Annotated in this window: 43 protein-coding genes (1 of these 43 running past the window's edge); 36 read left to right on the top strand and 7 right to left on the bottom strand. The window is 37.6% G+C overall.

Features of this window, described 5'->3' with window-relative positions:
* From G558_RS13775 to G558_RS0111235, 17 genes are all read left to right on the top strand, one after another.
* The coding region (locus G558_RS13775; protein ID WP_330363861.1) for an EF-Tu C-terminal domain-related protein at positions 1 to 120 on the top strand (120 nt) is incomplete at its 5' end.
* A gap of 97 nt (positions 121 to 217) precedes the next feature.
* The gene (locus G558_RS0111160; protein ID WP_028830203.1) at positions 218 to 898 is read left to right on the top strand and encodes a HesA/MoeB/ThiF family protein; all 681 of its coding nucleotides are present in this window, start codon (positions 218 to 220) and stop codon (positions 896 to 898) included.
* A gap of 98 nt (positions 899 to 996) precedes the next feature.
* Positions 997 to 3,678 (top strand): DNA translocase FtsK, encoded by a 2,682-nt coding sequence (locus G558_RS0111165; protein WP_242825239.1) that lies wholly within the window; start codon positions 997 to 999, stop codon positions 3,676 to 3,678.
* 16 nt (positions 3,679 to 3,694) lie between these two features.
* On the top strand, positions 3,695 to 4,774 hold the full coding sequence (mnmH, locus tag G558_RS0111170; protein ID WP_028830205.1) for a tRNA 2-selenouridine(34) synthase MnmH: 1,080 nt from the start codon (positions 3,695 to 3,697) through the stop codon (positions 4,772 to 4,774).
* On the top strand, positions 4,767 to 6,089 hold the full coding sequence (gene rimO / locus G558_RS0111175; RefSeq protein WP_028830206.1) for a 30S ribosomal protein S12 methylthiotransferase RimO: 1,323 nt from the start codon (positions 4,767 to 4,769) through the stop codon (positions 6,087 to 6,089). The genes mnmH and rimO overlap by 8 nt, the downstream gene beginning before the upstream one ends.
* Position 6,090: 1 nt before the next feature.
* Positions 6,091 to 6,609 carry a CDP-diacylglycerol--glycerol-3-phosphate 3-phosphatidyltransferase gene (gene pgsA, locus G558_RS0111180; RefSeq protein WP_028830207.1) on the top strand — a complete coding sequence of 173 codons (519 nt, stop codon included), beginning with the start codon at positions 6,091 to 6,093 and terminating at the stop codon, positions 6,607 to 6,609.
* A 69-nt stretch (positions 6,610 to 6,678) separates the two neighbouring features.
* Positions 6,679 to 7,584 carry a bifunctional enoyl-CoA hydratase/phosphate acetyltransferase gene (locus tag G558_RS0111185; protein ID WP_028830208.1) on the top strand — a complete coding sequence of 302 codons (906 nt, stop codon included), beginning with the start codon at positions 6,679 to 6,681 and terminating at the stop codon, positions 7,582 to 7,584.
* A gap of 19 nt (positions 7,585 to 7,603) precedes the next feature.
* Positions 7,604 to 9,388: an indolepyruvate ferredoxin oxidoreductase subunit alpha gene (gene iorA / locus G558_RS0111190; protein WP_028830209.1), complete on the top strand. Its 1,785-nt coding sequence runs from the start codon at positions 7,604 to 7,606 to the stop codon at positions 9,386 to 9,388.
* 1 nt (position 9,389) lies between these two features.
* Positions 9,390 to 9,959 carry an indolepyruvate oxidoreductase subunit beta gene (locus G558_RS0111195; protein ID WP_028830210.1) on the top strand — a complete coding sequence of 190 codons (570 nt, stop codon included), beginning with the start codon at positions 9,390 to 9,392 and terminating at the stop codon, positions 9,957 to 9,959.
* 110 nt (positions 9,960 to 10,069) lie between these two features.
* Positions 10,070 to 14,962, top strand: a complete 4,893-nt coding sequence (locus G558_RS0111200; RefSeq protein WP_051188666.1) for a nicotinate-nicotinamide nucleotide adenylyltransferase — start codon at positions 10,070 to 10,072, stop codon at positions 14,960 to 14,962.
* Positions 14,963 to 14,974: 12 nt separating this feature from the next.
* The gene (locus G558_RS0111205) at positions 14,975 to 16,255 is read left to right on the top strand and encodes a hypothetical protein (RefSeq protein WP_028830212.1); all 1,281 of its coding nucleotides are present in this window, start codon (positions 14,975 to 14,977) and stop codon (positions 16,253 to 16,255) included.
* 1 nt (position 16,256) lies between these two features.
* Positions 16,257 to 17,312 (top strand): flavodoxin family protein, encoded by a 1,056-nt coding sequence (locus G558_RS0111210; RefSeq protein ID WP_028830213.1) that lies wholly within the window; start codon positions 16,257 to 16,259, stop codon positions 17,310 to 17,312.
* Between the two features lie 164 nt (positions 17,313 to 17,476).
* Positions 17,477 to 17,761 carry a co-chaperone GroES gene (locus G558_RS0111215; protein WP_028830214.1) on the top strand — a complete coding sequence of 95 codons (285 nt, stop codon included), beginning with the start codon at positions 17,477 to 17,479 and terminating at the stop codon, positions 17,759 to 17,761.
* 21 nt (positions 17,762 to 17,782) lie between these two features.
* Positions 17,783 to 19,405, top strand: a complete 1,623-nt coding sequence (gene groL, locus G558_RS0111220; protein ID WP_028830215.1) for a chaperonin GroEL — start codon at positions 17,783 to 17,785, stop codon at positions 19,403 to 19,405.
* Between the two features lie 158 nt (positions 19,406 to 19,563).
* Positions 19,564 to 20,793 (top strand): serine hydroxymethyltransferase, encoded by a 1,230-nt coding sequence (locus G558_RS0111225; protein ID WP_028830216.1) that lies wholly within the window; start codon positions 19,564 to 19,566, stop codon positions 20,791 to 20,793.
* A 144-nt stretch (positions 20,794 to 20,937) separates the two neighbouring features.
* Positions 20,938 to 22,299, top strand: a complete 1,362-nt coding sequence (gene trkA, locus G558_RS0111230; protein WP_028830217.1) for a Trk system potassium transporter TrkA — start codon at positions 20,938 to 20,940, stop codon at positions 22,297 to 22,299.
* Positions 22,300 to 22,328: 29 nt separating this feature from the next.
* On the top strand, positions 22,329 to 23,786 hold the full coding sequence (locus G558_RS0111235; protein ID WP_028830218.1) for a TrkH family potassium uptake protein: 1,458 nt from the start codon (positions 22,329 to 22,331) through the stop codon (positions 23,784 to 23,786).
* 54 nt (positions 23,787 to 23,840) lie between these two features.
* Here G558_RS0111235 and G558_RS0111240 read toward each other — a convergent pair whose 3' ends face one another.
* Entirely contained in the window at positions 23,841 to 25,232 is a 1,392-nt protein-coding gene (locus G558_RS0111240; protein WP_028830219.1) for a sigma-54 interaction domain-containing protein, read from the bottom strand.
* Positions 25,233 to 25,355: 123 nt separating this feature from the next.
* Between G558_RS0111240 and G558_RS13185 the strand changes: the two genes are divergently transcribed.
* The 12 genes from G558_RS13185 (at position 25,356) to selB (ending at position 40,543) form a co-directional block, all read left to right on the top strand.
* Positions 25,356 to 26,087, top strand: coding sequence for a TVP38/TMEM64 family protein (locus G558_RS13185; protein WP_051188667.1), 732 nt, complete (start codon positions 25,356 to 25,358; stop codon positions 26,085 to 26,087).
* A gap of 473 nt (positions 26,088 to 26,560) precedes the next feature.
* On the top strand, positions 26,561 to 27,622 hold the full coding sequence (gene ord, locus G558_RS0111250) for a 2,4-diaminopentanoate dehydrogenase (RefSeq protein ID WP_028830220.1): 1,062 nt from the start codon (positions 26,561 to 26,563) through the stop codon (positions 27,620 to 27,622).
* 124 nt (positions 27,623 to 27,746) lie between these two features.
* Positions 27,747 to 28,046: a 2-amino-4-oxopentanoate thiolase subunit OrtA gene (gene ortA, locus G558_RS0111255; RefSeq protein WP_028830221.1), complete on the top strand. Its 300-nt coding sequence runs from the start codon at positions 27,747 to 27,749 to the stop codon at positions 28,044 to 28,046.
* On the top strand, positions 28,046 to 29,452 hold the full coding sequence (ortB, locus tag G558_RS0111260; RefSeq protein ID WP_028830222.1) for a 2-amino-4-oxopentanoate thiolase subunit OrtB: 1,407 nt from the start codon (positions 28,046 to 28,048) through the stop codon (positions 29,450 to 29,452). Before ortA ends, ortB begins: the two co-directional genes overlap by 1 nt.
* Positions 29,453 to 29,479: 27 nt before the next feature.
* The gene (locus G558_RS0111265; RefSeq protein WP_028830223.1) at positions 29,480 to 29,845 is read left to right on the top strand and encodes an ornithine aminomutase subunit alpha; all 366 of its coding nucleotides are present in this window, start codon (positions 29,480 to 29,482) and stop codon (positions 29,843 to 29,845) included.
* A gap of 8 nt (positions 29,846 to 29,853) precedes the next feature.
* Complete coding sequence (gene oraE / locus G558_RS0111270; protein ID WP_028830224.1) at positions 29,854 to 32,064, top strand: D-ornithine 4,5-aminomutase subunit OraE; 2,211 nt, start codon at positions 29,854 to 29,856, stop codon at positions 32,062 to 32,064.
* Positions 32,064 to 33,458, top strand: coding sequence for a GlmL-related ornithine degradation protein (locus tag G558_RS0111275; RefSeq protein WP_028830225.1), 1,395 nt, complete (start codon positions 32,064 to 32,066; stop codon positions 33,456 to 33,458). Before oraE ends, G558_RS0111275 begins: the two co-directional genes overlap by 1 nt.
* Positions 33,458 to 34,525, top strand: a complete 1,068-nt coding sequence (gene orr / locus G558_RS0111280; protein WP_028830226.1) for an ornithine racemase Orr — start codon at positions 33,458 to 33,460, stop codon at positions 34,523 to 34,525. The genes G558_RS0111275 and orr overlap by 1 nt, the downstream gene beginning before the upstream one ends.
* A gap of 139 nt (positions 34,526 to 34,664) precedes the next feature.
* On the top strand, positions 34,665 to 36,158 hold the full coding sequence (gene glpK, locus G558_RS0111285; RefSeq protein ID WP_028830227.1) for a glycerol kinase GlpK: 1,494 nt from the start codon (positions 34,665 to 34,667) through the stop codon (positions 36,156 to 36,158).
* Positions 36,159 to 36,200: 42 nt separating this feature from the next.
* Positions 36,201 to 37,238: a selenide, water dikinase SelD gene (gene selD, locus G558_RS0111290; RefSeq protein WP_084502894.1), complete on the top strand. Its 1,038-nt coding sequence runs from the start codon at positions 36,201 to 36,203 to the stop codon at positions 37,236 to 37,238.
* A gap of 18 nt (positions 37,239 to 37,256) precedes the next feature.
* Positions 37,257 to 38,648, top strand: coding sequence for an L-seryl-tRNA(Sec) selenium transferase (gene selA, locus G558_RS0111295; protein WP_207636223.1), 1,392 nt, complete (start codon positions 37,257 to 37,259; stop codon positions 38,646 to 38,648).
* A 17-nt stretch (positions 38,649 to 38,665) separates the two neighbouring features.
* Positions 38,666 to 40,543, top strand: coding sequence for a selenocysteine-specific translation elongation factor (gene selB, locus G558_RS0111300; RefSeq protein WP_028830230.1), 1,878 nt, complete (start codon positions 38,666 to 38,668; stop codon positions 40,541 to 40,543).
* Between the two features lie 70 nt (positions 40,544 to 40,613).
* On the opposite strand, the gene G558_RS0111305 is transcribed toward selB, so the two are convergent.
* Positions 40,614 to 41,033, bottom strand: a complete 420-nt coding sequence (locus G558_RS0111305; protein WP_028830231.1) for a DUF523 domain-containing protein — start codon at positions 41,031 to 41,033, stop codon at positions 40,614 to 40,616.
* 161 nt (positions 41,034 to 41,194) lie between these two features.
* Here G558_RS0111305 and prxU point away from each other — a divergent pair, with 161 nt between their 5' ends.
* A complete protein-coding gene (gene prxU, locus G558_RS14395) occupies positions 41,195 to 41,908 on the top strand; it encodes a thioredoxin-dependent peroxiredoxin (RefSeq protein ID WP_242825240.1) in 714 nt (237 codons plus the stop codon).
* A gap of 243 nt (positions 41,909 to 42,151) precedes the next feature.
* Entirely contained in the window at positions 42,152 to 43,807 is a 1,656-nt protein-coding gene (locus G558_RS0111320; RefSeq protein ID WP_156888564.1) for a methyl-accepting chemotaxis protein, read from the top strand.
* Here G558_RS0111320 and G558_RS0111325 read toward each other — a convergent pair.
* From G558_RS0111325 to G558_RS0111340, 5 genes are all read right to left on the bottom strand, one after another.
* A complete protein-coding gene (locus G558_RS0111325) occupies positions 43,791 to 44,510 on the bottom strand; it encodes an ABC transporter ATP-binding protein (protein ID WP_242825241.1) in 720 nt (239 codons plus the stop codon). The genes G558_RS0111320 and G558_RS0111325 overlap by 17 nt on opposite strands.
* Positions 44,511 to 44,540: 30 nt before the next feature.
* Positions 44,541 to 45,482 (bottom strand): glycine betaine ABC transporter substrate-binding protein, encoded by a 942-nt coding sequence (locus G558_RS14135; RefSeq protein ID WP_169337726.1) that lies wholly within the window; start codon positions 45,480 to 45,482, stop codon positions 44,541 to 44,543.
* A complete protein-coding gene (locus tag G558_RS14140; RefSeq protein WP_169337727.1) occupies positions 45,479 to 46,102 on the bottom strand; it encodes an ABC transporter permease in 624 nt (207 codons plus the stop codon). The genes G558_RS14135 and G558_RS14140 overlap by 4 nt, the downstream gene beginning before the upstream one ends.
* 145 nt (positions 46,103 to 46,247) lie before the next feature.
* Positions 46,248 to 49,388, bottom strand: a complete 3,141-nt coding sequence (locus G558_RS0111335; RefSeq protein ID WP_028830236.1) for an AAA family ATPase — start codon at positions 49,386 to 49,388, stop codon at positions 46,248 to 46,250.
* Positions 49,385 to 50,566 (bottom strand): exonuclease SbcCD subunit D, encoded by a 1,182-nt coding sequence (locus G558_RS0111340; protein ID WP_028830237.1) that lies wholly within the window; start codon positions 50,564 to 50,566, stop codon positions 49,385 to 49,387. Before G558_RS0111340 ends, G558_RS0111335 begins: the two co-directional genes overlap by 4 nt.
* 199 nt (positions 50,567 to 50,765) lie before the next feature.
* Here G558_RS0111340 and G558_RS0111345 point away from each other — a divergent pair, with 199 nt between their 5' ends.
* The 5 genes from G558_RS0111345 to cas1 form a co-directional block, all read left to right on the top strand.
* Positions 50,766 to 51,749, top strand: a complete 984-nt coding sequence (locus G558_RS0111345) for a helix-turn-helix domain-containing protein (protein WP_028830238.1) — start codon at positions 50,766 to 50,768, stop codon at positions 51,747 to 51,749.
* 30 nt (positions 51,750 to 51,779) lie between these two features.
* Positions 51,780 to 52,766 carry a helix-turn-helix transcriptional regulator gene (locus G558_RS0111350; protein WP_028830239.1) on the top strand — a complete coding sequence of 329 codons (987 nt, stop codon included), beginning with the start codon at positions 51,780 to 51,782 and terminating at the stop codon, positions 52,764 to 52,766.
* 477 nt (positions 52,767 to 53,243) lie between these two features.
* Positions 53,244 to 56,708: a type V CRISPR-associated protein Cas12a/Cpf1 gene (gene cas12a / locus G558_RS0111355; protein ID WP_028830240.1), complete on the top strand. Its 3,465-nt coding sequence runs from the start codon at positions 53,244 to 53,246 to the stop codon at positions 56,706 to 56,708.
* A gap of 100 nt (positions 56,709 to 56,808) precedes the next feature.
* On the top strand, positions 56,809 to 57,369 hold the full coding sequence (gene cas4 / locus G558_RS13195) for a type V CRISPR-associated protein Cas4 (protein ID WP_036931942.1): 561 nt from the start codon (positions 56,809 to 56,811) through the stop codon (positions 57,367 to 57,369).
* Positions 57,369 to 57,671: the 5' portion of a type V CRISPR-associated endonuclease Cas1 gene (gene cas1, locus G558_RS0111365; protein WP_028830241.1), read on the top strand. Its footprint extends 669 nt past the window's final position; the window shows 303 of its 972 coding nt (coding positions 1-303); the start codon lies at positions 57,369 to 57,371; its stop codon lies off the right edge, out of view. Before cas4 ends, cas1 begins: the two co-directional genes overlap by 1 nt.

Raw genomic sequence — 57,671 nt, forward strand, 5'->3', positions numbered from 1 at the left:
GACATAAACATGATGGTTGAGCTTATCACTCCAATCGCTGTTGAAGAAGGACTAAGATTCGCAATAAGAGAAGGCGGAAGAACAGTAGGATCAGGCGTAGTTGTTGCTATCCATGCTTAATTTCCAAAAACTTAAATAGAATCATAACACTATTAGACTGCATGTCTGACTTCGGTCAGATATGCAGTCTTTTTACATAAATTGCTGGAGGGCTTGTATGGACAGATATTCAAGAAATATGAAGATGCTGACTCAAGATGAAAATGTTTCAATAAGGGCGAAAAAAATAGCAGTTATTGGATGTGGAGGACTTGGGGGATATATAACAGAAATGCTTGCAAGGCTTGGAGTCGGGAAATTGATAGTTGTAGATGGAGATGTATTTGAAGAAACCAACCTAAACCGTCAGATACTATCAGTCCCTGGCGCGATAGGAAATAATAAAGCCTCACAGGCAAAACTGAGAATAGGAACAGTAAATCCAGAAATAATAGTCACTGCATATGAGCACAACCTTACCAGAAAAAATGCCTCAGAAATACTCTTGGGTTGCGATATAGTAATGGATGCGTTGGACAATATAGGCTCCAGGCTAATGCTTGAAGAAGTATGCGAAGAGCAAAATATTCCATTGGTACATGGAGCAATATCAGGCTGGTATGGTCAGGTAAGCACGATAATTCCAGGAGACAGAACACTTTCAGGTCTTTACTCAGGCTCAACAAAAAAAGAGACAGATAATACTTTGGGAAACCCATCCTTTACACCTGCTCTAATAGCATCGTTTCAGGTGAGCGAAGCATTAAAGATAATGATATCAAGAGGAAAAATTCTGCAAAAAAAGATAATGTTTATAAATACATATGATAATTCATTTGAAATTGTCGATATGTCCTAAAGTGTGGCCAGGGACTTAACCCTGGCTATTTTATTGGAAATTGAACGCCATATATGTTATAATATAAAAGTTATAATAAAAGAAATGGGGTAAATAAATTGGCAAAAATCAAAAAACCTATAAGTCCGGCAGGCACTGCAAAAAAGCCGATGACTAAAAGTAACATAACAAAAAGCCCATCACCTAAAAGAAAAAAATCACAGACTTCTAAAAAAATATCCACTTCTAAAAAGGCATCCACTTCTAAAAAAATATCTTCTGCGGATGACTTCAGGAGACAAAATATAATAGCCCTCTTTATGGTAGTTTCAGGAATGATAATTACCTTATCCATAACCACCGATGCAATGGGTTTTTTGGGAAAAGGGATCAAGGCCATAATGTTAGGACAGTTTTCAAGGCTTTCGGTACTCTTGTCACTTTTTTTACTAATTACTGGAGCAATCAGACTGGTTTACAGCTCGAGATTCAGCCTCCACTCTCTTCCACCTGCAATGATAATACTAGTTTCAGCAGCTACAATGATATTTTATGGAGCGACAAATCTTGAAACTATATTGGGAGGGAAAATAAACTTCGAAACTATAAAGATTGTATTTGTAAATTCGGCTTCAGGAAGTGGAATTGGGCTATGGCCTTATCTTATTGCATTTTACTTAGAAAAATTTATGGGAAGCAGCGGAATGATAATAATCTCTCTTGGAATATATATGTTTGTGGGAATTTATTATTTGAAATGGTCACCTTCAAAAATTGGAGATGCAAGTATAAGTGCTTTTAAAAAAAGTAAAACTGCAGCAAAAACCATCAAAGAAAAAGCTGTTGATTATGTCATTGAAGAAGACGATTCCAACAAGGTAAATAAAATCGAATCTAAAAAAGAAAAAAGAAGCACATTCAAAGAGAACTATCTTAAACCACCCCAGGCATTTGAAGAAGACAAAACCAAAAAGAAAGATGGGGGAAGATATGATTTTCTCGAAAAATTCTATGTAGATACAGAGAAAAAAGAGCTTCCAAAATACGAACAAGAAGATGTTATAGTTTTTAATAAAATACCAAAGCAAGAAATGACACCCGAAATAAAACTCGAAAAAACCCCTGAGGAAATTCCTGAATATAAAAGCGAAAGTGGGGATGTAAGTGGGGACACAAAGCCTTATTCACCCTTTATTATAGGCAACTTCAAAACTCAGGAGCCACCTATAGTTTCTTTTGAATCACATGAAGCGGCTGATGTCCATAAAGATGTCCTTGCAGATGAAATCGTGGATGAGAGAGATATATTTATAAAGAGCCAGATGGAAAAAGAACATCCTGAAGAACTTGAGCTACATGAGAAAAAAAATGGTGAAGGGGAAGTTGAAAAAAAGTATATTCTTCCATCAACCCTGCTACTCAAAGACTACAAGATAAAATCAAAAGATCCGGCAAAACAAAATAAAAATGCAAAAAAACTAGAAGAGACTCTGATGATTTTTGGTATAGAGGCAAAAGTGGTGAATGTAGCTACAGGTCCTACCATTACAAGATATGAACTTCAACCCAAAGCGGGGGTAAAAGTTTCTAAAATACTCAACCTTTCAGATGATCTGGCACTGGCACTGGCTGCAGTAGCCGCTATAAGAATAGAAGCACCCATACCAGGCACATCTCTAATTGGAATAGAACTCCCAAATCCAGAGACTGACATGGTGAGTTTCAAAAGTGTACTTGAAAGCAAGACCTTCTTTGAGGCAAAGTCCAAACTGACTTTTGTGCTTGGAAAAGACGTTTCGGGAAAACCTATGGTATCTGATATATCCAAGATGCCTCATATGCTGGTGGCTGGTTCAACTGGTTCAGGCAAGAGTGTATGCATAAACGGACTTATATGCAGCATACTCTTTAAAGCGACTCCCGATGAAGTTAAATTTATAATGATAGACCCTAAGATGGTTGAGCTTTCAATATATAATGATATACCACACCTGCTTATACCAGTTGTAACCGACATGAAAAAGGCACCTTATGCTCTAAGCTGGGCGGTAAACGAGATGAACAGAAGATACAAGCTGTTTGCCCAAAACCGTGTAAGAGATATAAGTGGTTATAATGAATTGGGTGATATAGAAGAAAAAATGCCGAGAATAGTTATAATAGTAGATGAGCTTGCAGACCTTATGATGGTAAGTCCAAACGAAGTCGAAGATGCAATCTGCAGACTGGCCCAGATGGCAAGGGCCTGCGGGATGCACCTGGTGCTTGCTACTCAGCGGCCATCAGTGGATGTTATAACAGGGCTCATAAAGTCTAACATACCTTCAAGGATTGCATTTGCAGTATCTTCACAAGTAGATTCAAGAACTATACTCGACAGCGTGGGAGCAGAAAAACTGATAGGAAAAGGAGACATGCTCTATTCTCCCCAGGGAATATCCAAAGCCCAGAGAATTCAAGGGGCATTTATTTCAGATAAGGAAGTAAAGGATATAGTAGAATTTATATCTAAACAATTTCCAAAACAAAAGCATGAAGTCAGAGACATAATCGAAGAGACAATGCAAAAAAAAGATGAAGAAAAAAAAGAAAAACAAGCAGACCCGATAATTGAAGAGGTCATAGAATTTGCGCATCAAAACGGCCAGATTTCCACATCACTGGTTCAGAGAAAATTCAGATTAGGATATAACAGAGCTTCACGCATAATAGATGAAATGGAAGAACGCGGAATATGCGGACCTATGGATGGGGCAAAACCTAGAAAAGTATTCGCAAAGCAGATAGAAATATCAGAGTAGCTAAAAAAGGAGCAAGATGGAATCAATAAATATAGAAAATGCATTAAATTTGGCCAGTAAGGTGTTCGTAGATGTAAGAAGTCCTTTGGAATTTGAAGCAGACCACATATGTGGAGCGATAAACATCCCAATACTGGACAACGAAGAAAGAGCCATAATAGGGACATTGTACAAAAATAAAGGTAAAGAAGATGCAGTGGAGACAGGCCTGGAATTTGTAGCACCAAAACTAAAAGATATATTTAATGATATAAAAAAATTGAGCGAAGAATATGACAATGTTATAATATATTGCTTCAGAGGCGGTATGAGGAGCAGCTCAGTAGTAGATTTTATAAAGAGCTGTGGATTAAATACTGTAAAACTCGATGGTGGATATAAAAAATACAGGAATTACGTTATAAATTCACTTGATAAGCTCAGTACAGACTTCACCTTTGTAGTACTTCATGGTCACACGGGAATCGGTAAAACTGAAATGCTCAAAGATCTTGAAGCAAGGGGGATAGCAATAATAGACCTGGAATACTATGCACGCAACAGTGGTTCAGTATTTGGAGGAATATATTACAAAGGGGATGCTACAACGCAAAAGTACTTTGAGACACAAATATTTGACTACACTCAGAGTGTAAAAGCAAAAGGTATAAAATATCTCTTTATGGAAAGTGAAAGTAAAAAAATAGGAAAATGCATGCTTTCAAGTTCATTCTGGGATATGATGCAAAATGGATATCACATACTTGTAGAATCTTCTATAGAATCCAGAGTAGAGAGGTGTGTAAAAGACTACACACTAAAATGCTGGGACAATGACGATCTGCTTAAGTCATCTATAATGAAACTCAAGGACTCGCTTGGAAATGAAAACGTAAAAACGCTCCTTGAAAGAGCCGAAGAAAAGGATTATTACTATATAGCCAAATTTTTAATGGAAAACTATTACGACAAACTTTACCTGCACTCACAGGATAAATACAAATATGAGTTTACTGCAAACACCGATGAATTTAAAAAAGCATGCGATGAAGTAGACGCTTGGTACAGACAACTCTTAAAAAAACAAGGATTAGAGCAAAAGGAGATATATGAATAAGATATTTATATCCACACTTGGATGTGCAAAAAACCTGGTAGATTCAGAGATGATGCTGGGAACACTTATAAACAACGATTATACGCAAACCGGACAAATAATGGATGCAGACATAGCAATAGTCAATACATGTGGCTTTATTGAAGCTGCAAAAGAAGAATCTATAAACGAGATATTAGAGCTTGGCCAGTACAAAAAAAGAGGCAAACTAAAATACCTTATAGTTACGGGCTGCCTGGCGCAGAGATATTCAGATGAACTTTTGAGCGAAATTCCAGAAATTGACATAGTTCTTGGGACTACAAGTTTTGATATGATACTGGAAAAAATAAATGAGCTTAAAAGTGGAATAAAAACCAGTCTTATAACAGATATAGACAAGCATATAGCTGAAGAAATTCCAAGATCCCTCCTTACAGACACCTACAGCGCCTATATAAAAATCGCAGAGGGTTGTGATAATCTCTGCACATACTGCATAATACCAAAGCTTAGAGGAAAATACAGAAGCAGGAATCAAGAAGATATACTAAAAGAAGCACGCCAGCTTGCCAAAAATGGAGTGAAAGAGCTCATAGTCATAGCCCAGGACACTACAAAATACGGACTCGATATCTATGGGAAAAAGGCAATAAGTGATCTTATGAGAGAACTTAATAAGATAGAAAATCTGAAATGGATAAGAATACTTTACTCATATCCAGAAGACGTGGATACAGAATTTGTAAAAGCTGTAAAAGAATGCGAAAAAGTACTTCCGTACTTTGATATTCCGATTCAGCATGCAAATGACCAGATTCTAAAACTGATGAACAGAAAAACAGATAAAATGCAGATAAAAGGGAATATTGACAGGATAAGAAAAGAAATACCTGAAGCCTCAATAAGAACATCTATAATAGTTGGATTTCCTTCAGAAACCCAGGAGCAATTTGATGAACTTTGTGAATTTGTAAAAGAAGTAAAATTCGACAGGCTTGGAGTATTTGCATATTCAAGAGAAGAAGACACTCCAGCTGCACTTTTGGAAAATCAGATAGACGAAGAAATCAAGCAAGAACGAAAAAACCGTCTCATGGAGATTCAGCAGGGAATTTCTTATGAAAAAAACAAGACCTTCGTTGGGAAATCAATGGAAGTTTTAATAGAAGAAAAAATCGAAGACGGACTTTACGAGGGAAGATCATACAGGGACATGACAGAAATTGATGGTCTGGTATTCGTAAAATCAGAAAAAAAACTTAAAAAAGGACAATTTGTTAATGTAAAGATAACAGATGCACTTGAATACGACCTCACAGGGGAGATTATATAAAATGAATACACCAAACAAACTTACTTTACTCAGATTTATATTAGTACCATTTTTCCTTATTGCAGCATATTATGAAAAAAACAATAATGTAATGATGATGAGCACAATAATATTTGCTGTGGCCTCTTTTACAGATTTTCTTGACGGTTATCTGGCAAGAAAGCATGATATTGTGACGGATTTTGGAAAATTTATGGATCCGCTGGCTGACAAAGTACTTGTAGCAGCTGCACTTCTATTTCTGATTCAGGTTCAAAGAGTAGAAGCGTGGCTGGTTGTAGTAATAATAACAAGGGAGTATGCCATATCTATAATAAGGGCTATGGCAGCAACCAATGGAAAAGTAATTGCCGCATCAGGAGGAGGGAAGATAAAGACCGTCACTCAGATGCTGGCAATCCTTATGTTGCTTATGAATATCCCATTTGCAGACATAATGATGTATATATGTGTAGGTCTGACACTCTACTCAGGTGTAGAATATATCTGGAAAAATAAAGAACTTATAGCTGAGAGATAATTAACAATGATATAAAAATACAAAATATATGATATAATTTTTAATGACAAACAATAAAGGAGGACTTTAATGGAATTTAAAACATTTGATGAACTAATCAAACATGTTCAAAGCAATGGTAAAAAGAAAAGAGTAGCTGTAGCTGCAGCCCATGATTCACATGCACTTGAAGCGCTTATACTGGCTGATAAAGACGGTATAGCAACGCCAGTACTTGTTGGATACAAAAAAGAAATCCAGCAGCTTCTTAAAGAGCTTGGAACTGATCCAGATGCCTATGAAATCTACGAAACTCATAGCGACAAAGAATCAGCAGAAAAGACAATAGAGCTCATAAGAGAAGGCAAAGCTGACTTTATAATGAAAGGAAAGCTTCAGACAGCAGATTTGTTAAAAGCGGTAGTAAACAAGGAAACTGGACTTTCAAAAGGAAAGATAATGTCTCATATAGCAATGCATGAGGTACCTTCATATCACAAACTGCTGGCAGTAACTGACGGCGGAATGATGATGTATCCTAATCTTGAGGAAAAAAAACAGATAATAGAAAATGCAGTTGAGGTGTTCAATAACATAGGTTACGAGTGCCCAAAAGTAGCAGTTCTTTCTGCAGTTGAAAATGTAAATCCCAAAATGCCTGAAACTATAGATGCAGACATGCTCAAGCAGATGAATCTTAGTGGGGAAATAAAAAACTGCATAGTAGAAGGACCCATTGCCTATGATTTGGCATGGAGTAGTGAATCTGCGCAGATTAAGGGCTATAAGAGTCAGGTATCAGGACATACAGATATAATGATAGTGCCTAATATTACAGCGGGAAATATACTGGGCAAATCACTGATATATGCCGCGAATGCAAAGATGGCAGGTTTCATAGTTGGAGCCAAGGTGCCTATAGTTCTCACTTCAAGAGGAGCATCTACACAAGAAAAGTATTTATCACTGGCTATTTCTGCATCAGCAGTAAAATAAAATGCAAAGGAGATACATGATGAAAAAATTAATGACAGGTAATGAAGCTGTAGCAAGGGGAGCATACGAGGCTGGCGTAAAATATGCTTCGGCCTATCCGGGAACCCCAAGTACAGAGATACTGGAAAACGTAGCCTTATATAAGGATGACATCCTTGCAGAGTGGGCGACGAATGAAAAAGTTGCACTCGAAGCAGCAATAGGAGGCTCAATTGCCGGAGCAAGAACTCTTGCAGCAATGAAACACGTTGGAGTTAACGTAGCAGCCGACCCATTATTTACATATGCATACATGGGCGTAAACGGAGGACTTGTACTTATTACAGCCGATGAGCCAGGACAACACTCATCACAAAATGAGCAAGACAACAGAAATTTTGCAAAACATGCAAAAGTGCCCATGCTTGAGCCATCAGACAGTCAAGAATCTAAAGACATGATGTTAAGAGCGTACGAAATAAGCGAAAAATACGATGCTCCACTGCTTTTCAGAATGACCACAAGAGTTTGTCATTCAAAAGGAATCGTTGAATGCGGAGAAAGAACAGAAGTTGGAATAAAAGAATACGAAAAGAATGTTCTAAAAAATATAACAGTACCAGCTCACTCGAGACTGATGAGATATACTGTAGAAGAAAGAATGATAGCGCTAAAGGAATTTTCCAATGAAACAGACCTTAACTTTGTAGTAGACAATAACTCTAAAACAGGAGTAATATCTTCTGGTGGAAGTTACACATATGCAAAAGAGGTTTTTGGAGATACAGTATCTTACCTAAAGCTTGGTTTCACAAATCCGCTGCCAGATAAAAAAATAATAGAATTCTGTAAAGGCATGGAAAAAATATATGTAATCGAAGAAAATGATCCATATATAGAAGACGAAGTAAGAAGACTTGGTTTTGACTGTTTTGGAAAGAATCTGTTTCCATTTTGCGGAGAGATGACTCCAGAAGTTATCAAAAAAGCCGTATTTGGGATTGAGCCAAAGATAGTAGAATACGACAGAGCGCTTGCTGTACCAAGACCTCCTACACTTTGTGCAGGATGTCCTCACAGAGGGTTCTTCTATGAGCTTGGAAAGAGAAAAGATGTTGTTGTAGCAGGAGACATTGGTTGCTATACACTTGGATTCGCTCCACCATACAATGCAATGGATTTCAACGTATGCATGGGAGGCGCATTTGGGTCAGGACATGGAGCACAGCAGGTCTTTAACATGAAAGACGACAACAAGAAGAGAGTGGTATCAGTAGTTGGAGACTCAACATTCTTTCACACTGCTATAAACGGGCTTCTTAATGTAGTTTATAACAAGTCAAATTCAGTAAATATAATCCTGGATAACAGAATAACAGCTATGACTGGACATCAGGAAAACCCGGGTTCAGGATATACTATTCAGGGAAAAGAGACAACAATTGTAGAAATAGAACCACTTGTAAGAGCTTGTGGAGTTGAAAATGTAAGAACAGTAAATCCTAATGATCTTAAAGAGATGAAAGAAGCGCTTGACTGGGCTCTTGGCATGGAAGAATCATCAGTTATAATAACAAGATGGCCATGTGCTCTTAAAAAGTTTACAGAAGTTGACAAAAAAGAATTCACAGGAGCATTTACGGAAAAATATGAGATAGATCACGATAAATGTATAGGATGCAGAATGTGTATAAAAACAGGATGTCCTGCTATATCTTTTAACAAAGAAACAAAAAAATCTACAATAAAAAAAGATCAGTGTGTAGGATGCGGAGTATGTGCACAGGTATGTCCAAAGCAGGCAATAGGAAAGGCAGGTAAATAATATGACTAAAAATATACTACTTGTTGGAGTTGGTGGGCAAGGTACAATACTTGCAAGCAAGCTTCTTACTACAGGTCTTCTGGAAGAAGGATATGATGTAAGAATGAGTGAGATTCACGGAATGTCACAAAGAGGGGGGAATGTTTCATCACATGTAAGGTATGGTGAAAAGGTAGAATCCCCTGTTATAGAGCTTGGATCAGCAGATGTTATAGTAGCATTTGAAAAGATGGAAGCGATAAGAGCACTAGAGTATCTAAGACCCGAAGGTCTCGTAGTTGTCAACAACATTGAGATTGAGTCTATGCCTATACTTTCTGGAAAATTTGATTACCCACAAAACATTATAGAGACTCTTGAATCTAAAGTAAGGACTATAGTGGTAGATGCTTCTGAAAAAGCTGAAGAACTTGGAAATTCAAAAGTAATGAATATAATTTTACTTGGAACAATAATCAAGTCTATGCAGCTTGAACACATCAACTGGGATAAAATAATAAAAGAAAACGTTAAACCAGCCTTTGTTGATATAAACATTAAGGCTCTTGAGATAGGAAAAACATTAGTTTAATATTATCGGCCAAAAGAAAGATGAATCCATTATTTGGAATCATCTTTCTTTTGGCTTTTATTTGCATTGTGCATGTGATAAAATTGAATTAACAAAGGGAGAGGAAATGAATGATTATGAATCCTAAAAACAATATATCAGAGATAGATAAAATAATTGAGGACTTTTTGATTGTTTTTTCACAAAAAGACCAGGACAAAGACTATCAAAATGATGAAATACTCAAGACTAATCTTAAAAAACTTATAAATAAAAAAGATTTTAAGGCACTTAAACTTGCAAAAGCATTAAAGGACTATCTTGGATATATGGACAGTAAAGAATTTATTGAGTATGCCTATGAATATATATTGTCACTTTCTTTCCCTAAATCCATAAATATTGAACTCTCAGATGAGAAAAATCAACTGGTAAAATTGTTTCTGACATTTTACAGAGAATGGTTAAAGATAGAAAAAAGCACAGATTCAAGTGAATTTTATATAAAACATCCAATAGAACTCCTTACAAAAGAGGAACTAAATACCTTAGATAAAAACCATGAATACCATAAATTTATAAAGCGATTCGAAGATGAATATATATTCGAAATGATGAAATTGAACCAGGAGATCAAGGGATATACTACCTTGGACCACATATCAGGAGTAAGCTCTGTAGCTGGATATATAGCAAGGCAGCTAAGAGATGCCGGACTTCCTGTGGATGTTGCTACAGTCGTAGCCGCCGCCGCAGGACATGATATAGGCAAATTTGGATGCAGAAAAAATGAAGAAAAAAGAGTCCCTTATCTGCATTACTACTATACCGATGTATGGTTTAGAGAAAGGTCCATGCCCTACATCGCAAATGTAGCATCAAACCACTCTACATGGGACCTTGAACTGGAAAATCTTCCTGCAGAGTGCCTTGTACTCATATATTCTGATTTCAGAGTTAAAAATAAAGATGGCTCAATGCATATATATCCACTTTCAGAATCATTTCAGGTTATTTTAGACAAACTGGACAATGTAAACGAGGCAAAAGAGCGTAGATACAGAAAAGTTTACGCCAAACTAAAAGATTTTGAGAATTTTATGGTAGAAAATTGTATAGACACAAGCATTACCCTGCAAGGACTGGAAAAAGCTCAAAATCAGAAAGATATGCCCAAGGCAGATCTTAGCCTTGCCTATGGAGAAAAGATAGCAGAAAACCTTAAATACAAGGCCATTGAGTACAACATAAACATACTCAACAAACTTTCTGCGGCAAAATCATTTAATGGGATGCTTGCAGATCTCAGTGGTGAAAAAAATTGGAAAAAACTAAGAGAATATCTAAGCACCTTTGAAGAATATTACATCTATACCAGTCAGCTGCAAAAGATGTTCATTATGAATATGCTGAGAGATCTGCTGCTTTACAAAGAAGAAGATGTAAGAAATCAGGCAGCAAAGATTATAGGCCTCCTTATTACCAACTTTGATCAAGAATACAAAAAAGACATTCCAGAGGATGTCACATATGACATACAAGAAATAAAAGCTGTGGATATATTCGAAAAATATATGGAATATTTTATATACAAAGATCATAAACTGACAGAAAAACATAAGAATTGGTTAGAGATAAATACAAAAAACTTTGTATCCAGCATATTCAAAAATGGTTCTGACAAGACTCAACAATATTATGAAGTTATAGAGAAAATTTACAAAAAGGCTATGTCAACAGAAGTTGCTCTAACGGACCAAACTCTGGCTATGATGTCTCAGCTTATAAAATATATTCCTTTAGAAAAAATAACTATGCCAGACACCCTTATAGTATTCATGAAAAAAATGTACAATGCTCCTTCTACAGACATAAATATGTCTGTAGCTAAAAGTATGTATGTAGTACTCAAAAATTTAGACAAAACCTCGCTTTTTTATATTGATGTCTCAACTTTTATCATGCAAAATACCAAAAAAAGTGGAAAAAAGGCAGTAGATTTTGTAAAACATAAGCTTGTAAACTTTATATGCGAGAAAAGTGATATAGATTTAAAAAAGAGACTTGAAATTTTTGAACCAGATGAAATCACAAAAGAAGAAATATCGGGTATTTATCTGAAAAACTTAAAGAGTGCTACAAGTTGGATTGAAAAAAAATCAAATATAGACCTTCTCGAAGAACTTACACTTCTTGGAAAAACAAATAATAACCTGCAGACAGTCATGCACTTTTGCAATCTTCTCAAAGTAAGCTCTGCAGAGAGCGTAAGAAATCATTCGGGAAAAGCTATGCTTTCAATATTTCCCATATTAGAAAGACAGGAAAAAAATGAAGCATGCATAGAACTCATAAGAGCTCTTGAGATGCAAGACCTTCAATTTACAAAATATATACCAGAATATATAGGAAAGATCCTCATATACCAGGAACCCGGAGAATTTGATGAAATACTCGAAGACTTTTACTATAAAGTCAAGACCGCAAACGTCCAGGTGGCATGGCTTATTCTCGTTGCGGTTGGACATGCAATAGAGAGCTATATATTAAATGGATATGAGCTTAGCAATGACCCGGCCGGATACAAGAGGCGTATGGAAAAAATGGTAGGAATACTTCTTGTAGGTCTCTACAGCTTTGATAGATACCTCAGTCATGAAGCCCTAAAAATAATAGCAAATAACATATTCTCTTCAAAAAACCTGACCATAGTACAAAAGTATAAAATTTATATACTTGTAGATAAAAAAATCCTCAACATGCTTAAAAACAAGAACGAAAGTAAAGATTTGTATTTAAGAAATGCAGCTTCTCTTAATTCAATATATAGGTTTATTGCAGACTATGAGTTTTTATACGGAGAAATAAAACGTGGAAATGAGCGAAAAATAGCATTTTTCCCAGGTACATTTGATCCCTTTTCCCTTGGACATAAGGAAATAGCCAAAGCCATAAGAGACATGGGATACGATGTATTCCTGGCTGTAGATGAATTTTCATGGTCCAAAAAAACTCAGCCTAACAAGATAAGAAGAAAAATAATAAAAGTATCTGTTGCAGAAGAGCCCAATATATATATACTTCCAGAAGATGTACAGGTAAACCTCTCTAATGATGAAAACCTGAAAAATCTAAGTAAAATATTTGCACCAAGAAAGGTAAGCATAGTAGTAGGCAGTGACGTTATCCTTAACGCAAGCAGCTACAAAGACGGCTCAAAAAATGAAATACTTAAATATGACCACATAATTTTTCACAGGAGAAATCAGAGTGACAGGAGTGAAGAACAAGAGCTGAGATTGCTTGCTATAAAGACTGATATGATAAAAGGAAAGTCTGATATACTTAGCCTTGCGCCCCAGTATGAAGATATAAGTTCCACTCAGATAAGAGAAAGTATAGACGCAGAGCAAGACATTTCAGAGCTTATAGATCCTCTGGCACAAAAGTTTATATACAGGTATGGCCTCTACAAAAAAGAACCTATGTTCAAGCGATATTTTTCCAACATGACCCTGAAGACAGAAGTTATAGACGACTGTTCAGGCCAAGAGATAAGAAAATTAATACACACTTGCATAGATTCTGACCTTATGGATGAAGACCATATATCAAGGGTGTCTGATTCGCTTGCAAAACATGAAAACCTCAGAGCTGTAGTCATACGTGACGAAGCTACAGATAAGCTCCTGGGATTCACTACCAGCAGCTGGCTGAGAAGCACGGAGTATTACTCGGAATTTGAAGACACAAAAATAAGTGACTATGTGAGGCAAAATGCTCTTGGGAGAATATTATACATCAATTCTATGTGTGTAAATAAAAAAGAATCAATAAACAACATATACCAGATACTTCTTACAGAGACTCTTACAATGGCACTTGAAAAAGATTACACATATTGCATATTCAAAAATTTCATACCTGTGGACCCTCAAAAATGCCACAAAGTTTTCGAATTGCAAGGATTTGAGTATATCCATGCAGACGATCCGGAAAATATCATACAATGTGTAAACATGGCAAAACCAATAGTACTGAATCTGGATCTTAGGAGCATGCTCAAAGAGCCGTTTAGAAGCAATAAAAACATAAAAAAAGAAATCTACAAAACAAGAGAAGACCTTCAGATGGCCCTGACCAAATTGTATAAGGGACAACTGGTGCTTTCTTTTGACAGGAGTGTAACATATGGGAAATTAATCAAAAAAGTATGTGACATAAATCAGGTGGCTTATGATATAAAAGTACCCAGAGAGTTAGGCGAGAATATGTGCGTACCATATGGAGCAACCCTCAATGGAGCTCGTGTACCAAATACAGTAACAAAATCTATTCATACAGAAAAGACATTTAACCCTTCTTTGACGGACTTTGACTTTAGGGAATTTCCCAACTACATGGATATAAAAAACCAGATAAAAGTATTGTCATCATTCAATAAACCAGTAATACTGATAGATGACATTCTTCATAAAGGACACAGGATAAAGGCGCTTGACCCCTTGTTCAGAGAAGCCGATATTCAAATAAAACAGATAGTAGTAGGAATACTTTCGGGACAGGGAAAAGAGCTGATGGACATACAGGGACGTAATGCACAGTATATTTATTTCCTCCCAAATCTAAATAACTGGTTTAACGAAAATTCACTGTATCCATTTATGGGAGGCGACTTTGTATACAGAGAAGAAAGTTCAGATGAATATATACTTCCATCTATAAATTTCATATTACCTTATGCCTCACCAGGATTTGTAAAAAACACAAATCCGGAAAATATTTATACATTATCAGAAACATGCATAAAAAATTCAATAAAAATATTTAAAACAATAGAAGCAGAGTACCAGAATTTAAATGAGACTAACTTCAATCTAAAGAAAATTGGAGAAGTTTTCCAAAAACCAAGAAAGCCGGACCAGGGCAAATGTATTGATTATGATCTGGATATTAAACCATCGGAATATCTCAAAAATGATCTGGAAAAATTAAAAAGGTTGAAAAATATTATTCAAAGATAATGGAGGAGAAAAATGTATTATTATAAGAAGGACGGAAATTGTGCTTTTAGCTTTGATAGCGAAGTTAAATTTGAAGTTGTCAGTGAGCTTGAAATAAGAAGTGAGCTGGAAAAAGATACCACCAAAAAACTTTACTATCTTCACAAAACTGATGCAGGAAAAAGAGTAAGCTACGCGATAACCGATCCAGAAATGATATTTGAAAACGGAAATAATATAGAGATAATTAGAAAAAAAAATGCTTCATCTCCAGAGCTAAGAGACCTTCCTGAGTGGATTGTAGACTTGATATCACAAGGCAGAGTCCAATACCTCAACATAGCTCATCCTCTTAGAAAATTGTTCCTTAAAAAGCCACTAAACAGAAAGTGGAGAGTAAATATAGCAGGTCTTGGAGACGTAGGATCAAACCTTCTCATAGGACTCAAACTTCTTGGAGGAGACGTAATTTCAGAGATAGGTATATTTTCAAATCGTGAAAATGTAGTAAAGCGATATGAAATGGAGATGAATCAGATTTATTCAATAGAAGAAGGCAGCCTTTTGAACAGTGGATATCCTGTAATAAAAGCAGTAAAAAGAGAAAATCTCATGGACTGTGATATGTTCATATTTTGTGCATCAGCAAAGGTCCCTGAAGTAGGATCAGAAGTGAGAGACGTAAGAATGGTTCAATACGAATCCAATCGTGAAATAATATCTAAATATGCAAAGATGGCCAGACATCAAAATTTCAAAGGATTGTTTGCGGTGGTTTCAGACCCTGTGGACCTGCTTTGCAAGGCGGTTTATGATATAAGTAATAAAAATGATCTGGGATTATTTGATCACGAGGGGCTCTTGCCAGAACAGATAGAAGGTTTTGGGCTTGGAGTTATGTTTGCGAGAGCACTATATTTTTCAGATAAAGAAAAAAATATGTCCTATTTCAAAGAAGAAGGTAGAGCCTTTGGACCCCATGGAAATGGACTCGTAATTGCAGACAGCATATATAATTATAATAAAGAAAAATCAGAAAGTATAACTGAAAAGACAATAACATGCAATTTGATGGTGAGAGAATTGGGATTCAAGCCATATATAGCTCCGGCACTTTCTTCGGGCGCAATCTCCATACTTTCCAGGATTAGAGGGAAATATCACTATAGCTGTGTATTTATAGATGATGCATTTTTGGGTGTGAAAAACAGGTACTCATTAAATGGGCTGGAAATAGAGAGAAATGTTTTGGATGACGATTTATTTGACAAGATAAAGGAAACCCACTCACACCTCCAGAGTATAGGGAGATAATATGGAAGAAACTATCTATGTTTGCAGGCTTGGAAAAGTTTCAGGATTTTTGGAAGAAATGATAGCAAAATTTACAGATGAATTTGATGAGGTAAAAGCAGGAGATATAGAACATATAGGGAATTGCAAGGGAAAAAAATTCTTGTTTGCAATAGAATTAGAAGAGCTGGGGGTAAATTTAGACATAGAACCACTGGTCCAAAAAATCTACAAAAGTAAAGATAAAGACCAGCTTAAATATAGCGCTGGAGTTATTCTTATACACTCAAAAGAAGACCTGTACACAAAGAGTGTATCAAGCATGCTGGTATTCAGGCTTAACTCTATGGGTATGCAGTTTCCCGGAAGACCCATGGTCGAAGCGCCTCGAGGTCTTAAAAATTATATCAGTCCACAGCTCAGGAACGGAAAAAGTCTGGAAGAAAACTGCTTAATAGAGACAAAGGACCTTGCCCACAGATTCAAGATTTATGATATTTTCAGCAAAAGCAAGGAAAAACCCAAGATTTTAGCCCTTCATGCCAGTGAAGAAGGTTCAAACACCTTATATCTTTGGAACATGGTAAAAGAAAATCTTGAGGGACTAGCACATATAAATGAGATTTATATTCCAAATGGAGAAGTCAAAGACTGCGAGGGCTGCAGTTATACCGTTTGCAAATATTTTGCAAAGCAAAAGAGCTGTTACTACGGCGGGATAATGGTAGAAGAAGTATACCCAGAAATAATTGAAGCAGATATACTCGTGATGCTTTGCCCAAATTACAATGATGCCCTGGGTGCAAATTTAACAGCCATTATAAATCGCCTGACAGCACTTTTCAGGCATACGAAATTTTACGATAAAAAATTATATTCAATAGTTGTTTCAGGAAGCTCAGGATCAGAAGCCATAGCCGCTCAGCTCATAAGAGCTCTTAATATGAACAAGACATTCCAGCTTCCTCCGGATTTTAGCTTATCAGCAATTGCAAATGACAGAGGAAGCATATTTCAGATAGAAGACATAGAAAAAAGAGCAATGGAGTTTTCCAAGAGAATCTGCAGTAAAATGTAGAAATAAGCCCGGTAAAAACAAAAAATTACATGAAAAAGTAAAAAAAATCAAAAAAGGTATTGAAAAATAATGAAAAAAGTCTTAATATAGAGATACAGTTGTTAGCACTCTAAGATAAAGAGTGCTAACAAAGACTATTTCAGTGGTAATTTAGGAGGAAGAATATGAAAATTAGACCTTTAGCAGACAGAGTAGTAATTAAAATGGCAGAAGCTGAAGAAAAAACAAAGAGCGGTATCATTCTTACAGGGAGTTCTAAAGAGCAGCCTCAGATGGCCGAAGTAATCGAAGTTGGACCAGGTGGAATGGTAGATGGAAAAGAAATAAAAATGGAAGTAAAAGCAGGAGACAAAGTTATATTCTCCAAATATGCCGGAACAGAAGTAAAGTTTGAAGGCGAAGAATATATAATTTTAAAACAAAATGATATTTTAGGAATAATAGAATAAATAAATTGGAGGAACTTTATCATGGCAAAAGAGATAAAATATTCAGAAGACGCAAGAAAAGCATTAGAAATTGGGGTCAACAAACTGGCTGACACTGTAAAAGTAACGCTTGGACCAAAAGGAAGAAATGTAATATTAGATAAAAAGTTTGGAACACCACTTATCACAAATGACGGAGTTACTATAGCAAAAGAAATAGAACTTGAAGATGCTTTTGAGAACATGGGAGCTCAGATAGTAAAAGAAGTAGCTACCAAGACCAACGACGTAGCAGGAGACGGAACAACAACAGCAACAGTTCTGGCACAGGCAATAATAAGAGAAGGTCTGAAAAACGTTGCGGCAGGATCAAACCCTATACTTATCAGAAAAGGGATAAACAAGGCGGTTTATGCAGCAGTAGAGGCTATCAAGGCAGATTCAAGAACTATAGAAAGCAAAGAATCAATATCTCAGGTTGCGGCAATTTCGGCAGGAGATGAAGAAGTAGGACAGCTTATAGCAGACGCTATGGAAAAAGTTGGCAAAGACGGTGTAATCACTATAGAAGAATCAAAATCTATGAATACTACACTTGAAGTAGTAGAAGGAATGCAGTTTGACAGAGGATACCTTTCATCTTACATGGCAACAGACATGGAAAAAATGGAAGCCAATCTTCAAGAGCCACTCGTGCTTATAACGGATAAAAAGATAAACAATATACAAGAAATCCTTCCAATACTTGAGCAGATTGTTCAGCAGGGAAGAAAGCTCCTTATCATAGCAGAAGACGTTGAAAGTGAAGCACTTGCAACACTTGTAGTAAACAAACTAAGAGGAACATTCGAAGTAATAGCAGTAAAAGCTCCAGGATTTGGAGACAGAAGAAAAGCCATGCTCGAAGACATAGCAGTGCTTACAGGAGGACAGGTTATTTCAGAAGAAATAGGACTTGAACTTAAAGAAGCCGAGCTTTCAATGCTTGGAAGAGCAGGCAGCATCAAGATTACAAAAGAAAATACAGTAATCGTAAATGGAGCTGGAGACAAAAAAGCAATAGCAGACAGAGTTTCACTTATAAAGAGACAAATAGATGAGTCAACTTCAGAATTTGATAAAGAAAAACTTCAGGAAAGACTTGCAAAGCTTTCAGGAGGAGTTGCAGTAATAGAAGTTGGAGCAGCTACAGAAACAGAATTAAAAGAAAAGAAACTAAGAATGGAAGATGCGCTTAATGCAACAAGAGCTGCAGTAGAAGAAGGCATAGTAGCAGGAGGCGGTTCAGCACTTGTAAACGTACTTGCAGACGTTGAAAAAGTAATAGCGGACCTTAGCGGAGAAGAAAAAATTGGTGCCAGAATAATACTCAAAGCACTTCAAGAGCCGCTTAACCAAATCGCTATAAATGCAGGACTTGAAGGAGCAGTTATAGTAGAAAATGTAAAAAAAGCAGGCAAAGGAATGGGATTTGATGTCCTTAACGAGAAATATGTAAATATGATCGAAGCCGGAATAATCGACCCTACCAAAGTAACAAGATCAGCACTTCAAAACGCAGCCTCAGTTGCAGGAACATTCCTTACAACAGAAGCCGCAGTAGTAGACATAAAATCAAATGAGCCAATGATGCCAATGGGCGGCGGAATGGGCGGAATGATGTAAAACTCTTTTCAGTATAAAATTTAAAGCAGAAACCCTCTATAAGTTATTAAACTTTTAGGGGGTTTTATTTTAACAATCCTTGAAAAAATCTAATTATTCTGTTAAAATGAAATTAGTAATTGATGTTTACCAATTTCATCTTAATCAGGAGGGTGTATATGAATTTTGAAAATTTAATTAAACAGGACCCGCAAGTAAATGAAATACTCGAAAGAGAGCTTTTAAGGCAACAGAGAAATATAGAACTTATTGCCTCGGAAAACATTGTATCAAAAGCAGTAATGGAAGCTATGGGAAGCTATTTTACAAACAAATATGCTGAAGGATATCCGGGAAAGAGATATTACGGAGGTTGCATACACATAGATGAAGTAGAAAACCTTGCAATAGACAGACTCAAGGAAATATTTGGAGCAGACCACGCTAATGTTCAGCCACACTCAGGCTCACAAGCCAACATGGGAGTATATTTTGCCCTTCTTGAGTATGGAGACAAAGTTTTGGGCATGGATCTTTCCCAGGGCGGTCACCTTACCCATGGTTCACCTGTAAATATTTCAGGAAAATACTTTAATTTCATAGCCTATGGAGTAGACAAAGAAACAGAACTCATTGATTATGATAAACTAAGAGAAATTGCACTCGCAGAAAAACCAAAGATGATAGTAGCTGGAGCAAGTGCTTATTCAAGAGAAATAGATTTTAAACGAATAGGAGAAGTTGCAAAAGAGGTAGGCGCTCTCTTTATGGTAGATATGGCTCATATTGCAGGGCTTATAGCAGCAGGACTTCATCAAAACCCAGTACCATATGCAGACGTTGTAACTACTACTACTCACAAGACGCTAAGAGGTCCAAGAGGAGGAGCTATACTTTGCAAGGCTGAGTATGCCCAAAGAATAGACAAGGCGATATTTCCTGGAATACAAGGAGGCCCGCTTGAGCACATAATAGCGGCAAAGGCAGTAAGCTTTCACGAGGCGCTTCAGCCAGAATTCAAGCAGTATCAGACTCAGGTAGTCAAAAACTGTAAAAAACTTGCTGAAGAGCTTATAAACAGAGGATTTAAACTTGTAGCAGGAGGAACGGACAACCATCTTCTCATGATAAATCTTATAAACAGGGATATGACAGGCAAAGAAGCAGAGACTCTCCTTGACGAAGCTCATATAACTGTAAACAAGAACTCTATACCATTTGATCCTCAAAGCTTCTTTAAGACAAGTGGCGTAAGGATAGGAACGGCTTCAGTAACTACAAGAGGAATGGTAGAAGAAGACATGGTGACTATTGCAGAAGTTATAGACCTTGTATTAACACACAAGAAAATAGATGAAGCAGCAAAGATTGTAGTAGAACTTACAGACAAATATCCAATCTATCAATAACACTTAAAAAACATATTTTATTTTTGAGAACACTCTAAAAAGGTGTTCTCTTTTACTTAAATATATTTCTGTGATATAATATTGAGCTGTAATGAAAAATAGAGTATAATCAAAATCATGAGAATGATTTGAAAGGATTAAATAATGAGAATTGTAATCGTAGGCGACGGAAAAGTAGGATATGCTTTAACTGAACAGCTTTCAAAAGAAGGTCATGATGTTTTTGTAATAGACAGCAATCCAAAAGTGTTACAAAACTCCATGGAAACTCTCGATGTAATGGTGCTTGAGGGGAATGGGGTAAGTCTTAATGTGCAGATTGAGGCAGGCGTTCCAGAAAGTGATGTTCTTATTGCGGCTACGTCTGCGGATGAAACAAATCTTCTGTGTTGTATTATAGCCAAGAAACTTGGCTGCAAACATACTATAGCAAGAGTAAGAAATCCCGAGTATGCAGATCATACAGAATTTCTTAAAACGGATCTTGGACTTTCGATGACAATAAATCCTGAAAGAAGAGCAGCCAAAGAGATGTTCAGGCTCCTTCAGTTTCCAGATTTCTTAAAAAGAGACTCATTTGTAAGGGGGCGAGTAGAACTTATAGAGCTCAAAATAAAAGAAAAAAGTCCCATGCTTGGAATGAAGCTGAGTGATTTATATTCGACCGCAAAGGTAAAAGTGCTTGTGTGCACGGTTGAAAGAAAAGGTGAGATAAATGTACCGACCGGAGACTTTGTTTTTCAACAAGATGACAAGATAACAGTCGCTGCTCAGACCATAGATCTGGTTACTCTTATAAAAAACCTTAAAATCAGAAATTACAAAATTAATGAAGTCATCATAATAGGTGGTAGTAATATAGCGGTTTACCTTTCAGAGCTCCTAATTGAGAGCGATGTTGAGGTAAAGATAATTGAAAAAGATTATAATAGATGTCTACTGCTTGCAGATTTGGTTTCAGATGCGCTTATAATTCACGGAGATGGATCTGTTAAAGAAACTCTTTCCTCAGAAGGTCTTCAAAATACCGATGCTCTTATAACGCTGACAAACATAGATGAAGAAAATATAATTTTATCAATGTATGCGAATCATCTTGGAGTTCCCAAGACCATAACCAAGGTAAATCGTATCGAATACAGTGAGATATTCCGGGAAAAGGGAGTAGATACAATGGTAAGCCCAAAGCTTCTTACAGCAAGTGAGATAGTAAGATACGTCAGATCCATAGACAATAACGCAGAAAATGCTGTGCTCAATCTTTACAGCATTGCCAATGGAAAGGCAGAGGCTCTGGAATTTCAGGTAGACGATACCATAAAAAATACAAATGTAACCCTGACCAAGATGAATCTAAAAAAAGGGATATTGATTGTAGCTATATCGAGAAAGGGTAAGATAATAATACCTACAGGTAATGATGTAATAAAAATTGGAGATCTTGTGGTGATAGTAACTGATTTATCGCACAGAATACACCATCTGAATGAAATGTTCCAAAATTAATTAAAAAAACAATCAAAAAGGAAATAAAAATGAATATAAAAATGATAATGTACCTGATATCATGGATACTTAAAATAGAAGCAGCCTTTATGATTCCACCGCTTTTGATAGCAATAGCGGGCAAAGAAAGAGAAGCCTTTACTGGATTTCTTGCCGCTATAATAGTAACATTGATAATGAGCGCGATAATTTCATTCAACAAACCCCAAAAGTATATTTTTTACGCGAGAGAAGGTTTTGTGACAGTTGCCTTGTCATGGATACTTATGTCTTTTTTTGGATGTCTGCCTTTTTATATAAGTGGGCAGATACCAGGTCTCATAAATAGTTTTTTTGAAACGGTATCAGGATTTACGACTACAGGTTCAAGCATACTGACCGAAATAGAAACCCTCGACAGGAGTATTCTCTACTGGAGAAGCTTTACAAACTGGCTTGGAGGTATGGGAGTACTTGTATTTTTGTTGGCCATAATCCCGCTGACCAAGGGAAAGGGCCACTCTCTGCACCTTCTTAGAGCAGAAAGTCCAGGGCCTGTGGTGGACAAGCTTGTACCCAAGTTGCAAAAAAGTGCAAAATTGCTCTACGGTATATATGTAACTCTTACAGTAGTTCAGATGGTACTGCTTATGGCAGGCGGAATGCCGGGTTTTGACAGTGTGGTGGCATCGTTTTCCACAGCTGGAACTGGAGGGTTTGCAATAAAAAATGCCAGTATAGCTGCCTATGACAATTATTATATGCAAAGTGTAGTAACCGTATTCATGGTCTTGTTTGGAATAAACTTTAACGTTTTTTATCTGATACTTGCAGGTGAGTTTTCAGCAGCCTTTAGAAACGAAGAGCTCAAGGTGTATCTTGGAATACTCTTTACAGCTATAGCGGTAATAACCTTAAACACAAGAAGCTTTTATAATGGCTGGTTTGATGCCTTTCATCACGCAGCCTTCCAGAGCGCTTCTATAATGACCACTACAGGTTTTGCAACAGTAAACTTTGACCTGTGGCCGGAGCTTTCAAGATATATACTTATAATGCTGATGTTTGTAGGTGCTTGCGCAGGATCCACAGGTGGTGGAATAAAGATATCAAGGATAATAATACTTTTTAAATCGCTTAAGATAGAAATAGAAAAGATGATGCATCCAAACTCCGTAAAGGTAGTAAAGCTCAATAAAAAAACTATAACTGAACCTACAATAAGGGGTGTAAATGTTTTTATGATAGCATATACGGCAATAGTCGTATTTTCTATACTTATAATAAGTGTGGATAACTTCAGTTTTGAAACCACGGTTACTTCTGTAATAGCATGTATAAATAATATAGGACCAGGACTTGATATGGTAGGTCCTTCGGGAAATTTTTCTGAGTTTTCAGATGTCAGCAAACTCGTACTGTGTATGAATATGCTACTGGGAAGACTGGAAATATTCCCTTTGATAATGCTTTTTGCACCGAGTACATGGAAACAGTCAGCGAGATAAAATACAAAAGGTATACCGGCAATAAGGCTGGTATACCTTTTGTATTCACTAAATCTACCTTATATCGTATTTCCTCAGCTTGTGCTGAAGCGTCTGCCTCTTTATCTTGAGAGCATCTGCAGTTTTTGTAATGTTGCGTCCACTTTCGGCATAAAGAGTATAAATAATGTCTTTTTCTATGGAATCTACAATATTCATGAGCCCCATTTCTTTAACATCATTTTTGTAATCTATGGTATTTTTCTTAAACTCAGAAACAGAATGTATATTTACAAAGCTATCACTTATTACGTGTTCGTCATCAAGAAGAGATATGGCACCAACTATGATGTTTTCGAGTTCTCTTATATTACCGGGATAATCATGAGCAAGGAGCTTTTCTTTTGCCTTATCAGAAAGTATCCAGACATCTTTATTCAATTTTTCATTATATTTTTCAATGAACTTCTCACACAAAGGCATTATGTCATCTTTTCGCTCTCTTAAGGGAGGAATGTTGATAGATATGATATTAAGCCTGTAAAAAAGGTCTTTTCGAATCTTTCCACTGTTTATTATTACATCAGCAGGTTCGTTGCTTGAAGCTATTATCCTTACATCTATAGGTATATCTTTAGTACCACCAATCCTGCGTACATAGCCCTCTTGAAGTACTCTTAAAAGTTTGGCCTGAGTGTCATAGGGCATGGAATTGATTTCATCAAGAAGGAGCGTGCCGCCACTGGCCTGCTCAAAAAGTCCTTCACGATCAACGGCACCCGTAAAACCACCCTTATCTGTACCAAATAAAAGACCCTCGAGAAGGCTGTCTGGTATGGCAGCGCAGTTTTGAGCAATAAAGGGCCTGGTTTTTCTTATACCATCAAAATGTATACTTTGGGCAATAAGTTCCTTACCAGTTCCAGTCTCCCCATATATAAAAACTGATGCATCTGTCTTGCTGGCTCTTTTTGCGATTTCTAGAGTTTTTTTAAAGGCCTTGCTTCCCCCTGTGATATTATGGAATCTGTACTGCTTTATACGGAGATTCTTGTTTTCAGAAGGTTGATGAATATCTTTTTGAAGTTCAAGAATAGTATCAGTCATTTCTTTTATCTGGGTTATATTTTGGGCAATTTCAAGTGCGGCAACAACTTTGTTATCATCTATTATGGGAATTGTAGTATTAATAGTGGTTATTTCTTTCCCATATTTATTGATATATGCCTGATTTTTGTTTTCTATGACAGTTCGAGTATTAAGACTTTTAAGGAGAGTACTGTCTTCAACATCTTTGAACACATCTTGAAAAGGCTTGTTTATCACTTCCTTGCCAGTTAGTTTTTCAAGATCAGCCATACGTTCGTTGTATATTATAGTTTTACCATCGCTGTCAATGACATGGACACCCTCATGGATATATCGTATAAGCTCCATAAATAGCATTTTATATTCTTTTAGTTTCATATTTGCATACCTCCAATTTTAGTATGATAAATCATACACTAATATATTATCATAAAAAGAAGCGGATATGGTATAATAAAATAAGGATTATACTTATAAAAGTCAAGAGAAAGGAAAGAAAATTTGAGATTTAACAAAGACAAAGAAGTCAGTAAAAAACGAATTGCCTTGTTAATTTCAGCAATGCTGATTTTTATAATATTCTCGGCATTTATTTCAGTAAAGTTATACCCACTTATTATAGCTATAGCCTCGAGTCCTGAAAAAATGATGGAATTTAAGGCATGGATTGAATCCTATGGAATCTGGGGTGGTGTCATGCTTATGACATTACAGGTCTTGCAGGTAATAGTGTCAGTAGTTCCGGGCGGACCGGTCCAGATTCTTTTTGGACTTATATATGGAACCTGGAAGGGTCTCTTACTTAGTCTTATTGGAATGACCCTTGGATCAGTGACAGTGTTTTTTCTGGTAAGAGCTTTTAAATATAAATTCATAACTATGTTTATGAGCAAGGAAAAACTTGATGAATACAGGTTTCTCAAAGACTCCCCAAGGCTTGAAAAAATCCTTGCTTTACTGTTTCTTATACCGGGAGTTCCCAAAGATACACTTGTATACTATGTCGGAATGACAGACTTAAATATAAAAAAATTCATATGGATAGTAGTACTTATGAGAATACCATCCATGATGTTTTCCAGTTTTATAGGAAACAACATAGGCATGGGAAATATGATGAGTAGCTTCTTGGTACTGTCGGCTCTTTGCCTGGCAGGATTGGCAGGAATGGTTTATAACAGATGTTTTATAAAAAAATCCAATGAAAAAAGTGCATATCAGCAAGTAATGTAAAAACAAAGGATTAAGTGCAAAAATATTTGCACTTAATCCTTTGTTTTTTTAAAAAAAATAATGAAAACGTTTTATATAGGAATAATTATGTTTGAATAAGGACAATATAGCGAATATACTGAAAATTCAAGCTTACATATGATTTCTTAATTGTTTGATTCAAGAGGATAAAAGCTGAGAAAGACTTGAATTATAGGCATAATATATAAAAAACCATATCAAAACGCAAATATATTTGCTCTTTGATGCAAATATATTTGCTAAAATACGCAAAATTCACTAAAAAACAGGAAATGAACAAGAAAACGTTTTACCAAAATATTAACAAAAAGAATTTAAAGAGTCACAGACCTCTTAAAACAAAGCTTCCAAAAAAATGGACATATAAATTCTATGTTGTTGGCATACTACTTGCATATATAATTGGTGTTAAGAAATAATAATTTCGTAAAAAATTCAGGAGGATAATAAAAATGGAAAATGTAAAAGTAATAATATGGGGACTTGGAGCAATGGGAAGCGGAATGGCTGACATGCTTCTTAATAAAAAAGGCGTAGACATAGTTGGGGTAATCGGAAGAGGACCTAAAATAGGAACAAGCATGTTTGATTATATTAAAACAGAAAAAGGAAACAGACCTGATGTTCTTCTTCAGTCAGAAGATGATTTACTTAAAGAAAAAGCAGCTGACGTTGTGCTTCTTTGTACAGATTCATTTACAAAAGATGCTTTCCCAAAAATCAAAAAAGTTGTTGAGTGCAAGATGAACGTTGTTTCTTCAGCAGAAGAAATGGCTTTCCCAAAGGCGCAGAGCCCAGAGCTTGCAGCTGAGATTGATAAACTTGCAAAAGAAAACGGAGTATCTGTTCTTGGAACAGGAATCAACCCAGGACTAATCATGGACCTTCTTGTAGTATTAATGACAGGATGCTGTGAAGATGTGGAGAGCATAGTTGCAAGAAGAGTAAACAGCCTTTCACCATTTGGACCAGCGGTTATGCATGAGCAGGGAATTGGTATAACTGTTGATGAGTTTAACAAAGGTGTTCAAGACGGAACTCTTGCAGGACATGTTGGATTCCACGAGTCAATTGGAATGGTAGCAGATGCTATAGGCTGGAAACTAAGTGCACCAATAACTCAGTCAATGGAGCCAATAGTTACAGACGTAGACAGAAAATCTCCATACGGATTTGCAAAAGCTGGAGACGTTGCAGGTTGCGCAATGAAAGGATTCGGATACGTTGATGGAGAACTTAAGATAGAAATGGATCACCCACAGCAAATCGAGCCAGAGCAAGTAGGAATCCAAACAGGAGACTATGTAATAATCAAAGGAACTCCAAACATAAACATGGTTAACAGCCCAGAGGTACCAGGTGGAATAGGAACAATCGCTATGTGCGTAAACATGATTCCTCAGACTATCAATGCCAACCCAGGACTACACACTATGATAGACCTTCCAGTGCCAAGAGCTATAATGGGAGACATGAGAGACCTTATCTGCCCAGACAAAAAAGTAGTAAAATAATAGAAATGAACTTTGTAACGCGTTGCTAAAAGTAACGCGTTACTGCTATGAATTGCATTTGAGAAATAAATAACATTTAAGTTGTGTTTATTATTTGAGATGTTGTTAAGAAAGAGGTAAAGAAATGGTAAAAAAAGGTGAATGGGTAATAATACACAGAAACATTCTGACACCAGAGCAGAGAGCTCCTCAGGTACCAGATGACACAAAAAAAGTTCCACTGGAAATGTGGGTTAAGGGATATTTAAACGCTGATGCAAAAATCGGTGACGAGGTAGAAATTACTACAAGAACAAAAAGAGTAGAAACAGGAACTCTTCTTGAAGTTAATCCATACTACAAGCATGACTTTGGAAAGTTCGTGCCAGAGCTTAACATAATAAGCGAACAAGTAAGAGATGTACTTTTTGGAGGTGAAATATAATGAATAGAGATAACACTTACAGCGCAGTAATGGCAAGAAAGCCTGAAATAATGAAAGCATCTGTAGGAATAGACTACAGTGTATTTGAAAGTGGTTCAATTTCATTTGACTATGAGAGAATGATGAAAGAAACTGGATATACTCTAGCTGAAATGCAAGATATTCAGTATTCAACAGGAGTAGGTAACACACCTATACTCGAGCTTAAAAATATAACAGCACTTGCAAGAAAGTTTGCTCCACAAGGAAAAGGCGCTAGAATATTTATAAAAGACGAAGCAGCAAATCCGTCAGGATCATTCAAGGCAAGAAGAGCAGCCAACGCAGTATACCATGCAAAAAAACTTGGATACAAGGGTGTAATTGCAGCAACTAGTGGAAACTACGGCGCAGCAGTGGCTTCTCAGGCAGCAATGCAGGGACTTAAATGCATAGTAGTTCAGGAATGTTATGATTCAAAAGGACTAGGACAGCCTGAAATAATAGAAAAAGCAAGAAAATGTGAGGCTCTTGGAGCAGAAGTAGTTCAACTTACAGTAGGACCAGAGCTTTTCTATAAATTCCTTCTTCTTCTTGAAGAAACAGGATACTTTAATGCATCCCTTTACACTCCATTTGGAATAGCAGGAGTTGAAACTCTTGGATATGAAATAGCAATGCAGTGCAGAGAAAAATACGGAAAAGACCCAGATGTAGTGGTTTGTACAAATGCAGGAGGAGGAAACCTTACTGGAACAGCAAGGGGACTGATCAAAGCAGGAGCAAAATCTGAGATAGTAGCAGCAAGTGTAAGTCTTAAAGGACTTCATATGGCATCAGATGAGCAGTTTAACAAAAAATCATTTACAACAGGACATACAGGATTTGGAATTCCATTTACAACATGGCCAGACAGATCAGACGTTCCAAGATCAGCAGCAAGACCACTGAGATACATGGACAGATATGTTACAGTTACTCAGGGTGAAGTATTCTACATGACAGAAACTCTTGCCAGCCTTGAAGGCCTTGAAAAAGGACCAGCAGGAAATACGGCTCTTGCAGCAGCATTTTCAATAGCACAGGAAATGGATCAGGATCAGATTATCCTTGTTCAAGAAACTGAGTACACAGGAGCTGGAAAACATATTCAGCCACAGCTTGCATTTGCAAAAGAAAATGGCATCGAAATAATTTTTGGAAACCCAGCTGAAGAAGTACCAGGAAAAAATATAATTTTGCCAGCTCATCCATCAATGATAAAAGTAAAAGACAGCGACATGGCTAAACTTAGAAGATCACTTGTAAAAAATGCGCTTGAAATGACAGGAAAAACTCCAACAGAAGAAGATGTTGAGTTCCTTGCAAAAGAAACAAAATCAGATGTAGAATTTGTTAAAAACGCTATCAGTGAACTGAAAAAATAATAAGTTAAAACAGGAGGAGATATATCAATGAAAAGAGCAGACGATTACGCTCAAAGAAGAGCACATCTTGCAGACCTTAGTGATCAGCAGTTATACGAAAGATTCTGGGCGCTTGCATCAGAAATAGCAGATCCACTACTTGAACTTGGACAGAAAAATACAAGTCCATCAATCGAAAGATCAGTACTTCTGAGAATGGGATTCTCATCAATTGAAGCAAAATCAATAGTTGATGGAGTAATAGACAGAGGCCTTATGGGCAAGGGAGCAGGACACGTAGTTTACAAACTTGCAAAAGCTCAAAACATTGGAGTAAGAGAAGCAGGCCTTGCCCTTACTGAAGGAAAACTTTGGTCAGAAGCAGCAGCACTATTCAAAGGAGGTAACAAATAATGTCAGAGATGAAATTAGTTCCTAACGAGAAAATAAGCGTAGAAAACATACTAAAAGACCTTGAGTCATACAGACCTAAAAGAAGAGGCTGGACATGGAGAGAATCGTCTAAAGGCGAAAAACTTGGACCATTTACATTCAATGACTGTTCAAAACCTCTAAAAAACAGCGTGCCACTTCCATCAGCAAGGTACTTTGATAATATAGATCCTCAACCAATGCCTGTTATAACTACAGAAGTAGCATCAGGAAGATTTGAAGATGATATAAGACGTATGAGAATGGCAGCATGGCATGGAGCTGACCACATAATGGTTATAAGAACTGCGGGTCAGTCACACTTTGACGGACTTATCGAAGGAACACCTCAAGGAATTGGTGGAGTTCCAATAACAAGAAAACAAGTAAGAGCACAGAGAAAAGCGCTTGATCTTATAGAAGAAGAAGTAGGACGTCCAATCAACTACCATTCATACGTATCAGGAGTTGCAGGACCAGAAGTTGCAGTAATGTTTGCTGAAGAAGGAATCAATGGAGCTCACCAGGATCCTCAGTACAACGTGCTTTACAGAAACATCAACATGATCAGATCATTCGTTGATGCATGTGAATCAAAGAAAATAATGACTTGGGCTGATATAGCTCAGATAGATGGAGCCCACAACGCAAACGCAACAGCAAGAGAAGCATGGAAAGTAATGCCAGAGCTAATGGTTCAGCATGCACTTAACTCTATATTCTCAGCAAAAGTAGGAATGAAAAAGTCAAATATATGTCTTTCAACAGTTCCTCCAACAGCTCCTCCAGCACCATGTATGTACCTTGACCTTCCTTATGCAGTAGCACTAAGAGAAATATTCAACGAGTACAGAATGAGAGCACAGATGAATACAAAGTACATGGATTCATCAACAAGAGAAGCTACAGTAACTCACGTTCTTAACCTTCTAACATCAAAACTTACAAGCGCAGATATCCAGTCTACAATAACACCAGACGAAGGAAGAAACGTTCCATGGCATATAAACAACATCGAAGCATGTGACACTGCAAAGCAGGCACTTGTAGGTATGGATGGCCTTATGGAGATGATAGAGCTTAAGCAAGATGGAGTTCTAAGAGACAGAGTAAGAGAAATAAAAGAAAGATCAGTGCTTTTCCTTGAAGAGATGCAAGAAGTTGGTGGATTCTTCCACGCTGTAGAAAAAGGATTCTTCGTTGACTCAGGAAACTATCCAGAGAGAAACGGTGATGGAATAGCAAGACAGATAGAAGGTGGAGTAGGAGCAGGAACAGTTTACGAGAGAGACGAAGACTACATGGCTCCAGTAACTGCACACTTTGGATACAACAACCTTGCTCAGTACGGATCAGCAGCAGTTGAAAACCCATCATCACTTATTGGTGGATGTACATTCGAAGATCCAGACAAGATAATCTACATCGACGAGCTTGATGAGACAGATAACGTAAACGTAAGAATGGAAGAGACAAAAGAACTTAGAAACTCTTCACTTGTTAAGCCAGAAGTTGAGTGGATGGGAGACGGAATCGTTCTTCTTACAATGTTCATACCAGCTCCAAAAAGAGTAGCAGAGTTTGCAGGTATTGAAATAGCTAAGAAACTTAACCTTGAAGATCCAGAAGTAATCTCAAGAGAGATCATGCAAGAAGCTGAAGGTACAAGAATAGAAATCAAAGGTAGAGTAGGCTTTACAATTGATATCAACACTCTTGTAATTCCACCAGAGCCAGAAATACTTTCAGACGCAGACATCAGAGAAGCTATCGAAGCAGAGCCAATGAAAATAGTTTGTGGAACAGTTGGAGAAGATGAGCATTCAGTTGGACTAAGAGAAGTAATAGACATCAAGCACGGTGGAATAGAGAAATACGGAATCGAAGTTCACTACCTTGGAACATCAGTACCAGTTGAAAAACTTGTAGATGCTGCAATAGAGCTTAATGCAGATGCAATACTTGCTTCTACAATAATCTCACATGACGACATCCATTACAAGAATATGAAGAGAATTCATGAGCTTGCAATAGAAAAAGGAATAAGAGACAAAGTAATGATATTAGCAGGTGGAACTCAGGTAACTCCAGAAACAGCAGTACTAAACGGAGTTGACGCAGGATTTGGAAGAGGATCTAAAGGAGTTAACGTTGCAACATTCCTTGTTAAGAAGAGACAAGAAATGAAAGAAGGTAAATAATGAGAGTTGACGTATTAGTTGCCGAAATTGGTTCAACTACTACGGTTGTCAATGCTTTCAATAATATAGCTACCCCTGATCCAGAGTTTATAGGTCAGGGGCAAGCTCCAACATCTGTATTAGACGGAGATGTTAGAATAGGCCTAAAAGGCGCAATTGATGACCTGGCAATGAATCTCGGTACAGACAAAATAGAATATGATGAGATGCTGGCAACCTCAAGTGCTGCCGGTGGTCTTAAGATGACAGTCCATGGACTGGTTTTTGACATGACAGCCAGAGCTGCCAAAGAAGCAGCCCTTGGAGCAGGAGCAATAATCCATCAGGTCACAGCCGGAAGATTAAGACGATCAGATCTGAAAAAAATACAGGAAATAAAACCCAATATAATCCTTATAGCAGGTGGAGTAGACTACGGAGAAAGAGATACCGCAATCTACAATGCAGAGCTTATAAGTGAACTTGGACTGGACATTCCAATAATATATGCAGGTAACATAGAAAACAAAGAAGAAATCAAGCTTATATTTGAAGAAGCCCACAAAAGTACAAGACTCTATGTAGTAGACAATGTATATCCAAAGATTGACGAACTTAACGTAGAGCCGACAAGGAAAATAATTCAAGATGCATTTGAAGACCACATAATACACGCGCCAGGTATGGAACATGTAAGAGACATGGTAAATGGACCTATAATCCCTACACCAGGGGCAGTAATGGAATGCTCAAAGCTTCTTTACGAATACATCGGAGACCTTATAGTACTTGACGTTGGAGGTGCTACAACTGATCTTCACTCAGTAACCGCAGGATCCGAAGAAATCGAGAGGATTCAGGTCAGCCCCGAGCCACTGGCAAAAAGGACAGTTGAAGGAGACCTTGGAGTTTATGTAAACATGCCCAATATCGTAGAGGTACTTGGAAAAGATAAACTAAAAGAAGAACTTAACATTGACATCGACAAGGTAATGGCAGAATATAAGGCAATACCAAAAAATCCTGACGAAATAAAGTTTGTCGAAAGACTTACTCAAGAAGCTGTAATAAAAGCAGTTGAAAGACACGCAGGAAAAATAAGATATGTATACGGACCTTCAGGAAGAAATACACTTGCAGAAGGAAAAGACCTTTCACAGGTAAAATACATCATCGGTACCGGCGGAGCGCTTACAAGACTGCCACACAGAGTAGAAATAATGAAGCATATAGCGAGGCACAATGAAAGTGGACTCATGCTTTTCCCAAACAGCGAGGCAAAGATACTGGTAGAAAACGACTATATCATGGCTTCACTGGGAGTACTTTCAAAAAGACATGAAAAAGCGGCCATCAAGCTGCTTGGAAAAAGTCTCGGAATAGAAATACCAGAAAAGAAAAGAGGCGAACAATAATGTATCCAAGATTAGTAATAGACCTGGAAAAAGTTAAAAACAATGTTCGTGTGATGAGAGAGCTTACAGACAGAGGAAATTGTGAACTCGGACTCGTTACAAAATCTTTTTGTGCAGATCCAGAGATAATAAAGGCAATAGACAGCGTAGGGATAGACTTTTTTGCAGATGCAAGGGTACAAAACCTCGAATCATACAAAGAAATAAATACTCCAAAAATGCTGCTAAGACTGCCACAGCACTGTGAAATCGAAAAAGTAGTAAGTTTTGCTGACATGAGTCTTAACTCCGAGCTTAGCACAATAATGCTTCTTGATCAGGAAGCTGCAAAGCAGGGCAAGACACACAAGGTAATACTCATGATAGATCTTGGAGACCTTAGAGAAGGAATCTTCTTCAAGGACGAAGACCTAATAATGACCACAGTAGAAGAAATACTGAAACTGAAAAATGTAAAGCTTCACGGAATAGGCGTAAACCTTACATGCTACGGAGCAGTAATTCCAAAACAGGACAATCTTTCAGCGCTCGTTGAAATCGCAAGAAAAATCGAATCAAAATTCAACATAAAACTTGATATGATCTCAGGAGGAAACTCAAGCTCTATATATCTTATAGACAAGGGCGGCCTTCCAGAAGGAATAAACAGTCTTAGAATAGGGGAGGCATTCATACTCGGAAACGAGACTGCCTACGGAGAAAAAGTTGAAAAAACATTCGACGATGCAATAACATTTGAGGCTCAGATAATAGAACTCAAGAACAAGCCTACACTTCCGATTGGAGAAATAGGACTTGATGCATTTGGTCAGAAACCATTTTATGAAGACAAGGGAATCGCAAAAAGAGCAATACTGGCAGTCGGCAAACAGGATACAGACATAGATAGTATGACAGCAATCGACCCAGATATATACATCTTTGGTGCAAGCTCAGACCACATGATAATGGATATGACAAATTCAAAAATCGACTACAAAGTTGGCGACATAGTAAGTTTCAAATTAGGATACGGAGCACTCTTAAAGCTTTCAACAAGCAAATATATATCAAGAGTGTACAAGTAAACCTCATAACCTGTTAATTGCACCTCGGAACGCTCAATCCGGGGTGTTTTTTATTATGTATATAAAAAAGTCCCATATTAAAATACCTACATATATGTTAAAATAATACATGAAGAAATTAATATACAGGAGAGTGTATATGAAATATATAGTGGCATTAGATCAGGGAACGACAAGCTCCCGCGCGATAATATTTGACAAGGATCAAAACACTATCGCCTCAAGTCAGAAAGAATTTACCCAGATTTATCCCAAAGAGGGGTGGGTAGAGCATGATCCGATGGAAATTTGGGCGACGCAGTACGGCGTGCTCCAGGAGGCTATGGCAAAAAAAAGCATAAGACCAGAAGACATAGCGGCCATAGGGATAACCAACCAGAGAGAGACTACCATAATCTGGGACAAAAACACTGGAAAACCGGTTTACAACGCCATAGTATGGCAATGCAGGCGAACTGCATCCATCTGCGACAATCTCAAAGAAACAGACGGATTTGAAGACTACGTAAAGCAAAATACAGGACTTGTGGTAGATGCTTATTTTTCTGCGACCAAAATCAAATGGATACTCGACAATGTCGAGGGCGCAAGAGAAAAAGCTGACAGAGGTGATCTGCTGTTTGGTACAGTAGATACCTGGCTTGTATGGAAGCTTACAAACAAAGAAGTATTTGTGACAGACTATACAAACGCTTCAAGAACGATGCTCTTCAACATAAAAAGCTTAAAATGGGATGAAGAAATACTAAGCGTTTTGGATATACCTTTGTCCATGCTTCCAGAAGTAAAAAACTCATCTGAGATTTATGGATACGCCAGCCTTGGACAGGAAGGGCGGAGCGTTCCGGTTGCTGGAATAGCAGGAGATCAGCAGGCAGCACTTTTTGGACAGGCATGTTTTGAAAAAGGGGAAGCAAAAAATACCTATGGAACAGGATGTTTTATCCTGATGAACACAGGTGATAAATTTGTAAAAAGCAGCAACGGGCTGCTTACCACCATAGCCATAGGAATAGATGACAAGGTGACATATGCACTCGAAGGCTCTGTGTTTGTAGCAGGAGCAGTAGTGCAGTGGCTAAGAGATGAGCTCAGACTGATAGACAATGCCTCAGAAACAGAATACTATGCAAACAGTGTACCCGACTCTGGAGGCGTTTATCTGGTTCCTGCCTTTGTAGGTCTTGGAGCTCCCTACTGGGATATGTATGCAAGAGGTACAATCACAGGAATAACAAGGGGCACAGGTAAAAGCCACATAATAAGGGCGGCGCTGGAGTCCATAGCCTATCAGACAAGAGACGTCCTTGATGCCATGATGCAAGATACTGGTATAAACCTCAAAGCGCTTAAGGTAGACGGAGGAGCATCAAAAAACAACTTTCTTATGCAATTTCAAGCAGACATTTTGGGAAAAGAAGTGGACAGGCCTGTTGTGACTGAAACCACAGCCCTTGGAGCAGCATATCTTGCAGGCCTTGCTACAGGATTTTGGAAGAGCAAAGAAGAGATAGCAAAGAGCTGGTCTTTGGAGCGCAAATTCATCCAGTCTATGGAAATAGATGAAAGCGAAAAGAAATACACAAAGTGGAAAAAAGCAGTCACCAGGGCAACCCTGTGGGAAGAAGACTAAAGAGAAAACAGAAAACTAAAATATATAAATGGAGAATAGACTATGAAAAACGTAAAACTTACACAGATGACAAGGGCAGCCGGCTGAGCGGCAAAAATAGGGCCAAAGGATTTGGCCAGTGTACTGACAGTAATACCAAAGATAAAACATGAAAACCTGCTTGTAGGACTTGAAACATCAGACGATGCAGCCGTATACAAGGTATCAGAGGACAAGGCTATAATACTGACTCTGGATTTTTTTACCCCAGTAGTAGATGATCCGTATACATTTGGAAAGATTGCAGCAGCAAATTCACTTTCTGACATATATGCTATGGGAGGAGAGCCTACAGTAGCCATGAACATAGTGTGCTTCCCCCAGTGCGAAGATATGGGAATCCTCAGAGAAATTCTAAGAGGTGGATCAGACAAAGTAACAGAGTCAGGCGCAATACTTGTGGGAGGACATACTGTTGATGATATGGAGCCTAAATACGGGCTTTCAGTGACAGGAGAAGTCCACCCAGACAAGGTAAGGGCCAATTCACACGTAGAAGCAGGAGATGTGCTTATCCTTACAAAACCAATAGGTACAGGCATAATAAATACCGCTATAAAAGGTGAAATTGCAGACGATCAGGATTATGAAGAAGCGGTGATGGTTATGGAATACCTAAACAAATACCCTGCAGACGCCCTCAAGAATATAGATGTAAACGGAGTGACAGATGTAACTGGATTTGGGCTTCTTGGACATGTGCTTGAGATGGCAAAAGGCTCAGGCTGCACAATAGAAGTATACGCAGAATCAGTTCCCATGCTTAAACGTGCCAGAGAATACGCAAATATGGGTATAATACCAGCGGGAATGTACAAGAACCTGGAGTATATATCTCCAGATGTCAGCGTGCAAGAAGGAGTCAAACAAGACATACTCGACGTACTCTACGATCCACAGACCTCAGGCGGACTTTTAATCAGCATCCCTGAAGAAAGAGCAGAAGAACTTATAGAGGAACTCAAAAGATGCAAGGCGCTTTGCTATGAAATCATTGGAAGAGCCGTAGAAAAACAGGAAAAATTCGTTGTCGTAAAATAGAAAAGGAAACAGTTGAAAATGAAAAAACATCTATTAAGAGAATTGCCATCAGTAGACGTGATATCGAGAAACAGCGAAATAGAATCTTTGAGTCAAAATATCGACCAGGAGTATCTGACACAAATAATAAGAGAAGAAACTGCAAACATAAGAGCCCTTATTCTAAAAGGCGAATATCCGCATGACGATATAAATGTAGGAGAAATCATAGACAACATAAAAAACAGACTCACAAGTGATTTTGATTTTGGACTCAAAAAAGTAATAAACGCTACAGGAGTAGTCCTTCATACAAATCTTGGGCGCGCACCTATGTCACTTGCAATCAAAGAAAAATTTGAAAATATCCTCTATGGATACTGCAATCTTGAATACGATATAGAAAAAGGCGCAAGAGGCTCAAGGCATGACCATCTCAAAGAGCTTATACTAAAGCTTACCGGAGCAGAAGACGTAATAGTCGTTAACAACAATGCAGCGGCGGTTATGCTTGTACTTTCAACCATGTGCAGCGGCAAGGAAGTAATAGTATCAAGAGGAGAGCTTGTAGAGATAGGGGGCTCATTTAGAATACCAAAAGTAATGGAGCACAGCGGAGCATTTCTAAAAGAAGTAGGAAGCACCAACAAGACGCACCTAAATGACTACGCAGAAGAAATCAACGAAAATACAGCGGCGCTCATGAAGGTCCACACAAGCAACTTCAAGATGATGGGCTTTACAGAATCCGTATCCATAAAAGACCTTAAACCACTTGCAGACAGCCACAATATACCTATAATAGATGACCTTGGCAGCGGAGTATTTATAGACCTTAGAAAATACGGCCTTGAATATGAACCGACCATACTCGATTCCCTGGCTCAAGGATCAGACGTTGTTACCTTCAGCGGAGACAAACTGCTTGGCGGTCCTCAGTGCGGAGTTATAGTTGGAAAAGCAAAATATATAGCAATGATGAAAAAGAACAATCTTCTAAGAGCCTTAAGAGTAGACAAGATGACTATTTCAGCACTTGCTATGACGCTGAGCCTATATCTGGACAAAGAAAACCTTGAAAAAAACGTGCCAGTGCTGACCATGCTCTCACAAGAACAATGTCAGCTTAAGGAAAAAGCACAGAGACTCCTTGAGATGACAGATCTTAAAAATGCAAAGGCAGATGTAAGGGTCGAAACTTCAAAATCACAGGTAGGAGGGGGCTCGCTTCCTGCCCAGTATATGGATTCATATTCCATAGCAGTCAGCCCAGGTGCAATCTCGGTAAACGAGCTTGAACAGAAGATGAGACTTACAGAGCCGCACATAGTAGGCAGGATATCAAACGAAACCTACTATCTGGATGTGAGGACCATATTTGAAGAAGAACTCTCAATCGTAAGCACAAAACTCTCAGAAATATTAAAATAAACTTGAAAGGGATTAATATGAAACACATAATAGTAGGTACAGCAGGTCACATAGACCATGGAAAGACCACGCTTATAAGAGCCCTGACAGGAATAAATACAGACAGGCTTGAAGAAGAACAAAAAAGAGGGATATCCATAGATCTTGGATTCTCACACTTTGACATATCACCAGAAGAAAGAATAGGCATAATAGACGTGCCAGGCCACGAGAAGTTTCTCAAGAACATGCTTGCAGGAGTAGCAGGTATGGACCTTGTAATGCTTGTAGTTTCAGCAGACGAGGGCGTAATGCCTCAGACCAAAGAGCATCTTGATATACTCGATCTTATAGGGCTCAAAAAAGGCATCATAGTAGTAACTAAAATAGATAAAGTAGAAGAAGACTTTTTGAGCCTTGTAGAAGACGATATAAGGATGTCAGTACAAGGCACCTTCCTTCAAGATGCTCCATGTGTTTTTGTAGACTCCATATCACGAAAAGGCCTTGATGAACTTGTAGAGACAATAAAGACAGTAAGTTCAGAGGTAGAAGGAAGAGATGAAAAAGCGCCGGTAAGGATGTATATAGACCGTATATTCAGTGTAAAAGGCTTTGGAAGCGTGGTTACAGGAACGCTTGTAGAAGGGACTATAAAACCTGATGATGAACTTATAATATACCCCAAAGAGATGAAAGCCAAGGTAAGAGGAGTACAGGTTCACTCCAAACCAGCAAAGGCAGCATATGCAGGCCAAAGAGTAGCCATAAATCTTTCCAACGTCGAAAAAGACAAGATTGAAAGAGGAGACATACTTTCAGCGCCAAACTCCATGAGCCCTACCATGATGATAGACTGCAAGATAAGAGTAGTAAAAGGAGCGAGCAAAGATATAGAGCACTGGGACAGAATTAGGCTTTATCACGGCGCAAGAGAGATTCTTGGAAGAATAGTACCTCTTGAAAAAAGTGTCATAAAAAGAGGCGAAGAAGGATATGTGCAGATAAGGCTCGAAGAAAAACTTGCGTGCAAGGCGCTGGATAAAATAATCATAAGGATATATTCGCCAATGGAGACAATCGGAGGAGGAGTAATTCTTGACGCCAATCCAAAGAAACACTCGAGCGCAGATACAGGACTTGTACAAGCATTTCATATAAAAGAAGAAGGATCGCCAAAAGATATAATCGAAAACTTCCTGAGCTCAGTAAAAGACTTTGTGAGCATATCGGAGATAAATGAGAAACTGACACTGTCTACTGAACACATAAAAGCACAGATACAAGAGCTTGAACAAGAAGGCAGGGCAATGTTTATAGGCGCATATGCCATACACAACCAGAACTTTAAAAACATAGGAGAAAATGGAGAAAAAATACTGAGCCAGTATCATCAGCAGAATCCACTCAAGCAGGGAATGAGCAGAGAAGAATTTAAGTCAAGACTGAATCTCAAACTTAAACCCAAAGAATATGACGTATTCCTTGAAAAACTTAAAAAAATTAAAGATATAACAATAAACCAGACCATCATAAAGCTCAGCAGTTTTGAGATATTATACACTCCTCAAAAACAAAAGATAAAAGATTCTATTTTGAAACAACTAAGAGAAGAAAATATGACCCCGAGCCTTGTAAAGGATTATATTGATACAAAAGAAAAAGAAGAAGTAATAGAAGGACTACTTGAAGAACAGCTCATTGTCAGAGTGAGCGAAGACCTTATATATGACAAAAAAGTTATAGACAAGTTCCAGGAAGAGGTAATAGAAATTATAAAAGTGAACAACGGCATGACCATGAATGACTTCAGAGACAAATATGGTTTGAGCCGAAAGTTTACAATAGCTCTTCTTGATTATTTTGACAAAATCAAATTTACCAGAAGAGTTGGAGAAAAAAGACTCTTATTCTAAAAATAAATAATAAAAAAAGCTCCCAGACTATAAATTTGGGAGCTTTTGGCAGTTAAATATTTTGCACATCTCAAATATCTTCATCACACATTACCGTAATTCCAGACTCTTTCAAAAGCCTTGCAGTCATTCCCATGCCAGAAATCAGTCTTCCTTCAAAAGTTCCGTCATAAACTCTGTTAATCCCGCACGAGGGACTTTTTGATTTAAGGATAGCTATAGGGCAGTTAAATAGCCTTGCAAGTGCAAGAGTTTCCATGGCACCTTTTTTAAAATACTCAGTTACATCCTTGCCTTGGGAGTCAAGTATAAGTCCCTTGCAGATTTCTGCCGGATTTCTTGGAGTAGCCAGACCTCCAAGTTGTTCAGGACAAACAGGAATAAGGTTGTATCTGTTTTTTAGTTCAACTATTCTTTCATTTATATTGTTGCCTCCGGAATATTTGCAATTAAGACCAAGCAGACAGGCACTAACCAAAATGTTAACCAAAACTTTTCCTCTTTTCCATTATATGCATCGTTTAATAATATAATTATACAGTAAGCGTTAAAAAAAATAAAGGAAAAATTGTTTTATAAAAAATTTCTATGGGTATTATAAGTATATGCCATAAATAAATGCGCATTTAAATTTTAACAGGAGGTGGGGTAATGGCAGAAGAATTCAAGGCAGGTTGTCAGAGACCAAAACCAAAGGCTATAAAGCCCGAAGCAGTATCTGAAACAACAACCGCAAATGAACCATTCAGGGAGGAGCAGAGAATGATAAAAGTAGGAGCACCGGCACCAGATTTCGAATTACCGGCATATCACGAGGGAGTATTTAAGACGTTTTCACTATCAGAATTCAAGGGAAAATGGGTAGTTCTGTGTTTTTATCCAGGCGACTTTACATTTGTCTGAGCTACAGAAATAGCTGCAGTTGCAGACAAGATAGAAAAATTCAGGGAGCTTGGGGTAGAAGTTCTTTCAGTGAGCGTAGACAGTGTTTTCGTTCATAAGATGTGGAATGATCATGAAATCTCAAAAATGACAGACAAGGGAGTTACATTCCCTATGCTTTCAGATTCAGGCGGAGCAGTAGGAAAGATGTACGGCGTATATGATGAGGATGCCGGAGTTGAGATGCGAGGCAGATTTATCATAGATCCAGATGGAAACGTACAGGGATATGAAGTACTTACGCCTCCTGTAGGACGTAACGTAGAAGAGACGCTAAGGCAGATCAAGGCATTCCAGCTGGTTAGAAATGCAGGCGGAACCGAAGTGACACCTTCAGGCTGGCAGCCAGGAAAGAAAACTCTAAAGCCGGGACCAGGTCTTGTAGGAAACGTATGGAAAGAGTGGACAACAAAAGACGAATAGAAATTTGATATAGTATTATAGTATAGACTTATGGAGGGCGGAAGCCCTCCTTTTTTTGATTTTTTTTTAATAAATATAAAACACTTATCAGTAAATGTTATTAATAACTTGATTTTTTCCTTAAAATGTATTATCATATATTTAGAAACATGAATATAGTTTGACTCAATTGAAATAAAGTTGCTTATAAAAAACAGATTGACAGAAGAAAGGGAAGAAGCAAAGCTTCTTATTGGGAATTTTATGAACAATTCACTAAAAAAACAGCTCGGAATATATTTTGCAGTTATACTCGCGGCGATAATACTGGGAGGATCGATAGTCGTATACGGGATATATGACATTTACAGACTGAACAAAGAACAGAAAGTTCTCATGGAATCCAGCGTAACCACCCTCAAAAGCGCCACAGGGCACCTTGAATGGATAGACAATCTCAATATATCCATAAACACAGGCTCAGAGTTTACTGGAAAGCTCGATCCTTCAGCATGTCTGTTCGGACAATGGCTTGATTCTCAGGATATAGATCAGATTGAAAATGAAGAGATAAAGGCTCAGCTCATGAAAATAATACCTCTGCATGAGATGATACATCACAAAGGCGGGGATATAATAGAGCTTATTGAGACGGACCGAGAAGCTGCATACAGCATATATGTAGGGGAAATGGTTCCGACAGTTGACAGCATAGTAGAGAGCCTGAACTTGATATCTCAGGAATACGAGGGCATGGCATCACATTACGGCGAAAAACTTGAAAAAGATATTTTATGGACCATAGCAACCGCTGCAGGCGTGATAATTCTTATTCTGATAGCGGTTGCAGCAGTAGCACGAAAGATAACAAGAGAAGCCATAGATCCTGTCCTTGACGTGACAAATGCCATATTCGAACTTGAAAAAGGGAATCTCTCAATCGACATAAGCTCAGACAGGGAAAATGAATTCGGATACATGATAAACTCGCTCAGCAGAGCAGTGAAAAATATAGGAAGCTATGTAAAAGACATCGACAGCATCATGTCACAGATGGAGCAGGGCAATTTTGACGTAGAGCTTGACCGGGACTTCACAGGAGATTTTGCAGCTATAAAGAACTCCATAAACGGTTTTGCAGGCAACATATCACAGACTCTCAGCAATGTAAGCATGGCCTCTGAAAACGTGAACATGGGAGCGGGACAGGTATCGATGACATCTCAGATGGTAGCTTCAGGCACAAGCTCACAGACGGAGCTCGTGGATAATCTTATCGGCCTTACATCTGAAATATCTGCAGACGCCGAAAACAACAACAGCAGCCTGAGCCAGGCGGCAGTGCTTTTTGATGAGACCGTGCAGTTCATGGACAGGGGAAACCATGAGATGGCCAACCTTTCATCTGCGATGGACGAGATAAACGATACCTCACAAGAAATAAAGAAGATTGTTAAGACTATTGAAGAAATAGCGTTCCAGACCAATATACTCGCGCTCAATGCAGCTATTGAGGCGGCAAGGGCAGGCACCGCAGGAAAAGGATTCTCGGTAGTTGCGGACGAAGTCAGAAACCTCGCAGTCAAAACAGCAGAGGCGGTAAATATAACGGTCAGCCTGATAGAAAATTCGACCTCCGCAGCGGAGAAGGGCGATCATTACGCAAGATCCACGAGAGAGGTAATAGAGGAGATATCACAGAAAAGCGGCACCGTGCTTGAGACTATAAATCAGGTCGCAAAGGCATCTTCAAAACAGACCGAGGCAGTCAGCGAAATAAACAAAGACATCGAAGAAATCGCAGGCCTTATCCAGACTATGGCATCATCAAGCGAAGAGGCCGCTGCCACATCAGAGGAGCTTTCGACTCAGACTGACATACTCAACGACCTCATAGCCCAGTTCAGACTGAAGAACTGACTAGATTTCTTACAAAATCATTTACAGGAAAATCCCTTATGATATCAGGACGGTCAAACTGCTCTATGCGGCCCTTGTCCATGACCAATACCTTGTGTCCAAGCCTTAGAGCCTCCCTGATATCATGAGTTACAAAGAGAATGGTTATGCCCAGCTGTTTCTGGATCTTTATGATCTCTTCTTGGAGCACCTTTCTCGTTATTTCATCAACTGCTCCAAAAGGCTCGTCCATCAGCATTATGCCGGGACGGGCGGCGAGCGCTCTTGCAATCCCGATCCTCTGCTTCTGCCCTCCGCTAAGTTCGTCAGGGTATTTGCGGAGGATTTCTTTTTCAAGATCCAGCATGTATATAAGTTCCTCGACTCTCGCAGATATCTCCGCCTTTGGGGTTTTCAGGAGACTGGGAACATAAGCTATGTTCTCAAATATGGTCATGTGAGGGAAAAGGCCAATGCTCTGGATAACATATCCTATATGCCTTCGCAGCCTGTTCTGATCAAGCAGGCTTATATCCTGGTTATCCACATATATTTTTCCTTCATCGGGAGCAAGCAGGCCATTTACGAGTTTGAGCAAAGTGGTCTTTCCACAGCCTGAACTTCCAATGACAGTGACAAATTCGCCCTCGGGAATTTCTAAATTGAAATTCTTTAAAACTGTTTCATTCTCATATTTTTTTGTTACATTTTCCAATCTAATCATAGCGACTTCCATTTCTACATAAGGAGAAAATTATTCAATCAGTCCTTTTGAAACAAGGAATTCTCTGGCAACGGTCTTTTCATCAGCATTTTCACTCTCAACAAGATAATTCATCTTTGCCATCTCATCTTCATTTATAAGATTATCCATAAGCATCAAAACATCTCTTAGTTCTGGATGCATTTCAAGAGTGGTTTTTCTTACAACAGTCCCGCAGTAGTAGTTTTCATAAAAGGCTTTGTCATCTTCAAGCACTTTGACATCAGAAACGCTGAGTTGTCCGTCTGTTGTAAATATGTTCATGGCGTCAATCTGCTTTTTGTTTATGGCATCATACTTAAGGCCAATATCCAGGTCTACAGTTTTTTTGAAGTTAAATCCATACTCACTATCAAGCGCATCATAGCCATCTTCTCTTTCAAAGAAATCATATTCAGCGCCAAATGTAAGGTCTTTTGAGACTTTGGCCAGGTCAGAGTAAGTAGAAAGGTCAAACTCTTGTGCAATATCATTTCTTACAATAAGGCCATAGGTGTTATTAAAGCCGTAGAGTCCCAGCCATTCAAGGCCAAATTCGTCCTGGTAGTCCTTAACAAGTTCTTTGTAGAGTGTCTGGTCATCTGGAATGTCCGTTTTTTTAAGTACATAAAGCCATCCAGTACCAGTATATTCAGGGTACATATCAAATTCTCCGCTCAAGATAGCGGGTTGAATATTAGCAGTTCCTCCGCCGATTCCCTTGGTCAGTTCGACGCTGAGATCTGTTTTATCTTCAATCAGCATTGCCAGCATTTCCCCAAGTATAAACTGTTCTGTCATGGGTTTTGTGGCTATTTTAATTACATTGTCTTTATTTTTTTGGGATATGGACATGAATGCAAACACAGATGTAACAATAAGAGCTACAAGCACAAGCGATATAATCACAGCCGGTTTACCAATTCCTTTTTTGTTTAAAATATTATTTTTCATGTGATTCTCCTTTCAAAGTAAGCAAAAATGCCGTCTGTTACAATTGCGATCAAGGCAATTAGCAAGCTTCCTGCAATTGTAAGGGTGGAATTGTTGGTAGTAATCCCCCTGTATATGGCAACTCCCAGACCTCCTGCTCCAATAAAAGAAGCTATACCGGCAAGTGAAATAGTCATGACAACCATGCTTCTCAGTCCGGTGAGTATTACAGGTATGGCAAGAGGCATTTTTATCTTGTAGAGGATTTCAAAATCTGTACTGCCCATTCCTTTGGCGGCTTCAAGAACGTCTTTGTCAATGGTTCTGATGCCAGTGTAGGTATTTCTCACCATAGGAAGCAGGGCATATATGGTCAGTGCTATTATAGCCGTGGTATTGCCTATGCCTGAAACGGGGATTAAAAATCCTAACATTGAAATAGCTGGGATTGTATAGATCACACTTGTAAATCCGAGCACAAATGGGGATAGACTCTTTTTTTCGCTTATCAAAATGCCAAGAAAGAGACCTAATATTCCTGCAATGAGTATAGATATAGAAGATATGCCCAAGTGTTCTATAATTAATTCTATAAAAAAATTTCTTCTTTCAAATATCAGATTTGCAACATCAGCTATCATTTAGAATCCACCGCCTTAGTCAAATGTTCAAAAAAGTATTCACACTATTAATATATTTTACCCATTAATAGGTAAAATTCCACGCAGTTCAAATAAATTTCTATTTGAATTACGTGGAATCAATTTAAAGAGAGGTTTCTTGTTTTTAATTTACTATAAATTCAGCGCGGCTTCCGCTTGCGGTAGTGCTTACCTCAAGCCTTGCTTCTATTCTTTCTTTCAGCTCTGGAACGTGAGATATAATCCCCACCATTCGTCCATCACTTTGGAGCTCAACCAGGGCTTCTATTGCTTTATCAAGCGATTCAGGGTCCAGTGTTCCAAATCCTTCATCTATAAACATCGTATCGAGCTGTATTCCACCTGCGTGGGATTGTACAATGTCAGCCAAGCCCAGCGCCATAGAAAGTGAAGCCTTAAAACTTTCACCGCCTGAAAGCGTCTTTACATCTCTGGCCTTGCCGGTGTAGTTGTCAAATACCTCGAGATCCAGACCGCTGCCTTTTCGGGCATCTCCGACTTCTTGTTTTCTACAAAGTTCAAATCTGCCAAGAGACATCCTGCTAAATCTCAGGTTTGCAGCTGCGATTATATCTTCGTAATAGGAGGCAAGTACATACCTCTCAAAACTCATCCTTGAAGAGTTATCGCCCTTTATAACCTTGGCCAGATCGCCCACAGTGCGGTATTCCGCCTCCAGTTTGAGCAGTTTTTGTGATTCACGTTCAAGTTCTTTTATGACATCTTTATTGTTCTCAACCCTTGAGTGGACATCCTTTATTTTGTTTTCAGTATCTGTCTGAATGTCCTTTATTTCAAGTTGCTTGAGTTTTACATCATCAAGGTCAGTCTTTTTAAGACCCTCAGTTTCTTCAAGAGACTTCTTATAGGCTGACTCTGCAAATCTTAGATTCTCTTTAAATTCCTGCACGAGTTTTTCGAGGCGATTTATCTCGGTCTTTTCTACAAGGTTTGAGCGGTATACATCCATGTCCGCAAAATCGGCTGTTTTAAGAGCATCTAAAAATCCAATGTAAGTATCATTGATTTCCACTTCAAGGGACTTGATTTCAGCCTTTATCGCAAGTATCTTACCATTTTCAGTATCGAGCTTTGCCTTCGCCGCCGTAAAAAACTCTTCAGCGGTTCGCATAAGATCTTCCATCTCAGTGATTTTTGCGTTCACCTGTTTTTCTTCAGTTTCAAGCTCGGATCCAGACCTTATGTTGCCTTCAAATTCTTTTTCTGTCGAACTGAGGTTTTCTTCTATTGCAGAGAGCCTTATCTCATCCTTACTTTTTTTGAGAAGAAGTTCTTCTTTATCGGTTTCAAGCTTCTTGTTCCCGGTTTCTGCATCTTCTTTCAGTTTCTTGATTTTGCCGCCTTCTTCTATTATTTTGGCGTTGGCATCAATTACAGTTTTTAGGTCTTTACCCTTTTTTACTATCTCATCTTTAAAATTAGAAGCTGGAATGAAAATCTCATCAATGCTTTCAAAATCACCGATATCGAGCAGTTCTTCAAGAAGGGGGAGGATACTGTTTTTCTTTGCAGAATTCAGATCATTCATGAGCTCTTTGGCTACTTCATAAGCACTGTCTCTTTTTACTCTGTGTTCGTCGCAGAGAGTTTTGGCAAGTTTAAGGGATTCCTCGCTTATATCAGCAGATTCAAGTGCTGCAGGGGAAGGGTGGTCCAGTGAACCACACACAGGACATGTCCCGCCATCAATAAGAGAAGCGGCAAGCAGGCCCGCCTGATTTCTTCTGAAGGCATCTTCTTTGGATTCATAATCCTTTTGCAGCTCCTTAAATTTTTCGTCGGCCTTTTTATAGTCAAGGGCTTTTTTACTGTGATCGGATAGAGTTTTGCTATACTGCTCAATAGATTTTGTCAGCTGCATAGCCTTTTTTGCACTTTCTCTGTAAGTACTAAGCTGAGCCCCATGACGTAAATTTTCGACATTCATTTCAGCTATATTTTCAAGTTTTTTGTCACATTCAATAATATTTTGAGCATTGGATTTCATAGTTAAAACTATCTGTGAAAGTGCTTCATCCGACGCCTTTAGTTGAGATTTCAGCTTTGTAGAACTGGCTTTTTTCTCCTCATAATCAGCAGTTTTTTCCTTTAGCTTAGCTAGTTTGTCCAGATTCTTAAGGAGTATTTGTTTTTCATTTTGGCGTTCTTTTTGTGTTTTAAGATTTTCTTCAGCCGATTTAAGCGATGCAAAAAGGCCTGTAGCTTTTTCTTCGCATAGATTCAGCTCGTCCGAGCTCTTGCCAAACCTTGTCTTTTTTTCAAGCCATTTTTCCTCAAAGGGCCAGACATCCTGTGCTTTTTTTGCAAGCGTTATTTGGGCGTTTTGTTTATCATTTTCTTCAGTCATAGAAAGCAGCTCCTGATATGCTTGATTATTTTTCTCAAGTTCAAGAAGTTTTTTATTTATTTCCTCACCTTTTATTATCTCGGCGGCTATGGAATCATACTGATTTTTTATATCTTCAAGGCGCTTGTCCAGCAGGTCTCTTGATTTTTTATCTGCATCCAGATGAGAATTAAAGCTTCTCAGCAGAGGCTCTGTTGCGGGCATTTCCGTAGACATAAGCTTGCTGAGCTCTTCGTCTTCACTGGAGGGCCTGAACCTTTTTATAATACTCTTTTTCGAGAGAGAAGCGTCTTCTATAGTGCGTTTGAGAGTGTTTGATCTGTCCACTATGCTTTTTTGAATCTTTTCAAAAGCCTCAGTGCCAAATATCTTCCTGAATATTGCTTCCTTTTCCTTGCTGTCAGCACTAAGCAGCCTCTTGAATTCACCCTGAGGTATCATCACCAGCTGCTTGAACTGGCTTGAATTTATACCAAGTATATTTTCTACCTCACCAGTAACTTCGCTGTATCCCGTGATTATTTTGTCATCAGTCAAAAACTTCATTTCAGCAGAAGCCGATGTCTTAGTAGTTCCTTCGCCGCGTTTTTTAGGTCTTTCATATTGAGGAGATCGCTTTACATAATAATCTTTTTCCCTCAGTGAAAAATATAGCTCCACCCAGGTGTCAGTTTCAGGAGTAGCGAAATCACTCCTCAGAGATTTTCCGTCACGTTCACTTCCGCTTGCATTTCCAAAAAGCGCAAAATTAATGGCATCAAATATAGTAGTCTTGCCAGCGCCGGTATTTCCCGATATTACAAACATAGTCCTGTCTCCAAGATGATACTCAAAATCCAGCTCCTGAGTCTGAGCGTATGGTCCAAACCCACTAATTACAAGTTTTTTCAGCTTCATATGTCCAGATCCTCCTCAATTTTTTCAACAAGAGTGCGTATTATATCGATGCCTTCTGGCAGACATTTTTCTCCAGTAACATCTTCATAAAACGACTCAAACAGATCGAGCTTGGATTTTTGGCGAACACTTACAGAAGACCCAATCAAGCTGGAAGGATTTCTCATACGGTCCTTTCTGACAAGCTCCATTGCATTAGGGTAAACGCTCCTGAGTTTTGCCATAGGGTCCAGCAGTTCACCCGTGTCAGTCAGTATAGCCTTAATATAGTCTTCTCTGCCGTCCTTTTCCTTAAGCGCCGCAGCAATCAGCTCATCGAGCTCACCTGTTATCACCCTAAAATCTCTCTTTAGAGAAAACGGTATAAAACTAGAAGTGACATTTCCTTTTTCCATAATCTCAACTACAGTTATACCTTTTTTTTGCCTTGCTTCAGAAAAAGAATATTTTATAAGAGAGCCCGAGTATCTGATGTTTTCGCTGCCAGATTTTTGAGGACCATGCAGATGGCCAAGCGCAGTATAATCAAATATACCAAAATGAGAAGCAGATATATGATCAGTGCCCCCAATAGAAAGCGGTTTTTCAGATTCACTTGTTTCAAGAACCAGCTCATCCTCACCGTCTGCACCCATAGAAGTAATAAATCCGTGAGCCAAAGCAACGTTTCTTTCAGATTTATTTATATCATTTGAAACAGATTCAACAATAGCTTTCATAGCCATGTCATGAGTACGTATGGAAACATCACCAAATACTTCTCTTACAAGAGCAGGATCAGCAAAAGGAACAGGATAAAAATGCACAGGCCCAAATTCATCAGCAAGACTTATTTTGGAGACGGATTTTTTAAGAACACCCGCTATGTAGAGGTCACTGTCCTTAAGAAGCGTGCTCGCAAAACCAATTCTTTCACCGCTGTCATGATTTCCCGAAATAGCTACCACAGGAGTTTTAAGTTCCTTTATAATCTTGTAAAGCATGGAGTTTAAAAGTTCAACCGCCTGAACAGGAGGAACAGACCGATCATAAAGATCCCCGGCAAATAATATTACGTCAGGTTTTTCATTTTCGATATGAATGTAGAGTTGCTCAATCACGTGAGCCTGGTCCTCTATCATCGAAAATCCATTCACCATCTTCCCCAGATGCAGGTCGCTAAGATGAAATATTTTCAAAAAAACACGCCCTTTCTATATAAAGACACATAAAAATGTCAATTAAATCAAATACTGATTTTAAGTATATATCTTGCAAAAACCATTGTCAAGCGAGCTTATTCAGTCAGTTGCAACCACCAGTTGACAAATTATCAAGTCAAAATGCTAGTACGCAACCACAAAAGAGGGTAATATATATATAAAAGGAGTGAAAAATATGATACTTGCGGATAAAATTATACTTTTAAGAAAGAAAAATGCCTGGTCTCAAGAAGAACTCGCCGAGAAACTAAATGTATCAAGACAGTCAATATCAAAATGGGAAGGAGCACAGTCAATTCCTGCAATGGATAAAATACTTCAACTCAGCGAGATATTTGGAGTAACCACAGATTTTCTTCTCAAAGACAGCATAGAGCATGAAGAATACACAGAGACTCAGCTTAACGAAGACAGATCCCAGCCAAGGCACATATCCATGGAAGAGGCAAATCGTTTTCTGGAAATAAAGAAAAACAGCGCTCCATCCATCGCCCTTGGAGTCGCAATGTGCATCATGGCGCCGACCGTGCTGTTTCTGATAACAAACAGCTATGTGTCAGGACTGCTCTCCATAAGCGAAAAAAGCGCCGTCTCCGCTTCAATGACGATATTTTTTCTTATCATAGCTTCAGCGGTAGTAATATTTATAAAGACAGGAAACCTCACCCAGGACTATGAATATCTGAGGACAGAACCTATAGAGACAGAATATGGCGTTACAGGAATGGTAAAGGCCAAAAGAGAAGCCTTCAAGGAGACTTACGGAAAGAACAACATAATAGGGATCACGCTCTGCATCCTTTCAGCGCTTCCGATAATAGTGACATCGCTCAACACGGAAAATGACCTCTATATTTCTATAGGGCTCAGTATAACCCTTCTGATGGTAGCAGTTGGAGTGTATCACATGGTGCTTTCAGGGACGATATGGTCAAGCTACAAAATGCTCCTTCAGGAAGAGGAATTTACTCCGGAAGGCAAGGAAAAAGCCAAAGCCTTTGGAAGCGTTGCCGGCATATACTGGCTGCTCGCTACAGCAATCTACCTTTTCATGAGTTTCTATTCAAATGCCTGGGACAGGACCTGGATCATCTGGCCAGTTGCAGGAGTGCTTTTTGCAGCAGTTTCTTTAATATTTAATTGCAAAAAAACCAAATGAGCCCTATAATTATTGTAGGGGGAACTAAATATGGCAAAAAAACCGAATCAGAAGCTAAAGCTGATCTATATTGCAAAAATTTTACTTGAGCAAACAGACGAAGAAAATGCTCTGACTGTGAGTGAAATACAGGCAGAGCTTGCAAACTATGGGGTATCAGCAGAAAGAAAAACCGTATACAGCGACATTGAAATGCTCAAAATGGTAGGAATAGACATAGCCGCTCGCAAGTCCAGGACTACCCAGTATTTTGTAGCGAGTCGGCCTTTCGAACTGGCAGAGCTCAAACTGCTTGTCGATGCAGTCCAGTGCTCCAAATTTATAACACACAAAAAAAGCAGAGAGCTGATAATAAAGCTCGAAAAGCTTGCAGGAAGAGAACAGGCAAAACAGCTCAGGCGTCAGGTATATATAGACAGCAGAGTAAAAACCGTAAACGAAAGTATCTATTATAATGTAGATACATTGCACAGCGCAATCGCAAACGATAAGAAAGTAACATTCAAGTATTTCGACTATAATACAAACAAAGAAAAGATATACCGCAAAAATAAACATACATATAACGAAAGCCCTTACGGAATGCTCTGGGAAGATGATAAATATTATCTCGTGACCTACAGTAACAAATATGGGAACTTCGTGCATTACAGAGTCGATAGAATGAAAGACATAGAACTTACAAGTGAAAAGAGAAATCCGCTCCCACCGAGCATGCAGTTTGATATGGCCCAGTATTCAAACAAAATGTTTAGCATGCACTCAGGGGAAGAACACATAGTAAGGCTGAAATGCAAAAACTCACTTGTAAATGCTATAATAGATAAATTTGGCAATGATATAGAAATGGAAAAGCTAGATGAAGAAAACTTTTGCATAACACCAAAGCTGCAGGTGAGCACGAATTTTTTTGCATGGCTGTTCAAATTCGGATCAGATATAAAAATAATATCACCAGAAGATACAGCTGCAAACTACAGAGAATACATAAAAAAAGTGCTGAGCGAGTACGAATAAAGTTGTCACTGTCCGTTTTATTGGACTCTTGATTTGATATAATGAAAGAGAACTAATAAATCAGTGGGGTATTATAAAAAATATAGCCTAAAAAATCAAGCTGTCTGTCAGGGGGTAATTGGCAGGCAGCTTGGTTTTTGTGTATGTAATAGTTATTTGAAAAGATTTATTTTAATAGGGTATGGAGGAGAATCATGGAATGTGAAGGTAGTACTGGCAAATTAAATATCTAAAAATTACGAGTTTGAAAAAGAGATTCGTAAATCTAGTGGAAGAAAAGAGTTATCCTGTCCAGACAAAGATTGTCAGCATCCTGTACTTCGCTATTGTAATGGTGAAATATATTATCAAGTATATACATTTAACCGAGTGTATTTTGTTTAAATAAAACAGTCACTGTCCGTTTTATTGGACACAGTATGTGTTATGATTATCTTATATATTAGTACCTCGAATATGAACATGGAAGGAGTATTTATGGAAAATTTTAAAAACTTGTATCCAATAAACAAAACACTTCGATTTGAATTAAGACCCTATGGAAAAACATTGGAAAATTTTAAAAAATCCGGACTTTTAGAAAAAGATGCCTTTAAGGCAAATAGTAGACGAAGTATGCAAGCTATAATCGATGAAAAATTCAAAGAGACTATCGAAGAACGCTTAAAGTACACTGAATTCAGTGAATGTGATCTTGGAAACATGACATCAAAAGATAAAAAAATAACTGATAAAGCAGCTACAAATTTAAAAAAGCAAGTTATCTTATCTTTTGACGATGAAATATTTAATAATTACCTAAAACCTGATAAAAATATTGACGCATTATTTAAAAATGATCCTTCAAATCCTGTAATCTCTACATTTAAAGGTTTTACGACATATTTTGTGAATTTTTTTGAAATTCGAAAACATATTTTCAAGGGAGAATCATCAGGCTCAATGGCATACCGAATTATAGATGAAAACCTGACAACATACTTGAATAATATTGAAAAAATAAAAAAACTGCCAGAAGAATTAAAATCACAGCTAGAAGGCATTGATCAGATTGATAAACTTAATAATTATAATGAGTTCATTACACAGTCAGGTATAACACACTATAATGAAATCATCGGCGGTATATCAAAATCAGAGAATGTCAAAATACAGGGAATTAATGAAGGAATTAATCTATACTGTCAGAAGAACAAAGTTAAACTTCCTCGACTGACTCCGCTATACAAAATGATATTATCAGACAGAGTTTCCAACTCTTTTGTATTAGACACTATTGAAAATGACACAGAATTAATTGAAATGATAAGTGATTTGATTAATAAGACTGAGATTTCGCAAGATGTTATAATGTCAGATATTCAAAATATTTTCATAAAATACAAACAACTTGGTAATTTGCCGGGTATCTCATATTCTTCAATAGTTAATGCTATTTGCTCGGATTATGACAACAATTTCGGAGATGGGAAGCGAAAAAAATCTTACGAAAATGATCGCAAAAAGCATTTGGAGACTAATGTATACTCCATAAATTATATTTCTGAATTGCTTACAGATACCGATGTTTCATCAAATATCAAGATGAGATATAAAGAGCTTGAGCAAAATTATCAGGTTTGCAAAGAAAATTTTAATGCCACAAACTGGATGAATATTAAAAATATAAAACAATCTGAAAAAACAAACCTTATTAAAGATTTGTTAGATATACTTAAATCGATTCAACGTTTCTATGATTTGTTTGATATTGTTGACGAAGATAAAAATCCAAGTGCTGAATTTTATACCTGGTTATCAAAAAATGCTGAAAAGCTTGACTTTGAATTCAATTCTGTATATAACAAGTCACGAAACTATCTCACCAGGAAACAATACTCTGATAAAAAAATCAAGCTGAATTTTGATTCTCCAACATTGGCCAAAGGGTGGGATGCTAACAAAGAAATAGATAACTCCACGATTATAATGCGTAAATTTAATAATGACAGAGGCGATTATGATTACTTCCTTGGCATATGGAATAAATCCACACCTGCAAATGAAAAAATAATCCCACTGGAGGATAATGGATTATTCGAAAAAATGCAATATAAGCTGTATCCAGATCCTAGTAAGATGTTACCGAAACAATTTCTATCAAAAATATGGAAGGCAAAGCATCCTACGACACCTGAATTTGATAAAAAATATAAAGAGGGAAGACATAAAAAAGGTCCTGATTTCGAAAAAGAATTCCTGCATGAATTGATTGATTGCTTCAAACATGGTCTTGTTAATCACGATGAAAAATATCAGGATGTTTTTGGCTTCAATCTCCGTAACACTGAAGATTATAATTCATATACAGAGTTTCTCGAAGATGTGGAAAGATGCAATTACAATCTTTCATTTAACAAAATTGCTGATACTTCAAACCTTATTAATGATGGGAAATTGTATGTATTTCAGATATGGTCAAAAGACTTTTCTATTGATTCAAAAGGTACTAAAAACTTGAATACAATCTATTTTGAATCACTATTTTCAGAAGAAAACATGATAGAAAAAATGTTCAAGCTTTCTGGAGAGGCTGAGATATTCTATCGACCAGCATCGTTGAATTATTGTGAAGATATCATAAAAAAAGGTCATCACCATGCAGAATTAAAAGATAAGTTTGACTATCCTATAATAAAAGATAAGCGATATTCACAAGATAAGTTTTTCTTTCATGTGCCAATGGTTATAAATTATAAATCTGAGAAACTGAATTCCAAAAGCCTTAACAACCGAACAAATGAAAACCTGGGACAGTTTACACATATTATAGGTATAGACAGGGGCGAGCGGCACTTGATTTATTTAACTGTTGTTGATGTTTCCACTGGTGAAATCGTTGAACAGAAACATCTGGACGAAATTATCAATACTGATACCAAGGGAGTTGAACACAAAACCCATTATTTGAATAAATTGGAAGAAAAATCTAAAACAAGAGATAACGAGCGTAAATCATGGGAAGCTATTGAAACTATCAAAGAATTAAAAGAAGGCTATATTTCTCATGTAATTAATGAAATACAAAAGCTGCAAGAAAAATATAATGCCTTAATCGTAATGGAAAATCTTAACTATGGGTTCAAAAACTCACGAATCAAAGTTGAAAAACAGGTTTATCAAAAATTCGAGACAGCATTGATTAAAAAGTTCAATTATATTATTGATAAAAAAGATCCAGAAACCTATATACATGGTTACCAGCTTACAAATCCTATTACCACTCTGGATAAGATTGGAAATCAATCTGGAATAGTGCTGTATATTCCTGCGTGGAATACTTCTAAGATAGATCCCGTCACAGGATTTGTAAACCTTCTGTACGCAGATGATTTGAAGTATAAAAATCAGGAGCAGGCCAAATCATTCATTCAGAAAATAGACAACATATATTTTGAAAATGGAGAGTTTAAATTTGATATTGATTTTTCCAAATGGAATAATCGCTACTCAATAAGTAAAACTAAATGGACGTTAACAAGTTATGGGACTCGCATCCAGACATTTAGAAATCCCCAGAAAAACAATAAGTGGGATTCTGCTGAATATGATTTGACAGAAGAGTTTAAATTAATTTTAAATATAGACGGAACGTTAAAGTCACAGGACGTAGAAACATACAAAAAATTCATGTCTTTATTTAAACTAATGCTACAGCTTCGAAACTCTGTTACAGGAACCGACATTGATTATATGATCTCTCCTGTCACTGATAAAACAGGAACACATTTCGATTCAAGAGAAAATATTAAAAATCTTCCTGCCGATGCAGATGCCAATGGTGCCTACAACATTGCGCGCAAAGGAATAATGGCTATTGAAAATATAATGAACGGTATAAGCGATCCACTAAAAATAAGCAACGAAGACTATTTAAAGTATATTCAGAATCAACAGGAATAATACTTATTCATTCACTGAACTTTGCACATATAATTTTAAAGTGCAAAGTTCAGTGAACAAGTAATTTTTCGGAAGCTGAAAGAAAGGAAAATTTTCCCAGATGGAGCAATTAATAAGAATTTCAAACCTGAATGATTTTATTTTTTGTCCTGCAAGCATATATTACCATGGGATGTACGAAGAATTAGACCGTTCTGTTTATCAGGAGATAGACCAGATACGTGGGACGTTTGTTCATGAATCAGTTGACAAATCTACATACTCAACTCGAAAAGACATCTTGCAGGGTATTGAAGTTTTTTCAGAAATATATCAAATCATCGGGAAAATTGATATATTTGACAAAAAAACAAGGACATTAACGGAGCGTAAAAACAAAATCACAACTATATACGATGGATATGTCTTCCAACTTTATGCTCAGTATTTTTGCATGATTGAACAGGGGTTTAATGTAAAATATCTAAGGCTGTATTCATATTCAGATAATAAATCTTATTCTATCAAATTGCCTGAAGACGACTTTGAAATGTTCCAGAAATTCAATAATTTGACAATCAATATTGCAAATTTTGATTTAATAAATTTTCGACAAGAAAACAGAGAAAAGTGCAATAGATGCATCTATGCGCCGCTTTGTGTTAATGGGGGAGAAATATAATGTTAAGTGAACCAAACTTTGCAGCAAGAAAAATTGTAATGATTCATGCAAATCAAGGCGAAAAAATGACTTTTTCAAACGATAATCTTGTAATTAAAAATAAAGCGGGTAAGATAATATTACAATACACCTGCCACAGGATTTTTATTATATATATTGTTGGTGGTTTTTCAGTTACAACTGGTTTAATTGAACGTGGGCGAAGATTTGGGATATCATTTGTTTTTTTAACGGGGGGTTATAAATTTTATGAGAGCATCCCATATAAATCCAGAGGGAATACTATGCTTGTAAGACGTCAG

It is taken from the genome of Proteocatella sphenisci DSM 23131 (assembly GCF_000423525.1).
In the GTDB taxonomy this organism is placed as follows: domain Bacteria; phylum Bacillota; class Clostridia; order Peptostreptococcales; family Filifactoraceae; genus Proteocatella; species Proteocatella sphenisci.

Coding starts and splice junctions, on each gene's coding strand:
- cas12a (WP_028830240.1), top strand. CDS start 53,244: ATGGAAAATTTTAAAAACTTGTATCCAATAAACAAAACACTTCGATTT.
- orr (WP_028830226.1), top strand. CDS start 33,458: ATGTATCCAAGATTAGTAATAGACCTGGAAAAAGTTAAAAACAATGTT.
- rimO (WP_028830206.1), top strand. CDS start 4,767: ATGAATAAGATATTTATATCCACACTTGGATGTGCAAAAAACCTGGTA.
- iorA (WP_028830209.1), top strand. CDS start 7,604: ATGAAAAAATTAATGACAGGTAATGAAGCTGTAGCAAGGGGAGCATAC.
- G558_RS0111275 (WP_028830225.1), top strand. CDS start 32,064: ATGAGAGTTGACGTATTAGTTGCCGAAATTGGTTCAACTACTACGGTT.
- selB (WP_028830230.1), top strand. CDS start 38,666: ATGAAACACATAATAGTAGGTACAGCAGGTCACATAGACCATGGAAAG.
- G558_RS14135 (WP_169337726.1), bottom strand. CDS start 45,482: ATGAAAAATAATATTTTAAACAAAAAAGGAATTGGTAAACCGGCTGTG.
- G558_RS0111225 (WP_028830216.1), top strand. CDS start 19,564: ATGAATTTTGAAAATTTAATTAAACAGGACCCGCAAGTAAATGAAATA.
- pgsA (WP_028830207.1), top strand. CDS start 6,091: ATGAATACACCAAACAAACTTACTTTACTCAGATTTATATTAGTACCA.
- G558_RS0111345 (WP_028830238.1), top strand. CDS start 50,766: ATGATACTTGCGGATAAAATTATACTTTTAAGAAAGAAAAATGCCTGG.
- G558_RS0111320 (WP_156888564.1), top strand. CDS start 42,152: ATGAACAATTCACTAAAAAAACAGCTCGGAATATATTTTGCAGTTATA.
- G558_RS0111265 (WP_028830223.1), top strand. CDS start 29,480: ATGAAAAGAGCAGACGATTACGCTCAAAGAAGAGCACATCTTGCAGAC.
- ord (WP_028830220.1), top strand. CDS start 26,561: ATGGAAAATGTAAAAGTAATAATATGGGGACTTGGAGCAATGGGAAGC.
- glpK (WP_028830227.1), top strand. CDS start 34,665: ATGAAATATATAGTGGCATTAGATCAGGGAACGACAAGCTCCCGCGCG.
- groL (WP_028830215.1), top strand. CDS start 17,783: ATGGCAAAAGAGATAAAATATTCAGAAGACGCAAGAAAAGCATTAGAA.
- cas4 (WP_036931942.1), top strand. CDS start 56,809: ATGGAGCAATTAATAAGAATTTCAAACCTGAATGATTTTATTTTTTGT.
- selA (WP_207636223.1), top strand. CDS start 37,257: ATGAAAAAACATCTATTAAGAGAATTGCCATCAGTAGACGTGATATCG.
- G558_RS0111160 (WP_028830203.1), top strand. CDS start 218: ATGGACAGATATTCAAGAAATATGAAGATGCTGACTCAAGATGAAAAT.
- G558_RS0111350 (WP_028830239.1), top strand. CDS start 51,780: ATGGCAAAAAAACCGAATCAGAAGCTAAAGCTGATCTATATTGCAAAA.
- G558_RS0111325 (WP_242825241.1), bottom strand. CDS start 44,510: ATGATTAGATTGGAAAATGTAACAAAAAAATATGAGAATGAAACAGTT.
- G558_RS14140 (WP_169337727.1), bottom strand. CDS start 46,102: ATGATAGCTGATGTTGCAAATCTGATATTTGAAAGAAGAAATTTTTTT.
- G558_RS0111195 (WP_028830210.1), top strand. CDS start 9,390: ATGACTAAAAATATACTACTTGTTGGAGTTGGTGGGCAAGGTACAATA.
- oraE (WP_028830224.1), top strand. CDS start 29,854: ATGAAATTAGTTCCTAACGAGAAAATAAGCGTAGAAAACATACTAAAA.
- G558_RS0111205 (WP_028830212.1), top strand. CDS start 14,975: ATGTATTATTATAAGAAGGACGGAAATTGTGCTTTTAGCTTTGATAGC.
- mnmH (WP_028830205.1), top strand. CDS start 3,695: ATGGAATCAATAAATATAGAAAATGCATTAAATTTGGCCAGTAAGGTG.
- G558_RS0111215 (WP_028830214.1), top strand. CDS start 17,477: ATGAAAATTAGACCTTTAGCAGACAGAGTAGTAATTAAAATGGCAGAA.
- G558_RS0111235 (WP_028830218.1), top strand. CDS start 22,329: ATGAATATAAAAATGATAATGTACCTGATATCATGGATACTTAAAATA.
- G558_RS0111335 (WP_028830236.1), bottom strand. CDS start 49,388: ATGAAGCTGAAAAAACTTGTAATTAGTGGGTTTGGACCATACGCTCAG.
- G558_RS0111185 (WP_028830208.1), top strand. CDS start 6,679: ATGGAATTTAAAACATTTGATGAACTAATCAAACATGTTCAAAGCAAT.
- G558_RS0111210 (WP_028830213.1), top strand. CDS start 16,257: ATGGAAGAAACTATCTATGTTTGCAGGCTTGGAAAAGTTTCAGGATTT.
- trkA (WP_028830217.1), top strand. CDS start 20,938: ATGAGAATTGTAATCGTAGGCGACGGAAAAGTAGGATATGCTTTAACT.
- G558_RS0111240 (WP_028830219.1), bottom strand. CDS start 25,232: ATGAAACTAAAAGAATATAAAATGCTATTTATGGAGCTTATACGATAT.
- G558_RS0111200 (WP_051188666.1), top strand. CDS start 10,070: ATGATTATGAATCCTAAAAACAATATATCAGAGATAGATAAAATAATT.
- ortB (WP_028830222.1), top strand. CDS start 28,046: ATGAATAGAGATAACACTTACAGCGCAGTAATGGCAAGAAAGCCTGAA.
- ortA (WP_028830221.1), top strand. CDS start 27,747: ATGGTAAAAAAAGGTGAATGGGTAATAATACACAGAAACATTCTGACA.